Source organism: Pseudomonas sp. zfem004, assembly GCF_032621715.1.
In the GTDB taxonomy this organism is placed as follows: Bacteria; Pseudomonadota; Gammaproteobacteria; order Pseudomonadales; family Pseudomonadaceae; genus Aquipseudomonas; species Aquipseudomonas sichuanensis.
Genome location: NZ_JAVYJF010000031.1, coordinates 1 through 52,194, shown reverse-complemented (window position 1 = coordinate 52,194; position 52,194 = coordinate 1). Strand labels below are relative to the sequence as shown.

48 protein-coding genes and 1 pseudogene are annotated in these 52,194 nt (G+C 63.3%); 33 read left to right on the top strand and 16 right to left on the bottom strand.

The window, feature by feature from the left end:
• The first annotated feature begins 175 nt into the window (after positions 1-175).
• The 3 genes from RTH46_RS24300 (at position 176) to cysN (ending at position 3,983) form a co-directional block, all read left to right on the top strand.
• Positions 176-934, top strand: coding sequence for a Nif3-like dinuclear metal center hexameric protein (locus tag RTH46_RS24300; protein WP_153788249.1), 759 nt, complete (start codon positions 176-178; stop codon positions 932-934).
• A 213-nt stretch (positions 935-1,147) separates the two neighbouring features.
• Positions 1,148-2,065 (top strand): sulfate adenylyltransferase subunit CysD, encoded by a 918-nt coding sequence (cysD, locus tag RTH46_RS24295; protein WP_110991645.1) that lies wholly within the window; start codon positions 1,148-1,150, stop codon positions 2,063-2,065.
• A 16-nt stretch (positions 2,066-2,081) separates the two neighbouring features.
• Positions 2,082-3,983 carry a sulfate adenylyltransferase subunit CysN gene (cysN, locus tag RTH46_RS24290; RefSeq protein ID WP_316906822.1) on the top strand — a complete coding sequence of 634 codons (1,902 nt, stop codon included), beginning with the start codon at positions 2,082-2,084 and terminating at the stop codon, positions 3,981-3,983.
• 196 nt (positions 3,984-4,179) lie between these two features.
• Here cysN and RTH46_RS24285 read toward each other — a convergent pair whose 3' ends face one another.
• The gene (locus RTH46_RS24285) at positions 4,180-4,659 is read right to left on the bottom strand and encodes an Lrp/AsnC family transcriptional regulator (protein WP_153788248.1); all 480 of its coding nucleotides are present in this window, start codon (positions 4,657-4,659) and stop codon (positions 4,180-4,182) included.
• A gap of 127 nt (positions 4,660-4,786) precedes the next feature.
• Between RTH46_RS24285 and RTH46_RS24280 the strand changes: the two genes are divergently transcribed.
• Positions 4,787-5,983, top strand: coding sequence for a methionine gamma-lyase (locus RTH46_RS24280; RefSeq protein ID WP_110991642.1), 1,197 nt, complete (start codon positions 4,787-4,789; stop codon positions 5,981-5,983).
• A 36-nt stretch (positions 5,984-6,019) separates the two neighbouring features.
• On the top strand, positions 6,020-8,698 hold the full coding sequence (gene mdeB / locus RTH46_RS24275; protein ID WP_316906821.1) for an alpha-ketoglutarate dehydrogenase: 2,679 nt from the start codon (positions 6,020-6,022) through the stop codon (positions 8,696-8,698).
• Positions 8,699-8,839: 141 nt separating this feature from the next.
• On the opposite strand, the gene RTH46_RS24270 is transcribed toward mdeB, so the two are convergent.
• Positions 8,840-9,277 (bottom strand): YhcB family protein, encoded by a 438-nt coding sequence (locus tag RTH46_RS24270; RefSeq protein WP_110991640.1) that lies wholly within the window; start codon positions 9,275-9,277, stop codon positions 8,840-8,842.
• A 135-nt stretch (positions 9,278-9,412) separates the two neighbouring features.
• Between RTH46_RS24270 and RTH46_RS24265 the strand changes: the two genes are divergently transcribed.
• The 3 genes from RTH46_RS24265 to zapE all read left to right on the top strand — a co-directional run bounded on the left by RTH46_RS24265 (position 9,413) and on the right by zapE (position 12,712).
• On the top strand, positions 9,413-10,048 hold the full coding sequence (locus tag RTH46_RS24265) for an alpha/beta hydrolase (RefSeq protein ID WP_279845148.1): 636 nt from the start codon (positions 9,413-9,415) through the stop codon (positions 10,046-10,048).
• A 24-nt stretch (positions 10,049-10,072) separates the two neighbouring features.
• The gene (locus RTH46_RS24260; RefSeq protein WP_316906820.1) at positions 10,073-11,422 is read left to right on the top strand and encodes a tryptophan--tRNA ligase; all 1,350 of its coding nucleotides are present in this window, start codon (positions 10,073-10,075) and stop codon (positions 11,420-11,422) included.
• A 195-nt stretch (positions 11,423-11,617) separates the two neighbouring features.
• A complete protein-coding gene (gene zapE, locus RTH46_RS24255; RefSeq protein ID WP_153788242.1) occupies positions 11,618-12,712 on the top strand; it encodes a cell division protein ZapE in 1,095 nt (364 codons plus the stop codon).
• Between the two features lie 88 nt (positions 12,713-12,800).
• Here the strand turns inward: zapE and RTH46_RS24250 are convergent, their stop codons facing one another.
• Together RTH46_RS24250 and RTH46_RS24245 are read right to left on the bottom strand one after the other, a co-directional pair.
• Entirely contained in the window at positions 12,801-13,697 is an 897-nt protein-coding gene (locus RTH46_RS24250; protein ID WP_178125866.1) for a GlxA family transcriptional regulator, read from the bottom strand.
• 258 nt (positions 13,698-13,955) lie between these two features.
• Positions 13,956-14,996 (bottom strand): NADP(H)-dependent aldo-keto reductase, encoded by a 1,041-nt coding sequence (locus RTH46_RS24245; protein ID WP_316906819.1) that lies wholly within the window; start codon positions 14,994-14,996, stop codon positions 13,956-13,958.
• 257 nt (positions 14,997-15,253) lie between these two features.
• Here RTH46_RS24245 and rplM point away from each other — a divergent pair, with 257 nt between their 5' ends.
• From rplM to RTH46_RS24210, 7 genes are all read left to right on the top strand, one after another.
• Positions 15,254-15,682 (top strand): 50S ribosomal protein L13, encoded by a 429-nt coding sequence (gene rplM / locus RTH46_RS24240; protein WP_003260798.1) that lies wholly within the window; start codon positions 15,254-15,256, stop codon positions 15,680-15,682.
• 14 nt (positions 15,683-15,696) lie between these two features.
• Positions 15,697-16,089 (top strand): 30S ribosomal protein S9, encoded by a 393-nt coding sequence (gene rpsI, locus RTH46_RS24235; protein ID WP_003260797.1) that lies wholly within the window; start codon positions 15,697-15,699, stop codon positions 16,087-16,089.
• A 261-nt stretch (positions 16,090-16,350) separates the two neighbouring features.
• Positions 16,351-16,944 (top strand): ubiquinol-cytochrome c reductase iron-sulfur subunit, encoded by a 594-nt coding sequence (gene petA, locus RTH46_RS24230; protein ID WP_125462712.1) that lies wholly within the window; start codon positions 16,351-16,353, stop codon positions 16,942-16,944.
• The gene (locus RTH46_RS24225) at positions 16,944-18,155 is read left to right on the top strand and encodes a cytochrome b (RefSeq protein ID WP_110991633.1); all 1,212 of its coding nucleotides are present in this window, start codon (positions 16,944-16,946) and stop codon (positions 18,153-18,155) included. Before petA ends, RTH46_RS24225 begins: the two co-directional genes overlap by 1 nt.
• Positions 18,155-18,934 (top strand): cytochrome c1, encoded by a 780-nt coding sequence (locus tag RTH46_RS24220; RefSeq protein ID WP_125857530.1) that lies wholly within the window; start codon positions 18,155-18,157, stop codon positions 18,932-18,934. The genes RTH46_RS24225 and RTH46_RS24220 overlap by 1 nt, the downstream gene beginning before the upstream one ends.
• Before the next feature lie 117 nt (positions 18,935-19,051).
• Positions 19,052-19,675 (top strand): glutathione S-transferase N-terminal domain-containing protein, encoded by a 624-nt coding sequence (locus RTH46_RS24215; protein ID WP_110991631.1) that lies wholly within the window; start codon positions 19,052-19,054, stop codon positions 19,673-19,675.
• Between the two features lie 12 nt (positions 19,676-19,687).
• The gene (locus RTH46_RS24210) at positions 19,688-20,119 is read left to right on the top strand and encodes a ClpXP protease specificity-enhancing factor (RefSeq protein ID WP_316906818.1); all 432 of its coding nucleotides are present in this window, start codon (positions 19,688-19,690) and stop codon (positions 20,117-20,119) included.
• An 84-nt stretch (positions 20,120-20,203) separates the two neighbouring features.
• Here the strand turns inward: RTH46_RS24210 and RTH46_RS24205 are convergent, their stop codons facing one another.
• Positions 20,204-21,184, bottom strand: a complete 981-nt coding sequence (locus RTH46_RS24205; RefSeq protein WP_110993782.1) for a Bug family tripartite tricarboxylate transporter substrate binding protein — start codon at positions 21,182-21,184, stop codon at positions 20,204-20,206.
• 32 nt (positions 21,185-21,216) lie between these two features.
• Positions 21,217-22,506 (bottom strand): OprD family porin, encoded by a 1,290-nt coding sequence (locus RTH46_RS24200; protein WP_279847700.1) that lies wholly within the window; start codon positions 22,504-22,506, stop codon positions 21,217-21,219.
• A gap of 212 nt (positions 22,507-22,718) precedes the next feature.
• Here RTH46_RS24200 and RTH46_RS24195 point away from each other — a divergent pair, with 212 nt between their 5' ends.
• Positions 22,719-23,390 carry a response regulator gene (locus RTH46_RS24195; RefSeq protein WP_153788765.1) on the top strand — a complete coding sequence of 224 codons (672 nt, stop codon included), beginning with the start codon at positions 22,719-22,721 and terminating at the stop codon, positions 23,388-23,390.
• Complete coding sequence (locus tag RTH46_RS24190; protein WP_153788764.1) at positions 23,383-24,765, top strand: sensor histidine kinase; 1,383 nt, start codon at positions 23,383-23,385, stop codon at positions 24,763-24,765. The genes RTH46_RS24195 and RTH46_RS24190 overlap by 8 nt, the downstream gene beginning before the upstream one ends.
• An 84-nt stretch (positions 24,766-24,849) precedes the next feature.
• On the opposite strand, the gene RTH46_RS24185 is transcribed toward RTH46_RS24190, so the two are convergent.
• A complete protein-coding gene (locus RTH46_RS24185) occupies positions 24,850-25,662 on the bottom strand; it encodes an HDOD domain-containing protein (protein WP_316906817.1) in 813 nt (270 codons plus the stop codon).
• Between the two features lie 55 nt (positions 25,663-25,717).
• Positions 25,718-26,659, bottom strand: coding sequence for a folate-binding protein YgfZ (locus RTH46_RS24180; RefSeq protein WP_316906816.1), 942 nt, complete (start codon positions 26,657-26,659; stop codon positions 25,718-25,720).
• Positions 26,660-26,792: 133 nt separating this feature from the next.
• Between RTH46_RS24180 and RTH46_RS24175 the strand changes: the two genes are divergently transcribed.
• The gene (locus RTH46_RS24175; RefSeq protein WP_110993788.1) at positions 26,793-27,047 is read left to right on the top strand and encodes a succinate dehydrogenase assembly factor 2; all 255 of its coding nucleotides are present in this window, start codon (positions 26,793-26,795) and stop codon (positions 27,045-27,047) included.
• A complete protein-coding gene (locus tag RTH46_RS24170) occupies positions 27,031-27,483 on the top strand; it encodes a protein YgfX (protein WP_153788761.1) in 453 nt (150 codons plus the stop codon). Before RTH46_RS24175 ends, RTH46_RS24170 begins: the two co-directional genes overlap by 17 nt.
• On the opposite strand, the gene nadB is transcribed toward RTH46_RS24170, so the two are convergent.
• Entirely contained in the window at positions 27,452-29,068 is a 1,617-nt protein-coding gene (gene nadB / locus RTH46_RS24165; RefSeq protein WP_153788760.1) for an L-aspartate oxidase, read from the bottom strand. The genes RTH46_RS24170 and nadB overlap by 32 nt on opposite strands.
• A gap of 437 nt (positions 29,069-29,505) precedes the next feature.
• On the opposite strand from nadB, the gene rpoE reads away from it, so the two are divergent.
• The 10 genes from rpoE (at position 29,506) to pdxJ (ending at position 39,531) form a co-directional block, all read left to right on the top strand.
• Positions 29,506-30,087, top strand: coding sequence for an RNA polymerase sigma factor RpoE (gene rpoE / locus RTH46_RS24160; RefSeq protein ID WP_010220971.1), 582 nt, complete (start codon positions 29,506-29,508; stop codon positions 30,085-30,087).
• Positions 30,088-30,118: 31 nt separating this feature from the next.
• Positions 30,119-30,709, top strand: a complete 591-nt coding sequence (locus tag RTH46_RS24155) for a sigma-E factor negative regulatory protein (RefSeq protein ID WP_110993791.1) — start codon at positions 30,119-30,121, stop codon at positions 30,707-30,709.
• 11 nt (positions 30,710-30,720) lie between these two features.
• Positions 30,721-31,686, top strand: a complete 966-nt coding sequence (locus RTH46_RS24150) for a MucB/RseB C-terminal domain-containing protein (RefSeq protein ID WP_153788758.1) — start codon at positions 30,721-30,723, stop codon at positions 31,684-31,686.
• A gap of 198 nt (positions 31,687-31,884) precedes the next feature.
• A complete protein-coding gene (locus RTH46_RS24145; protein ID WP_371923754.1) occupies positions 31,885-33,285 on the top strand; it encodes a DegQ family serine endoprotease in 1,401 nt (466 codons plus the stop codon).
• Between the two features lie 271 nt (positions 33,286-33,556).
• On the top strand, positions 33,557-35,356 hold the full coding sequence (gene lepA / locus RTH46_RS24140; protein ID WP_125462814.1) for a translation elongation factor 4: 1,800 nt from the start codon (positions 33,557-33,559) through the stop codon (positions 35,354-35,356).
• A 5-nt stretch (positions 35,357-35,361) separates the two neighbouring features.
• A complete protein-coding gene (gene lepB / locus RTH46_RS24135) occupies positions 35,362-36,216 on the top strand; it encodes a signal peptidase I (RefSeq protein ID WP_153788757.1) in 855 nt (284 codons plus the stop codon).
• 160 nt (positions 36,217-36,376) lie between these two features.
• Positions 36,377-37,066 (top strand): ribonuclease III, encoded by a 690-nt coding sequence (gene rnc, locus RTH46_RS24130; RefSeq protein WP_110993796.1) that lies wholly within the window; start codon positions 36,377-36,379, stop codon positions 37,064-37,066.
• Complete coding sequence (gene era, locus RTH46_RS24125) at positions 37,059-37,961, top strand: GTPase Era (RefSeq protein ID WP_153788756.1); 903 nt, start codon at positions 37,059-37,061, stop codon at positions 37,959-37,961. Before rnc ends, era begins: the two co-directional genes overlap by 8 nt.
• A gap of 101 nt (positions 37,962-38,062) precedes the next feature.
• Positions 38,063-38,746 (top strand): DNA repair protein RecO, encoded by a 684-nt coding sequence (gene recO / locus RTH46_RS24120; protein WP_153788755.1) that lies wholly within the window; start codon positions 38,063-38,065, stop codon positions 38,744-38,746.
• Between the two features lie 62 nt (positions 38,747-38,808).
• Positions 38,809-39,531 carry a pyridoxine 5'-phosphate synthase gene (gene pdxJ / locus RTH46_RS24115; protein ID WP_374045877.1) on the top strand — a complete coding sequence of 241 codons (723 nt, stop codon included), beginning with the start codon at positions 38,809-38,811 and terminating at the stop codon, positions 39,529-39,531.
• A 72-nt stretch (positions 39,532-39,603) separates the two neighbouring features.
• On the opposite strand, the gene RTH46_RS24110 is transcribed toward pdxJ, so the two are convergent.
• The 3 genes and pseudogenes from RTH46_RS24110 to RTH46_RS24100 form a co-directional block, all read right to left on the bottom strand.
• Positions 39,604-40,989 carry a heavy metal sensor histidine kinase gene (locus RTH46_RS24110; protein ID WP_153788753.1) on the bottom strand — a complete coding sequence of 462 codons (1,386 nt, stop codon included), beginning with the start codon at positions 40,987-40,989 and terminating at the stop codon, positions 39,604-39,606.
• Positions 40,986-41,660 carry a heavy metal response regulator transcription factor gene (locus tag RTH46_RS24105; RefSeq protein ID WP_110995102.1) on the bottom strand — a complete coding sequence of 225 codons (675 nt, stop codon included), beginning with the start codon at positions 41,658-41,660 and terminating at the stop codon, positions 40,986-40,988. Before RTH46_RS24105 ends, RTH46_RS24110 begins: the two co-directional genes overlap by 4 nt.
• A 203-nt stretch (positions 41,661-41,863) precedes the next feature.
• A pseudogene (locus tag RTH46_RS24100) lies at positions 41,864-43,117 on the bottom strand (IS3 family transposase).
• A gap of 204 nt (positions 43,118-43,321) precedes the next feature.
• Between RTH46_RS24100 and RTH46_RS24095 the strand changes: the two are divergent.
• Positions 43,322-43,525, top strand: a complete 204-nt coding sequence (locus RTH46_RS24095) for a hypothetical protein (RefSeq protein ID WP_125462819.1) — start codon at positions 43,322-43,324, stop codon at positions 43,523-43,525.
• A gap of 237 nt (positions 43,526-43,762) precedes the next feature.
• Here the strand turns inward: RTH46_RS24095 and cmoB are convergent, their stop codons facing one another.
• From cmoB to RTH46_RS24080, 3 genes are all read right to left on the bottom strand, one after another.
• Positions 43,763-44,719, bottom strand: a complete 957-nt coding sequence (cmoB, locus tag RTH46_RS24090) for a tRNA 5-methoxyuridine(34)/uridine 5-oxyacetic acid(34) synthase CmoB (RefSeq protein ID WP_153788752.1) — start codon at positions 44,717-44,719, stop codon at positions 43,763-43,765.
• Positions 44,716-45,459: a carboxy-S-adenosyl-L-methionine synthase CmoA gene (cmoA, locus tag RTH46_RS24085; protein ID WP_125462821.1), complete on the bottom strand. Its 744-nt coding sequence runs from the start codon at positions 45,457-45,459 to the stop codon at positions 44,716-44,718. The genes cmoB and cmoA overlap by 4 nt, the downstream gene beginning before the upstream one ends.
• 89 nt (positions 45,460-45,548) lie before the next feature.
• Positions 45,549-45,941, bottom strand: coding sequence for a protease inhibitor I42 family protein (locus tag RTH46_RS24080; protein ID WP_153788751.1), 393 nt, complete (start codon positions 45,939-45,941; stop codon positions 45,549-45,551).
• Between the two features lie 124 nt (positions 45,942-46,065).
• On the opposite strand from RTH46_RS24080, the gene RTH46_RS24075 reads away from it, so the two are divergent.
• The 3 genes from RTH46_RS24075 (at position 46,066) to RTH46_RS24065 (ending at position 49,438) form a co-directional block, all read left to right on the top strand.
• Positions 46,066-47,226 (top strand): alpha-xenorhabdolysin family binary toxin subunit A, encoded by a 1,161-nt coding sequence (locus RTH46_RS24075; RefSeq protein ID WP_316906815.1) that lies wholly within the window; start codon positions 46,066-46,068, stop codon positions 47,224-47,226.
• Between the two features lie 13 nt (positions 47,227-47,239).
• Positions 47,240-48,232 carry an alpha-xenorhabdolysin family binary toxin subunit B gene (locus RTH46_RS24070; RefSeq protein ID WP_316906814.1) on the top strand — a complete coding sequence of 331 codons (993 nt, stop codon included), beginning with the start codon at positions 47,240-47,242 and terminating at the stop codon, positions 48,230-48,232.
• A gap of 108 nt (positions 48,233-48,340) precedes the next feature.
• Positions 48,341-49,438, top strand: coding sequence for an alpha-xenorhabdolysin family binary toxin subunit A (locus RTH46_RS24065; RefSeq protein ID WP_316906813.1), 1,098 nt, complete (start codon positions 48,341-48,343; stop codon positions 49,436-49,438).
• A 33-nt stretch (positions 49,439-49,471) separates the two neighbouring features.
• Here the strand turns inward: RTH46_RS24065 and lon are convergent, their stop codons facing one another.
• Entirely contained in the window at positions 49,472-51,895 is a 2,424-nt protein-coding gene (lon, locus tag RTH46_RS24060; protein WP_316906812.1) for an endopeptidase La, read from the bottom strand.
• Positions 51,896-52,194: the final 299 nt, after the last annotated feature.

Genomic DNA, 52,194 nt, shown 5'->3' with positions numbered 1-52,194 from the left:
CGGGGCAAGCCCGCTCCCACGCCAGATATCGAAGGCGTGGGAGCGGGCTTGCCCCGCGATGGGAGAGTCCCCCAAGCACTTGTCACCGGTTTCCCCTGCGCCGGTGACGGCCCATAATGGCGGCCATTATAGGGCTTCGTGCCCTGGTGCAACGTCGATTTCGAGGAGATTTTTCATGGCCGTCGCCCTCAATACCCTGGTCGAGGAAGCCGAGCGCTACCTGGCCAGTGCAAAAATCCAGGATTACTGCCCCAACGGCCTGCAGGTCGAAGGCCGCCCGCAGGTCAGCCGTATCGTTACCGGGGTCACCGCCAGTCAGGCACTGCTCGATGCCGCCGTCGAGGCCGAGGCCGACCTGGTGCTGGTTCACCACGGTTATTTCTGGAAGGGTGAGAATCCTTGCATCACCGGCATGAAGCAGCGCCGCCTGAAGACCCTGCTCAAGCACGACATCAGCCTGTTGGCCTACCACCTGCCGCTGGACTTGCACCCGGAAGTGGGCAACAACGTGCAGTTGGCGCGCCAGCTCGACATCACCGTCGAAGGCCCGCTGGACCCGAACAACCCCAAGGTAGTGGGCCTGGTCGGTTCGTTGGCCGAGCCGCTGTCGGCGCGTGATTTCGCCCGCCGGGTGCAGGAAGTCATGGGCCGTGAACCGCTGGTGATCGAGGGCGAGCAGATGATCCGCCGGGTGGGGTGGTGTACTGGGGGCGGGCAAGGCTATATCGACACCGCGATTGCAGCAGGTGTCGACCTGTTCATCAGCGGCGAGGCGTCGGAGCAGACTTTCCACAGTGCCCGCGAGAACGGCATCAGCTTCATTGCCGCCGGGCACCATGCCACCGAGCGTTATGGCGTGCAGGCGTTGGGGGATTACCTGGCGCGGAGGTTTGCCCTGGAGCACCTGTTCATCGATTGCCCGAACCCGATCTGATGGCCCTTTCGCGGGGCAAGCCCGCTCCCACGCCAGCACCAGACGGCGTGGGAGCGGGCTTGCCCCGCGATGCTTTTTGGCCCAAACCCCCAGTCATATCGTTAGATTGTTTCGATCTAGGCGGCCTCCTAAATAGAATCAGGCGCTGTGATAAAGTGGCTCGCTCGAACACGGCCCGCAGGCCGTCCATAAGATCGTTTTTCGTGAGTAGCCATGGTCGACAATCTGACGCACTTGAAACAGCTGGAGGCGGAGAGCATCCATATCATCCGCGAGGTGGCCGCCGAGTTCGACAACCCGGTGATGCTGTACTCGATCGGCAAGGATTCCGCGGTCATGCTGCACCTGGCGCGCAAGGCCTTCTTCCCGGGCAAGCTGCCGTTCCCGGTGATGCACGTCGACACCCAGTGGAAGTTCCAGGAGATGTACAGCTTCCGCGACAAGATGGTCGAGGAGATGGGCCTGGAGCTGATCACCCACGTCAACCCCGAGGGTGTGGCGCAGGGCATCAACCCGTTCACCCATGGCAGCTCCAAGCACACCGACATCATGAAGACCCAGGGCCTGAAACAGGCGTTGGACAAGCATGGTTTCGACGCCGCCTTCGGTGGCGCGCGCCGCGACGAAGAGAAGTCCCGCGCGAAAGAGCGCGTGTACTCGTTCCGCGACAGCAAGCACCGCTGGGACCCGAAGAACCAGCGCCCGGAGCTGTGGAACATCTACAACGGCAAGGTCAACAAGGGCGAGTCGATCCGTGTGTTCCCGCTGTCCAACTGGACCGAGCTGGACATCTGGCAGTACATCTACCTCGAAGGCATCCCGATCGTGCCGCTGTACTTCGCTGCCGAGCGTGAAGTGATCGAGAAGAACGGCACCCTGATCATGATCGACGACGAACGCATCCTCGAGCACCTTTCCGAAGAAGAGAAGGCGCGCATCGTCAAGAAGAAAGTGCGTTTCCGTACCCTGGGCTGCTACCCGTTGACGGGCGCGGTCGAGTCCGAAGCCGAAACGCTGACCGACATCATCCAGGAAATGCTTCTGACGCGGACTTCCGAGCGTCAGGGCCGGGTCATCGACCACGATGGCGCAGGCTCCATGGAAGACAAGAAACGTCAGGGCTACTTCTAATTTTCAGGGTTACTCCATGTCGCACCAATCCGATTTGATCAGCGAAGACATCCTCGCTTATCTGGCTCAGCACGAGCGCAAAGAACTGCTGCGTTTCCTCACCTGCGGCAACGTGGACGACGGCAAGAGCACCCTGATCGGGCGCCTGCTGCACGACTCCAAGATGATCTACGAGGACCACCTCGAGGCCATCACCCGCGACTCGAAGAAATCCGGCACCACTGGCGAGGAAGTCGACCTGGCGCTGCTGGTGGACGGCCTGCAGGCCGAGCGCGAGCAGGGCATCACCATCGATGTCGCCTACCGCTACTTCTCCACCGCCAAGCGCAAGTTCATCATCGCCGACACCCCGGGCCACGAGCAGTACACCCGCAACATGGCCACCGGCGCCTCGACCTGCGACCTGGCGATCATCCTGGTCGATGCCCGCTACGGCGTGCAGACCCAGACCCGCCGGCACAGCTACATCGCTTCGTTGCTGGGCATCAAGCATATCGTCGTCGCGGTCAACAAGATGGACCTCAAGGGCTTCGACGAGCAGGTCTTCGAGTCGATCAAGGCCGATTACCTGAAGTTCGCCGAGAGCATCAACCTCAAGCCATCGAGCCTGCATTTCGTGCCGATGTCGGCGCTCAAGGGCGACAACGTGGTCAACCGCAGCGAGCAGTCGTCGTGGTACACCGGCCCGGTGCTGATGGAGATCCTCGAGTCCGTCGAGATCGCCGCCGACCGCAATGTCACCGACCTGCGCTTCCCGGTGCAGTACGTCAACCGCCCGAACCTGAACTTCCGCGGCTTTGCCGGCACCATCGCCGGTGGCGTGGTGCACAAGGGCGACGAGATCGTCGTGCTGCCGTCGGGCAAGAGCAGCCGGGTCAAGTCCATCGTCACCTTCGAAGGTGAGCTGGAGAACGCCGGCCCTGGCCAGGCAGTGACCCTGACCATGGAAGACGAGATCGACATCTCCCGTGGCGACCTGCTGGTGCATGCCGACAACGTGCCGCAGGTGACCGACCAGTTCGACGCCATGCTGGTGTGGATGGCCGAGGAGCCGATGCTCCCGGGCAAGAAATACGACATCAAGCGCGCCACCAGCTACGTGCCGGGCTCGATTGCCAGCATCACCCACAAGGTCGATGTGAACACCCTCGAGCAGGGCGCCGCCAGCGCGCTGCAACTGAACGAGATCGGTCGCGTCAAGGTCGCCCTGGACAGCGCCATCGCTCTGGACGGTTACGACAGCAACCGCACCACCGGTGCGTTCATCGTCATCGACCGCCTGACCAACGGCACCGTCGGCGCCGGCATGATCATCGCGCCGCCGGTACTGCCCCACGGCAGCGCCGGCCAGCATGGCAAGCTGGCCCACGTGGCTACCGAAGAGCGCGCCCTGCGCTTTGGCCAGCAACCGGCCACCGTGCTGTTCAGCGGCCTCTCCGGTGCTGGCAAGAGCACCCTGGCCTATGCGGTCGAGCGCAAGCTGTTCGACATGGGCCGTGCGGTCTACGTGCTCGATGGCCAGAACCTGCGCCACGACCTGAACAAGGGCCTGCCGCAGGACCGCGCCGGCCGCACCGAGAACTGGCGCCGCGCCGCCCATGTGGCGCGCCAGTTCAACGAAGCCGGCCTGCTGACCCTGGCTGCTTTCGTTGCCCCGGACGCCGAAGGCCGCGAACAGGCCAAGGCGCTGATCGGCAAGGAGCGCCTGGTGACCGTTTACGTCCAGGCCTCGCCGCTGGCCTGCCGCGAGCGTGACCCGCAGGGGCTGTACGCTGCCGGTGGCGACAACATTCCGGGCGAGAGCTTCCCGTACGACGTGCCGCTGGATGCGGACCTGGTGATCGACACCCAGTCGGTCAGCGTCGATGAAGGCGTGAAGCTGGTGCTGGATGTGCTGCGTCAGCGTGGGGCGATCTGATCCGTCGTCGTACATGAAAAAACCCGCTTCGGCGGGTTTTTTCTTTTGTGGGCGGTATGCCTGTGGGAGCGGGTTTTGAGTTCGGCGCGGTACTGTGGGAGCGGGCTTGCCCCGCGATCATGGACGCAGTCCATGCCATGCGAAGCGGTTGCCTGGGCTGGCTTTATCGCGGGGCAAGCCCGCTCCCACGCTTTAGCTAAATATGCTTTTCCGAAACGGGGATGACTCTGCGTTCCTTCACCGCCTTGTAGGAAAAACTCGAATAGATCTCCTTCACCCCCGGCAATCGCTGCAGCACCTCCCGGGTGAACTCCCCGAACGACTCCAGATCGCGCGCCAGGATCTCCAGCAAGAAGTCATAGCGCCCGGAAATATTGTGGCAGGCGACGATCTCGGGGATCTCCATCAGCCGCCGTTCGAACGCCAGGGCCATCTCTTTGGTGTGCGAGTCCATCATGATGCTGACGAAGGCGGTCACCCCGAAGCCCAGCGCTTTGGGCGAGAGAGTGGCCTGGTAGCCGGTGATGTAGCCGTTGTCCTCCAGCAACTTGACCCGCCGCCAGCAGGGCGAAGTGGTCAGGGCGACCTGGTCGGCAAGTTCGGAGACGGTCAGGCGCGCGTTGTCCTGCAGGGCGGCGAGCAGGGCGCGGTCGGTGCGGTCGAGGGTCGAAGGCATGATTTGCCCTCCTGGTTAACCATTTATTGTTTTTATTCCAACACTGGTCCGATTGCGTGGGCAACTTTGGAAAAAATGCGCCAGCTCGGTGGCATAAGCTTATAACAAACCACACGAGGCTGTTGCCATGCGCGACTCCAATAACAACACCGGTTTTTCCACGCGGGCCATCCACTACGGCTATGATCCGCTGTCCCATGGCGGCGCCCTGGTGCCGCCGGTCTATCAGACCGCCACTTTCGCTTTTCCGACCGTCGAATACGGGGCTGCCTGCTTTGCCGGCGAGGAGGGTGGGCACTTCTACAGCCGCATCTCCAACCCGACCCTGGCCTTGCTGGAGCAGCGCATGGCGTCGCTCGAAGGCGGCGAGGCCGGGCTGGCACTGGCTTCGGGCATGGGCGCCATCACCTCCACCTTGTGGACCCTGCTACGCCCGGGGGATGAGCTGATCGTCGGCCGCACCCTGTATGGCTGCACCTTTGCCTACCTGCACCACGGCATCGGTGAGTTCGGTGTGAAGATCCAGCATGTCGACCTCAACGACCCGCAGGCGCTCAAAGCCGCGATCACCGCGAAAACCCGGATGATCTACTTCGAAACCCCGGCCAACCCCAACATGCAGCTGGTGGATATCGCCGCTGTGGCCGAGGCGGTGCGTGGCCACGACATCAGCATCGTGGTCGACAATACTTACTGCACGCCTTATCTGCAGCGCCCTCTGGAGCTGGGCGCCGACCTGGTGGTTCACTCGGCGACCAAATACCTGTCCGGCCACGGCGACATCACCGCCGGCCTGGTGGTCGGGCGCAAGGCGTTGGTCGACCGCATTCGCCTGCAAGGGCTCAAGGACATGACCGGCGCGGTGCTGTCGCCCCACGACGCCTCGCTGCTGATGCGTGGCATGAAGACCCTGGCCCTGCGCCTGGACCGCCATTGCGCCAACGCGCAGCGGTTGGCCGAGCACCTTGCCCGCCAGCCACAGGTCGAGCTGATCCATTACCCGGGCCTGCCGTCGTTCCCTCAGTACGCCTTGGCGCAACGGCAGATGCGCTTGCCGGGCGGGATGATCGCCTTCGAGCTCAAGGGCGGCATCGAGGCCGGGCGCCGATTCATGAATGCCTTGCAGCTGTTCAGCCGGGCGGTGAGCCTGGGTGATGCCGAGTCGCTGGCCCAGCACCCGGCAAGCATGACCCACTCCAGCTACACGCCCGAGGAGCGGGCGCACCATGGTATTTCCGAGGGGCTGGTGCGGTTGTCGGTGGGGCTCGAAGACATCGACGACTTGCTGGCCGATATCGACCAGGCCCTGAAGGCCTGTGCCTGAACTGCCACGGAAGAGGCTTGCGCGATGGTAGCGATGATGAACCCGAACGCGCCGTTTACGGCCCACGATGCCGCGTTGGACAGCGACCCGGCGGAAACCGCCGAATGGTGCCAGGCCCTGGAATCCAGCCTGGCCCATTGCGGCCCGGCGCGGGCGCGCTACCTGCTGCAGCGCCTGCAGGCCCACGCCTTGGAGCTGGGCCTTGAGCGCGAGGCCCAGGCGTTTTCCGCCTACCGCAATACCTTGCCAGTGGAGCAGCAGGGGGCCTACCCCGGCGACCTGGAGCTGGACGAGCGGATCACCGGGATCCTGCGCTGGAACGCCCTGGCCATGGTGGTGCGGGCCAACCATGCCTATGGCGAGCTGGGCGGGCATATCGCCAGCTACGCCTCGGCGGCGGAGATCTTCGAGGTCGGTTTCCAGCACTTCTTCCGCGGCGAAAGCGGCGGCGAGGGGCGCACGGGCGACCTGGTGTTCTTCCAGCCGCACTCGGCGCCGGGCATTTACGCCCGGGCGTTTCTCGAAGGGCGTTTGAGCGAACAGCAACTGGCCAACTACCGCCAGGAGGTCGCGGGCAATGGCCTGTGCTCTTATCCACACCCCTGGCTGATGCCCGATTTCTGGCAATTCCCCACCGGCTCCATGGGCATCGGCCCGCTCAGTGCGATCTACCAGGCGCGCTTCATGCGCTACCTGCAGCATCGTGGCCTGCTGGATACCTCGGCGCGGCATGTGTGGGGCGTATTCGGCGACGGCGAGATGGACGAGCCGGAGTCTGTCGCCGGTCTGACCCTGGCCGCCCGTGAAGGGCTGGACAACCTGACCTTCATCGTCAACTGCAACCTGCAGCGCCTGGATGGCCCGGTGCGTGGCAACGGCCAGATCGTCCAGGAGCTGGAAGCGTTGTTCAGCGGTGCCGGCTGGAATGTGATCAAGGTGCTGTGGGGCTCGGAGTGGGACGCGCTGTTCGCCCGCGACCACGAGCACGCGTTGCTGCGCCAGCTGGCGGCGACACCCGATGGCCAGTTCCAGAACCTGGGCGCCAAGGATGGCAGCTATAACCTCGAGCATTTCTTCAACCAGGACCCGGCCTTACAGCGCCTGGTGGCGCACATGAGCAGTGAGGAGATCAATGCCCTCAAGCGCGGTGGCCATGACTTTCGCAAGCTGCACGCGGCCTATGCCGCGGCCAAGGCGTGCAAGGGGCGGCCAACGGTGATCCTGGCCAAGACCAAGAAAGGCTACGGCATGAGCAGCGCCGGTGAGTCACGGATGACCGCGCACCAGGCCAAGAAGCTGGATGTGCAGGCGCTGTTGGCATTTCGCGATCGTTTCCATCTGCCGCTGTCGGACGAGGCGGTGGAGCAACTGCGCTTCTATCGTCCGGCCGAGGACAGCCCGGAGATGGTCTACCTGCGCCAGCGCCGGGAGGCCCTTGGCGGCCCCCTGCCGGTGCGCCGCAGTGACTGTGCCAGGCTGCCACTGCCGGCGCTCGATGCGTTCGCGGGTTTCGCCCTGCAGGCCGACGGCAAGGAAATGTCCACCACCATGGCCGCCGTGCGCCTGCTCGGCCACTGGCTCAAGGCACCGGGGCTGGGGCCGCGTGTGGTGCCGATCGTCGCCGATGAGGCGCGAACCTTCGGCATGGCCAGCCTGTTCCGCCAGATCGGTATCTACTCACCGGCGGGGCAGCGCTACGAGCCTGAGGATGCCGGCTCGCTGTTGACGTACAAGGAGGCGCGCGACGGCCAGTTGCTGGAAGAGGGCATCACCGAGGCCGGGGCGATCTCGTCCTGGGTCGCGGCCGCCACTTCCTATGCGGTGCACGGCGAGCCGATGCTGCCGGTGTACATCTATTACTCGATGTTCGGCTTCCAGCGTGTCGGCGACCTGATCTGGGCCGCCGCCGACCAGCGCGCCCGTGGCCTGTTGCTGGGCGCCACTGCCGGGCGCACCACGCTCGGCGGGGAGGGGTTGCAGCACCAGGATGGTTCGAGCCTGGTCATGGCTGCGATGGTGCCCAACTGCCGGGCCTGGGATCCGTGCTTCGCCGGGGAGCTGGCGGTGATCCTCGACCATGCCGCACGGCGCATGCTGGTGGAGCACTGCGACGAGTTCCACTACGTGGCGGTCATGAACGAAAACTATCCACAGCCGTCGCTGCCGCCGGGCATGCACGGCGATGTGTTGCGTGGCATGTACCTGCACGCACGCCAGCAAGCATTGACGCCGCGTGCTCAGGTACGGCTGCTGGGTTCGGGGGCGATCCTGCGTGAGGTGATCGCTGCCAGTGAACTGTTGGCGACCGAATGGCAGGTCGACAGCGAGGTGTTCAGTGTTACCAGCTTCAGTGAGCTGGCTCGGGATGCCAGGGATCAGCGTCGGGCGGCAATAGCTGGAGATGCAGAGGACAGCCATGTTCGGCGCTGCCTGGCGGGTGACGCGCCTGTGGTCGCTGCCAGTGATTACGTGCGCGCCTGGCCGCAACTGATCGCCGAGTATGTCGATGCGCCTTACATCACCCTGGGCACCGATGGCTTCGGCCGCAGCGATAACCGTCAGCACCTGCGGCGGTTCTTCGAGGTGGATCGGTTTGCGGTGGTGATGGCGGCGTTGTATGGGCTGGTGCGGCAAGGAAGGTTGCCGCGGGAAGTATTGGGGCAGGCCAGGGCGCGGTACGCGATCGTAGATGATGAGGCGGCCTGGTACCGCTGAGGTTAGCCGGTGCCGTCCAGATCGCGGGGCAAGCCCGCTCCCACGCCATACCCTGTCTGCGTGGGAGCGGGCTTGCCCCGCGATGGTGACTGCGACGCCCACAAAAAAGGCCTCTTTCGAGGCCTTCTTCACTTCATCCGATCAACGCTTCAAGCCGTAGCTCTCATCCAGCATGCCCGGCGAATTAGGTGCCTTGGGCGCATAGTCACGCGGCACTTCGGCGGTGTCTTTCGGTGGCGTGAGGCGGTCACGTGGTGCTTGCGCCGCTTCCGAGTGCAGGGCAGCCAGCAGGCGCTGGCGGGTCAGCTCGTCCAGGGCCAGGCGGTTGGCGCCGTCGGCCAGGTGGTCCTGCACGTCCTGGTAGCTTTGCGTGAGCTTCTGCACCAGCGAGGCGGTGCTGTTGAAGTGGGTGACCACTTCGTTCTGATAGGTGTCGAATCGCTGCTGGATGTCATCCAGTTGGCGTTGGGTATTGCTGGGCGCCGCATTGGGCAGCAGGCGGGCCAGCGCGAAACCTGCAACGACACCGATGACCAGGGCCAGGGTCGGCAGCAACCAAACAAGGAGCGAGTGTTCCACGAGTCCTTCCTCTATAAACGGCTTTGCTTTACGTTAACGGCTCAGACCTGCGCTGTATACCGCGAGCAATCGCAAATCAGAACAGAATTCCTTTGCTAGACGAGTCGACCCTCCCCGAGGTCACGGAGTAGTGCCTTGCTTATCCGCGAAACACCCTTGTTCATCGATGGCCCGTGCGGCCAGTTGGAAGCCTTGTACCTGGACGTGGCCGATGCCCGTGGCGCGGTGCTGATCTGCCACCCCAACCCGGTCCAGGGCGGCACCATGCTCAACAAGGTGGTTTCGACCCTGCAACGTACCGCCCGGGACGCCGGCTACGTCACCCTGCGTTTCAACTACCGCGGCGTCGGCCAGAGCGCCGGCAGCCATGACATGGGCGCCGGCGAAGTGGCCGACGCCCAGGCTGTCGCGGCCTGGCTGCGCGAGCAGCACCCGCAACTGCCGTTGGTGCTGATGGGCTTCTCCTTTGGTGGCTTCGTCGCCGCCAGTCTGGCCGGGCGCCTGGAAGCCGACGGCATCGCGCTGCAGCAGCTGTTCATGATTGCCCCGGCGGTGATGCGCCTGAGCGAGCAGTTCCCGATGCCTGAGCGGGTCACCTTGACTGTGGTGCAGCCGGACACCGACGAAGTGGTCGAGCCGCAGCTGGTCTACGATTGGTCCGCCGCCCTGTCGCGTCCCCATGAGCTGCTGAAAGTGGCAGAATGCGGACACTTCTTCCATGGCAAGCTGACCGATCTGAAGGATCTGCTGCTGCCGCGCCTTTCGAACTGAGCAAGCCTGAACAAGCGAACACCCATGACTACGCGCATCCTCACCGGTATCACCACCACCGGCACCCCGCACCTGGGCAACTACGCCGGCGCCATCCGCCCGGCGATCCTCGCCTCCCAGCAGCCCGGTGCCGACTCGTTCTATTTCCTGGCCGACTACCACGCCCTGATCAAGTGCGACGACCCGCTGCGTATCCAGCGTTCGCGCCTTGAGATCGCGGCCACCTGGCTGGCCGGCGGCCTGGACCCGGACAAGGTGACCTTCTACCGTCAGTCCGACATCCCCGAGATCCCCGAGCTGACCTGGCTTTTGACCTGCGTTGCCGCCAAGGGCCTGCTCAACCGCGCCCACGCCTACAAGGCGTCGGTGGACAAGAACGTCGAAAACGGTGAAGACCCGGACGCCGGCGTGACCATGGGCCTGTTCAGCTATCCGGTGCTGATGGCTGCCGACATCCTGATGTTCAACGCGAACAAGGTGCCGGTCGGCCGCGACCAGATCCAGCACGTGGAGATGGCCCGCGACATTGGCCAGCGCTTCAACCACCTGTTCGGCCAGGGCAAGGACTTCTTCGCCTTGCCGGAGGCGGTGATCGAGGAAAGCGTGGCCACCTTGCCGGGCCTGGACGGGCGCAAGATGTCCAAGAGCTACGACAACACCATCCCGCTGTTCACCAGCGCCAAGGACATGAAGGATGCGATCTCGCGCATCGTCACCGACTCGCGCGCCCCGGGTGAAGCCAAGGACCCGGACAATTCGCACCTGTTCACCCTGTTCCAGGCCTTCTCGACGCCGGCGCAATGCGCCGAATTCCGTGAAGAGCTGCTGCAGGGTCTGGGCTGGGGCGAGGCCAAGCAGCGCCTGTTCCAGCTGCTTGACGGCCAGTTGGCCGAGAAGCGCGATCACTATCACCAGTTGATCTCGCGCCCGTCGGACCTGGAAGACATCCTGCTGGCCGGTGCCGCCAAGGCGCGCAAGAGCGCCACGCCGTTCCTCGAGCAGCTGCGCGAGGCGGTGGGCCTGCGTTCGTTCCGCACCAGCGTGCAGGCCAACACCGAAGTGAAGAAAAAGGCCGCCAAGAGCGCGCGCTTTGTCAGCTTCCGCGACGAAGACGGCAGCTTCCGCTTCCGCCTGCTGGCCGCCGACGGTGAGCAACTGCTGCTGTCGCGCCGCTTTGCCGATGGCAAGAGCGCAGGTGCGGTGAGCAAGCAGCTGCAGCAAGGTGGCGAGGCCAATGTGCGGGTCGAGGACTTGAGCTTCAGCCTGTGGCTGGAAGGCGAGCAGGTAGCCGAGGGGCCGCAGTTCGACAGCGCCGAAGCCCGTGACGCGGCGGTCCAGAGCCTGCGCGAAGCGCTGCAACCCGCCCAGGATTGAAGGCGGGCGTGAGAGCGGGCTTGCCCCGCGATCTGCGTTGGAGCATGCAACCAAGCGTTGTTTGCCGACGCCATCGCGGGGCAAGCCCGCTCCCACGAGGTTGAGTCCTGCGCGCATTGGTCGCATGTATCATTGCCATTAAGCGGGCCGGTCGCTACAGTGACGGCCCGTTTTTTGTTGCCTCGCTAACGAATTATGACTCCCTTAGAACGCTATCAAGCCGATCTGAAACGCCCCGACTTCTTCCATGACGCGGCGCAGGAAACTGCGGTGCGTCACCTGCAGCGTCTGTACGACGACCTGGTACAGGCGCAGAACAACAAGCCGGGCATGTTCGGCAAGCTGTTCGGCAAGAAGGAGCAGACCCCGGTCAAGGGCCTGTACTTCTGGGGTGGGGTAGGGCGAGGCAAGACCTACCTGGTCGACACCTTCTACGAGGCGCTGCCGTTCAAGCAGAAGATGCGCACGCACTTCCACCGCTTCATGAAGCGTGTGCACGAGGAGATGAAAACCCTCAAGGGCGAGAAGAACCCGCTGACCATCATCGCCAAGCGTTTCAGCGATGAAGCCCGGGTGATCTGCTTCGACGAATTCTTCGTCTCCGACATCACCGATGCGATGATCCTCGGCACCCTGATGGAAGAGCTGTTCAAGAACGGTGTGTCGCTGGTGGCCACCTCCAACATCGTGCCGGACGGCCTGTACAAGGACGGCTTGCAGCGTGCGCGCTTCCTGCCGGCCATCGCCATGATCAAGCAGTACACCGATGTGGTGAACGTCGACAGCGGCGTGGACTATCGCCTGCGCCACCTGGAGCAGGCCGAGCTGTTCCACTACCCGCTCAACGATGCCGCCCATCAAAGCCTGCGTGCCAGCTTCAAGGCGTTGACGCCGGAGTGCACCCAGGCGGTCGAGAACGACGTGCTGATGATCGAGAACCGCCCGATCACTGCCCTGCGTACTTGCGACGACGTCGCCTGGTTCGACTTCCGCGCCCTGTGCGACGGCCCGCGCAGCCAGAACGACTACATCGAGCTGGGCAAGATCTTCCATGCCGTGCTGCTGAGCAACGTCGAGCAGATGGGCGTGGCGACCGACGACATCGCCCGGCGCTTCATCAACATGGTCGACGAGTTTTACGACCGTAACGTGAAGCTGATCATCTCGGCTGAGGTGGAGCTGAAAGACCTGTATACCGGCGGGCGCCTGAGCTTCGAGTTCCAGCGTACGTTGAGCCGCCTGCTTGAGATGCAGTCCCACGAGTTCCTGGCGCGGGCGCACAAGCCCTAAACAAGGCGGCAAAGCATCGCGGGGCAAGCCCGTTCCCACGACTGGAGTCAGTCCAGATCGTGGGAGCGGGCTTGCCCCGCGATGCGTTTCAGGCTTCCTGCATGAACTGCTGGCGATACTGGTTAGGCGACAGTTCGGTGTGCTGGCGGAACAAGCGCGCGAAGAAGCTCGCGTCGTCGTACCCCACCTCATAGCTGATGGTCTTGATGCTCTTGCGCGAGCTCGACAGCAAGCCCTTGGCGGTCTCGATGCGCAGGCGCTGCAGGTAGTGCAGCGGCTTGTCACCGGTGGCGCTCTGGAAGCGGCGCATGAAGTTGCGGATGCTCATGCCGTGGTTGCGGGCCACGTCCTCGAAGCGGAACTTGTCGGCGAAGTGCTCTTCGAGCCAGTGCTGGATCTGCAGGATGATCAGGTCCTGGTGCAGTTTCTGCCCACCAAAGCCCATACGCCCGGGCGTGTAGCTGCGCTGCACTTCGTAGAGGATGTCGCGGGCCACTGCACGGGCCACGTTGGCGCCGCAGAAACGCTCGATCAGGTAGATGTACAGGTCACAGGCCGAGGTGGTGCCACCGGCACAGTAGAGGTTGTCGGCGTCGGTCAGGTGCTTGTCCTGGTTCAGCCGCACCTTGGGGAAGCGCTCCTCGAAGCTGCCGAAGAAGCGCCAGTAGGTGGTCGCCTCCTTGCCGTCCAGCAGCCCGGACTCGGCCAGCCAGAACACGCCGCTGGCCTCGGCACACAGCACGGCGCCGCGGGCGTGCTGCGCACGCAGCCAGGGCAAGACCTGCGGGTAGCGTTGCAGCAGGTTGTCGAAATCGTCCCAGAAGGCCGGGAGGATGATCACATCGGCATCGTTCAGGCCGCTGTCGACCGGCAGTTGCACATTGCTGAAACTGTCCACGGGCAGGCCGTCCGGGCTCACCAGGGCGATCTCGAACATCGGCTGCAGGCCGAGGCCCAGTTGCTTGCTGTAGCGCAGGCTGGCCAGGTGGAAGAAGTCCTTGGCCTGCATCAGTGTCGAAGCGAACACTTTATCAATGGCCAGGATGCTGACGCGCCGCAGCGACGCGGGGGGTTGGGTAAACATCATTGTCATTGTTCTTATAGGGTAGAGTGGTCAATCACCGGCTGGATCGTCTTATTTTTTGGCGATTGTGTCTACCCCGCATTACCTATCGCGGGGCAAGCCCGCTCCCACGGGGGGAGTGCTGCGTGGGAGCGGGCTTGCCCCGCGATGGGGGCCTGCTCAAGGCGCCGGGTTCGGCTGCTCCTGATGGATTGCCTCGATCGCCGCCAGCAGTTCATCGCCCAGGTTCAGGCCCTGGCTATCAATGTTGCTCTGCAACTGCTCAAGGGTGGTTGCACCGATGATGTTGCTGGTCACGAAGGGTTGCCGGGTGACGAACGCCAGGGCCATCTGCGCCGGATCCAGGCCGTGGTCGCGGGCCAGCTGCACATAACGGCTGCACGCCGCCACGGTCTGCGGATTGGAGTAACGGGCAAAGCGGCTGAACAGGGTCAATCGGGCGTTTTCCGGACGGGCGCCGTCTTCGTACTTGCCCGAGAGCATGCCGAAGGCCAGCGGCGAGTAGGCCAGCAGGCCGCACTGTTCACGGATCGCCACCTCCGCCAGGCCCACTTCGAAGCTGCGGTTGAGCAGGTTGTAGGGGTTCTGGATCGACACCGCCCGCGGCCAGCCGCGGGCCTCGGCCAGTTGCAGGAACTTCATGGTGCCCCACGGGGTTTCGTTGGACAGGCCGATATGGCGGATCTTGCCGGCGCTCACCTGCTCGTCGAGCACTTCGAGGGTTTCTTCGAGCGGGGTGAACATGTCGTTGGGCAGGTGCTGGTAGCCCAGCTTGCCGAAGAAGTTGGTGCTGCGTTCGGGCCAGTGCAGTTGGTACAGGTCGATGCGGTCGGTCTGCAGGCGCGCAAGGCTTGCATCGAGCGCGGCAACGATGTGCTGGCGGTTGTGCTTGAGCTGGCCGTCGCGGATGTGGCTGATGCCGTTGCCGGGGCCGGCGACCTTGCTGGCCAGCAGCCAGTCGTCGCGGTCGCCATGCCTGGCGAACCAGTTGCCGATGATGCGTTCGGTGGCCGCATAGGTTTCCGGGCGCGGCGGCACCGGGTACATCTCGGCGGTGTCGATGAAGTTGATGCCGGCGGCCTTGGCCAGCTTGATCTGGGCGAAGGCGTCATCCTGGGTGTTCTGCTCGCCCCAGGTCATGGTGCCCAGGCACAGGGCGCTGACGTTGAGGTCGGTACGACCGAGCTTGCGGTATTCCATCGAAGGGACGCTCCAGGCAAAGAAGCCCATAAAAGCAGGTTGAAATTTTTCGCGCAATCTGGATAATTCTGCAGCTCTTCGCGTGGCGGAAGTGATGCACCATCACGAATGAAGAACCTTTGTCGAACATTGGCGTGCCCGACCCGAGCCCCCAAAAGCGTCAGCGTTCGGCTGCGCGTTTGCCCTTGGCAAGCTGTGCACTATCCAGTAAGATTCGCCGTCTATTTTTCGCTGGGCGGCCTCTGAGGCTTTAGAGAATGAAAACTTTTACTGCTAAACCGGAAACAGTAAAGCGCGAGTGGTTCGTAGTCGACGCCGCTGGTCAGACCCTGGGTCGTCTGGCTACCGAAATCGCTAGCCGCCTGCGTGGCAAGCACAAGCCAGAATACACCCCTCACGTTGACACCGGCGACTACATCGTCGTTATCAACGCCGAGCAGGTTCGTGTGACTGGTGCCAAGTCTTCCGACAAGATGTACTACTCCCACTCCGGCTTCCCGGGCGGTATCAAGGAAATCAACTTCGAGAAGTTGATCGCCAAGGCCCCTGAGCGTGTCATCGAAACCGCGGTCAAAGGCATGCTGCCGAAGAACCCGCTGGGTCGCGACATGTACCGCAAGCTGAAAGTGTACGCGGGTGCTGCTCACCCTCACACTGCTCAGCAGCCTCAAGAACTGAAGATCTAACGGGATAGTTCATTATGTCGGCGACTCAAAACTACGGCACTGGCCGTCGCAAGACCGCAACCGCTCGCGTTTTCCTGCGTCCTGGTACCGGTAACATCTCCATCAACAACCGTTCCCTGGACGTGTTCTTCGGCCGCGAAACCGCTCGCATGGTTGTTCGCCAGCCGCTGGAACTGACCGAGACCGTTGAGAAGTTCGACATCTACGTCACCGTTTCCGGTGGTGGTGTCAGCGGTCAGGCCGGTGCAATCCGCCACGGTATCACCCGCGCCCTGATGGAATACGACGAAACCCTGCGTGGCGCTCTGCGTCGTGCTGGCTACGTCACCCGCGACGCTCGTGAAGTCGAGCGTAAGAAAGTGGGTCTGCGTAAAGCGCGTAAGCGTCCTCAGTACTCCAAGCGTTAATTTCGCTTCGGCAGTCGAAGAAGCCCGGTTCCTTTGGAACCGGGCTTTTTTTATGGCTTGAACTAACCTGTCAGCAGTCGGTGGGCACTTGTCGTATAGACACAGATCAAGCAAAGCGAGGGTTGTAGCCCGACGAGCGGGTAATCACCTTGTCAGTGTGTGGATTTGTTTCTTACCATGGCGGCCAATTTTTAGTGCCACAGACGTACCTAAGTAGATGCCTGTTCAAACAGGCCAAGCAAGCTGATGGGAGAGGACTGAATGAGCAATGACGGCGTCAACGCAGGCCGGCGCCGCTTCCTCGTAGCCGCGACATCCGTGGTCGGGGCAGCGGGGGCAGTGGGGGCTGCGGTACCGTTCGTGGGGTCATGGTTTCCCAGTGCCAAGGCGAAAGCCGCAGGGGCACCGGTGAAGGTCAATATCGCCAAGGTCGAACCAGGCCAGCAAATGGTGGCTGAATGGCGTGGTCAGCCCGTGTTCATCGTGCGCCGAACGGACGAAATCCTCGGCAACCTGAAAAAGCTCACTGCCGAGCTCTCCGATCCTGAATCCAAGGCATCGGTGCAGCCCACCTACGTCGATCCGCAGAATCGCTCGATCAAGCCCGAAATCCTCATTCTGGTCGGCTTGTGCACCCACCTGGGGTGCTCGCCTACGTTCCGTCCCGAAGTTGCCCCGGCCGACCTTGGGCCGAAGTGGGTCGGTGGCTATTTCTGCCCTTGCCACGGTTCGCACTACGACCTGGCGGGTCGTGTCTACAAAGCCCAGCCGGCGCCTCTGAACCTGCCAGTGCCACCGCACTCGTACGAGTCGGACGACCTTGTCGTCATCGGCATCGATCAGGAGAAAGCATGATGAGCAAGTTCATGGAGTGGATCGATGCGCGCTTCCCCGCCACGAAGATGTGGGAAGACCATCTGAGCAAGTATTACGCGCCCAAGAACTTCAACTTCCTGTACTTCTTCGGCTCGCTGGCGCTGCTGGTGCTGGTCAACCAGATCGTTACCGGCGTATGGCTGACCATGAGTTTCACCCCCTCGGCGGAAGAGGCCTTCGCCTCGGTCGAGTACATCATGCGTGACGTCGAGTACGGCTGGATCCTGCGCTACCTGCACTCCACCGGCGCCTCGGCGTTCTTCATCGTTGTCTACCTGCACATGTTCCGCGGCCTGCTCTACGGCTCCTACCAGAAGCCGCGCGAGCTGGTCTGGCTGTTCGGCATGCTGATCTACCTGGCGCTGATGGCTGAGGCCTTCATGGGCTACCTGCTGCCATGGGGCCAGATGTCGTACTGGGGCGCCCAGGTGATCATTTCGCTGTTTGGCGCGATTCCGGTGATCGGTGGCGACCTGACCCAGTGGATCCGTGGTGACTACCTGATCTCGGGCATCACCCTGAACCGCTTCTTCGCCTTGCATGTGGTGGCCTTGCCGATCGTGATTCTCGGCCTGGTCGTGCTGCACATTCTGGCCTTGCACGAAGTGGGTTCGAACAACCCCGATGGTGTGGACATCAAGAAGAAAAAGGACGAGAACGGTATCCCGCTGGACGGCATTCCATTCCACCCGTACTACACCGTCAAGGATATCGTCGGCGTGGTGGTGTTCCTCTTCGTGTTCTGCGCCGTGGTGTTCTTCTTCCCGGAAATGGGTGGTTACTTCCTGGAGAAACCGAACTTCGAGCAGGCAAACGCCTTCAAGACCCCTGAGCATATCGCCCCGGTGTGGTACTTCACGCCGTTCTACGCGATCTTGCGTGCGGTGCCCGACAAGCTGTTCGGGGTGATCGCCATGGGCGCTGCGATCGCTGTGCTGTTCGTGTTGCCCTGGCTTGACCGCAGCCCGGTGCGCTCCATGCGCTACAAGGGTTGGCTGAGCAAGGTCTGGCTGCTGGTGTTCTGCGTGGCCTTCGTCATCCTCGGTGTGCTGGGCGTACTGGCACCGACCCCGGGGCGTACCTTGCTGTCGCAGGTGTGTACGGTGCTGTACTTCGCCTACTTCCTGCTGATGCCGTTCTACACAAGGCTCGAGAAGACCAAACCGGTTCCGGAAAGGGTGACTGGCTGATGAAAAAGTTGATTGCAGTATGCTTGCTGGCACTGATGCCTGGCCTTTCGTTTGCCGCCGAGCACAGCCTGGAGCTGGACAAGGTCGATGTCGACCTCACTGACAAAGCCGCCCTGCAGGATGGTGCGCGGACCTTCGCCAACTATTGCATGGGCTGCCACAGCGCCAAGTTCCAGCGCTATGAGCGGGTGGCCGACGACCTGGGGATCCCGCACGAGCTGATGCTCGAGAACCTGGTGTTCACCGGTGCCAAGATCGGTGACCACATGAAGATCGGCATGCAGCCAAACGATGCCAAGACCTGGTTCGGCGCGGCGCCTCCCGACCTCACCCTGGTTGCCCGGGTGCGTGGCAATGACTGGCTGTACACCTACCTGCGTAGCTTCTACGAGGACCCCGCGCGGCCGTACCGGGTGAACAACAAGGTCTTCCCCAATGTGGGGATGCCCAACGTGCTGGTCGGCCTGCAGGGTAATCAGGTGATTGGCTGCAAGCAGGTGCAGACCGTGGTTGATGGCAAGAAGCAATTCGACCCGCTCACCGGCAGCCCGCTGACCCATGAAGCGTGCGACCAGCTGACCGTCGAGGAGAAATCCGGTACCCTGACGCCCGAGCAGTTCGACGAGAAGGTCAAGAACCTGGTGACCTTCCTGGCCTATTCGGCCAACCCGGTCAAACTGGAAAGCCAGCGCATCGGTACCTACGTGTTGCTGTACCTGGCTTTCTTCTTCGTATTCGCCTACTTGCTCAAGCGCGAATACTGGAAGGACGTGCACTGATCACGCAGTAGTTTCTGGTTGTTGAACGCGCCCGGGGCGCCCTGGCAGAAATGCCAGGGTGCCCCGGGCGCGTTTTCATTTACAGTTTTACAAGCATCCCGTGCGAGGAGGCGCTACATGGGCGCAACCAACAGGTTAGCCTGCTATTCCGACCCCGCTGATCATTACTCTCATCGGGTACGCCTGGTGCTCGCCGAGAAAGGCATCGCCGTGCAGATCATCGACGTCGATGCCAAACGCCTGCCGCCCAAGCTGGTCGAAGTGAATCCTTATGGCAGCCTGCCGACACTGGTCGATCGTGACCTGGCGCTGTATGAGTCGACCGTGGTGATGGAGTATCTCGACGAGCGTTATCCTCATCCGCCCTTGATGCCGGTATACCCGGTGGCGCGTGGCAACAGTCGATTGCTGATGCACCGTATCCAGCGCGACTGGTGTGCCCTGGCCGATACCGTGCTCGACCCGCGCAGCAGTGAGGCGGCACGCACCCAGGCGCGCAAGGAACTGCGTGAGAGCCTGACCGGCGTAGCGCCGCTGTTTGGCGAGATGCCCTGTTTCATGAGCGAGGAGCAAAGCCTCGTCGACTGTTGTCTATTGCCCATGCTCTGGCGTTTGCCGGTGATGGGTATTGAATTGCCACGGCAGGCCAAGCCGTTGCTGGATTACATGGAGCGACAGTTCGCCCGCGAGCCTTTCCAGGCGAGCCTGTCTGCTGCCGAACGTGAAATGCGCAAGGTTTAAGAGGAACCGTTGATGAAATCCAGTCGCCCCTATCTGGTTCGTGCGCTGTACGAGTGGATCGTCGACAACGATTGCACGCCCCATATGCTGGTCAATGCCGAGTATCCGGCGGTCCAGGTGCCTCAGGGTTTTGCCAGTGACGGCCAGATCGTCCTGAATATTTCGCCCAGTGCTGTGCGCAACTTGCACATGGACAACGAAGCGGTGAGCTTCGACGGGCGCTTTGGTGGTGTATCCCACACGCTCTTTGTGCCGGCCGGCGCGATCCTGGGCATCTATGCTCGTGAAAACGGTCAGGGCATGGTCTTTGAGCTGGACCCGCCGCTCGACGATGAAGACGACCTGCACGATGAAGGTGTCGAGCCGGATGACGATGGCCCGCCGGAAGGCGGGAGCCAGCCTCCACGCCCCAGCGGTCGACCCAGCCTCAAGGTGGTCAAGTAACAAAAAAGGCGATCCTTGTGGATCGCCTTTTTTGTACCAGATCGCGGGGCAAGCCCGCTCCCACGTGGAGGATGCCGGGGCGGCTTACTGGATCAGCCCGAACTCACGGGCCAGTGCCTTGTAATCGGCCACCTGCTTCTTCACATAGCCGTCCAGCTCTTCGCCGGTCATGGCGAACGGGAACAGTTCGCGCTGGTCGCGCAGCTTGGCGAAGTCTTCCGAGGCGAGCATCTTGTCGAACGAGGCTTTCCACCAGGCGTAGTCTTCATCGCTGACCTTCGGCCCCAGGTAGAAACCACGCACCACCGGCCAGACGATGTCGTAGCCCTGCTCCTTGGCAGTGGGGATGTCTTTCATTTCCGGCTCGTCCAGGCGCTTCTCGGAGAACACCGCGAGGATGCGCATGTTGCCGCTCTGGATGTGCGGCATGGAGTCGGAAATATCGGTGGAGCCGACTTGGATATGGCCACCGAGCAGCGCGGTGGCGATTTCGCCGCCGCCTTCCAGGGCCACGTAGCGCAGGTCGCGTGGGTTGATGCCGGCGGCCTTGGCGATCAAGGCGGTCTGCATCCAGTCCTGGCTGCCGACGGTGCCGCCGGAGCCGATCACCACTTTGCTCGGGTCTTTCTTCAGGGCCGCGACCAGGTCGTCGAGGGTCTTGTAGGGCGAGTCACTCTTCACCGCGATGGCACCGTAGCTGGTGCCAACCGCCGCCAGCCACTTCACCGCGTTCTCGTCAAAGCGGCCGAACTTGCCCTGGGCCAGGTTCAGCAGCGAGCCGCTGGACCAGGCCACCAGGGTACCGGCGTCGCCTGGGCGCTGGGCAACCACGGCGTTATAGGCCACCGCGCCGACCCCGCCGGGCATGTAGGTCACGCGCATCGGTTTGCTGAGGATCTTCTCCTCCACCAGTGCGCTCTGCACCAGTTTGCAGGTCAGGTCGAAACCGCCGCCGGGCGAGGCCGGGGCGATGCATTCAGGGCGTTTCGGTTCAGCGGCCAGGGCATTGCCGGCCAGCAGCAGGCAGCCGGTTGCGAGGGCGAGGCGGCGCAGTGAAAAGGTCATCGTCTATCTCCGTGAGCATTGTTGTTATTGGGTTACCACAGAGCCACGCTGTAGCTCACCAGCAGCCGCACCTCGTCCGCGTCGCGGGCGAAGTTGGAGCGGAAGGTGGCGTTGCGCAGGCGCACGGCGACGTTTTTCAACGGGCCGCTTTGTACCACGTACTTGAGTTCGGTGTTGCGTTCCCACTCCTTGCCCTCGCCACCGGCGGCGCGGCTGACGTTGTCGCCGTTGATGTAGCGGGTCATGAAGGTCAACCCGGGCACGCCCAGGGCTGCGAAGTTGTAGTCGTAGCGCGCCTGCCAGGAGCGCTCGTCGGCACCGGCGAAGTCGTTGATCTGCACGAAGTTGACCAGGTAGGGGTCGGCGCCGTCGACATAGGGGAAGGCGCTGTCGCCGCTCAGTTGCTGCCAGCCGGCGCTGAACTTGTGCCCGCCCAGGCCATAGCCGAGCATGCCGCTGAAGGTGGTGTTGTCGATGCGCCCGGCCTTGGCCTGGCCGGCTTCGTCGCTCACCGCCAGGCGCAGGTCGGCGCTGAAGGTGCCTGGGCCCCAGGGCTGGGTGGCGAGCATGCCGATGAAGTGCTGGCGGTAGATATCGTCGAGCTGGGCGAAGTGGTAGCTGCCGGTGATACGGTCGGTGAACTTGTAGTCCAGGCCTGCCAGGTCGAGGTTGTCGGCGCTGAAGCTGCCACCGAAGCGGCCGTTCTTGTTGTTCAGCGCCAGGTCTTCCCAGTTGGTGTCGTTGCGGTCCTTGGCCTTGTCCAGGCGCCCGCCGGTGAAGGTCAGGCCCTTGATCTCGTTGGAGGTGACCAGGCCACCTTCGAAGGTCTGCGGCAGGATGCGACCATCGTTGGGCTGCAGGGTGGGCAGCTCGGGGATCAGGGTGCCGATTTTCAGTTCGGTCTTGGATACCTTCACTTTGCCGGTCAGGCCGAGCTTGGAGTACTCGTCGGCCGCCTTGCCGTCGTCATGGGTGGGCAGCAGGCCGGTGTCGGTGCGGTCGGGGCTGGAGTCGAGCTTCACGCCAAGCATGCCCAGGGCATCCAGGCCAAAGCCCACGGTGCCTTCGGTGTAACCGGACTCGAAGTTGAGCATGAAGCCCTGGGCCCATTCATCGCGCTTGGATTGCTGCTTGCTGGTGCCGTCGCGGAAGTCGCGATTGAAGTACATGTTGCGGGTTTCGAAGGTGGCAGTGCTGTCTTCGAAGAAGGCGGCCTGGCTCAGGGGCGCGACACCGACAAGGGCGACGGCGCTGGCGAGGGCGCATGGGCGGGCGGCGAACGAACGGGAAGGCGCGAAGGCCTGCGGCTGCATGGACAGCATCGTCGGTGACTCCAATTATTGTTCTTATAAATTGCACCTTGCTGGTGCTTTTGGCGGCGCGCGGGGCGACCGTGGTGCGATGCTAGGCAATCAACCTTTCGCTAACCTTTCAGCGTGAAAGGTTTGCTGCCGGGGCTTCACAGGCCCGGTGACGGCGGTACACTCCGCGCAAAAATCCGCGCAAAAAGCCCTGCCCGGGCTGGGAGAATCCGATGCGTGTGCTGCTGGTCGAAGACCACCTGCAACTGGCCGAAAGCGTGGCCCAGGCCCTCAAGAGCCAGGGGCTGACCGTGGATGTACTGCACGATGGCGTGGCCGCCGACCTGGCGTTGGCCAGCGAGGACTATGCCGTGGCGGTGCTCGATGTCGGCCTGCCGCGCATGGACGGCTTCGAAGTGCTGGCGCGCCTGCGCGGCCGCGGCAAGACCGTGCCGGTGCTGATGCTCACCGCGCGCAGCGATGTGAAGGACCGCGTGCATGGCCTGAACCTGGGCGCCGACGATTACCTGGCCAAGCCTTTCGAACTGACCGAGCTGGAGGCGCGGGTCAAGGCGTTGCTGCGCCGCAGCGTGCTTGGCGGTGAGCGCCAGCAGCGTTGTGGCCCGCTGGTCTATGACCTCGATACCCGGCGGTTTTCCCTCGAAAACGAACCACTGACGCTCACCCAGCGCGAGCAGAGCGTGCTCGAAGCCTTGATCGCCCGCCCGGGCCGGGTGATGAGCAAGGAGCAGCTGGCAGCTCAAGTTTTTGGCCTGGACGAAGAGGCCAGCCCCGACGCCATCGAGATTTATATCCACCGCCTACGCAAGAAGCTCGATGGTCATCCGGTGGCCATCGTCACCTTCCGTGGCCTGGGTTACCTGCTCGAGCACCGCGATGCGTGACAACGGCAGCCTGCGCGGGCGCTTGCTGGGCAACCTGGCGCTGCTGCTGGTGGTGCTGATGCTGGCCAGCGGCCTGAGCGCCTACTGGAATGGCCGTGAAGCGGCCGACACCGCCTATGACCGCACCCTGCTGGCTTCGGCGCGGACCATTGCCGCCGGGCTCTCGCAACGTGACGGCACGCTCAGCGCCGATGTGCCCTACGTGGCCCTTGATACCTTCGCCTATGACAGCGCCGGGCGTATCTACTACCAGGTGCTGGACATCCACCAGAAGCTGATCTCGGGTTATGAAAACCTGCCGCCACCACCACCGGGTACGCCGCGCACCGACGACTACCCGGCCTTGGCGCGTTTTTACGACGCCACGTACCAGGGCCAGGATGTGCGGGTGGTCAGCCTGCTCAAGGCGGTCAGCGAACCGAACATGAATGGCATGGCCGAGATCCGTGTGGCCGAAACCGAAGAGGCGCGGGTACGCATGGCCCGTGGCTTGATGGCCGATACCCTGCTGCGCCTGGGCATGCTGGCGCTGGGTGCGCTGGTGCTGGTGTGGTTCGCGGTCAGCGCCGCGCTGCGCCCGCTGGAACGCCTGCGTGGTGCGGTGGAAGAGCGCCAGCCGGACGACCTGCGGGCCCTGCCAGTGGTGCAGGTGCAGCGCGAACTCGGGCCGCTGGTGCGTGCGCTCAACCACTTCACCGAGCGCCTGCGTGGGCAGTTCGAGCGTCAGGCGCAGTTCATCGCCGATGCCGCCCATGAGCTGCGCACCCCGCTGGCGGCGCTCAAGGCGCGGGTCGAGTTGGGCCTGCGCTCGAAGGATCCCGAGGAGTGGCGCCAGACCCTGGACGCCGCCGCCCAGGGCACCGACCGTCTGACCCATCTGGCTAACCAGTTGCTATCGCTGGCACGGGTGGAAAACGGCGCACGGGCCATCGCCGAAGGTGGAGCCCAGCGCCTGGACTTGAGCCAGTTGGCCCGTGAGCTGGGCATGGCCATGGCCCCCCTGGCCCATGCCCGCGGCGTGTCGCTGGCGTTGGAAGCCGAGGCGCCGGTTTGGCTCAAGGGCGAGCCGACCTTGCTCAACGAGTTGCTCAGCAACCTGGTGGATAACGCCTTGGCCCATACGCCGCAAGGCGGCGATGTGGTGCTGCGGGTGCTGGCGCCGGCGGTGCTGGAGGTCGAGGACGATGGGCCGGGGATTCCCGAGGCGGAGCGCGAGCGGGTGTTCGAGCGTTTCTACCGGCGCAGCGCGCAGGGCAGCGGGCTGGGCTTGGCCATCGTCGGCGAAATCTGCAGGGCGCACCTGGCGCAGATCAGTCTGCATGATGGCGAGCGGGGCGGGTTGAAGGTGCGGGTGAGTTTTATCGCTGATCAGTAGGCGTTGGCGACCTTATCGCGGGGCAAGCCCGCTCCCACATGCGTTGTTGGCGTGGGAGCGGGCTTGCCCCGCGATGGGCTTGATTCAGCGCAACATGTTCCGCGCTTCCAGCAGCTCATCGACATTCAGCTCGGTCCCGTAGGGCAACCCCAGGTGCCGGTAGGCGGGCAGCGCCGCCAGCGGCCGACTGCGCCCGCGCTGGCTGATGCAGCGGGCGACCTGTACCACATCGATGTAGTCGACCTGGTCGGTGCGCCGGTCCAGGTCCTGGACCTGGACCTGGCCGGGCAGCTTGACCAGCTGCTCGGGGAATTCCCAGGCACTGAGGATCTTGTCACCCAAGGCTGGCTGGATCTGTTCGATCACGTAATGCAGGCACACCGGGTCCGAGAGCAGTTCGTTGTGCTCCTGGGCATAGATCAGCACCGGCAATGCGCCGATCTGGTGAACCAGGCCACCAAGCGCGGCCTGGTCGGGTTTGAGCTGGGTGTAGCGGCGGCACAGTTCATAACTGATGCCGGCGACTTCAAGGCTGTTGGCCCAGATATCGCGCAGTTTTTGTTCAACCGCCGGGGCGCGGGCGTGGAAGATCTGCTCGATCACCAGGCCAATGGCCAGGTTGCAGCTGTAGTTGATGCCCAGGCGGGTGATGGCGGTGTGCAGGTCTGTGACTTCAACCGCGGCGCGCAACAGCGGGCTGTTGACTACCTTGATCAGGCGCGCCGACAGGGCGGCGTCGCGGCCGATCACCTTGCTCAGGGCCGAGACGCTGATTTCGCTGTCCTCGGCGGCTTCGCGGATGCTCAGGGCGACTTCCGGAAGCGTTGGCAGGACCAGATCGTCGTTGTCGATGGCAGTGAGCAATTGCCCTTGGACCATCTCGGCCAGCTTGTTCATGGACTTCTCTACGGCAAAGGTGGTGCGGCCCCGCCGCGTGGGCGGGGCGGGCTGGTCAGCGTTGGATTTCCCGGTCGCGGTCCAGTTCGTAAGGCAGGTCGAGCAGCGTCAGGCGCGGGCCTTCGAGGCTGCCCAGGTGCAGGTTGTCGTCGGCCACTGCGTCGGCGCTGAGCACGGCCAGCAGCTCGACGCCGTTGCTTGCGCTGGCGGCGATCACCACTTCACCGACCGACGAGCCGTGGGTGGGCGAGAAGATCTCGGCGCCGGGCGCCGGTACGTCGGCCTGGTCGAGCGCAAGGCGGTACTGGCGGCGCTTGAGCTTGCCCAGGTACTGCATGCGCGCGACGATTTCCTGGCCGGTGTAGCAGCCTTTCTTGAAGCTCACGCCATCGACGGCCTGCAGGTTGATCATCTGCGGGATGAACAGCTCGCGGGTCGGGCCCATGACCTGGCCGATGCCGGCGCGGATCTGGCCCAGCAGCCAGTCGTTCAGTGTGCCCTCGGGCAGGCTGGCAGCGAGTGTTTCGCGTACTGCCGTGGCCTGTTCGGCGGGCGCCCACAACTCTACCCGGCCAGCCGAGACACGAACGGCGATCAGGCTGTCATGTCGCACGGTCGCACCAGCGGCGTCTGGTACGTTCATGCCCAGCGCCTGCAGGGCCGCTTCGGCGTGCTGCAGGCCAAAGCGTGCCCAGGCAGCGCTTTCGTCGCTCAGGGTGGCCTTGGAGAACACGGCGTACTTTTTAAGGTCTGCCAATTGCGCATCGAGCAGTTCGCTGGCCATTGCCAGCAGGTAGCCATTGCCTTGCGGGAGGATGCGGAAGCTCGACTGCATCCGGCCCTTGACCATGCAGCGCGCGCCGAGGCTGGCGTGCTCATCGCTGAGGTAGTTGAGGTTGCAGGTCAGTTGGCCTTGCAGGAACTTGCCGGCGTCGGACCCGCGCACGGCGAGGATGCCCTCGTGGGCGAGCGTACAGAAAAAAGCGGAATCGGCCATGGGTCATCGCGGTAGCTAGAGACTGGCGGCCATCATAGAACGCCAGTAACAAAATAGGTAGGTGACTAGACCAACGCCCGGTGTCGCTTCGTGCGCCGCACGGTATACTGCCCGACCATTCGAGGAGGGCCCCATGGTCGAACAAACTGAACTCAACCGGCTTTTCTGGCACAGCCGCCGTGGCATGCTGGAACTGGACGTGCTGCTGGTACCTTTCACCCAGGAGGTCTACCCCAGCCTGAGCGAAGCCGACCGTGAACTCTACGTGCGGCTGCTGAGCTGCGAAGACCAGGACATGTTCGGCTGGTTCATGGAGCGCAACGAGTCCGAAGACCCGGAGCTGCAGCGCATGGTCCGAATCATCCTGGACCGTGTCCAGCCCAAGTGATCGTTTCGAGTGCCGCTGGCAGGGCTCACGCCTGCTGCTGACGGCCTACCTCGCCAGCCAGGCGCTGGCGATCATCTCCCTGGCCGTCATCGCGCTGCCGTTGTGGCTGCGCGGCCTGCTGTTCTTCGCTTGCCTGGCGCATGCCTGCTGGGCCATTCCCCGCCGTATCCTGCTCACGCACCCCGATGCGATCACCGGTTTGCGCCGCGACTCGCGTGGCTGGCGTTTGTACAGCCGTGCCCGTGGCTGGCAGGCGGTGCGGTTGTGCCGCGACAGCATTGCCCTGCCAGGGTTGGTGGTGTTGCGCTTCGTGCGCAAGGGCCGCTGGCTCGGCGAGAGCCAGTGCATCGTGAGGGATGCACTGGCCCCTGAGGCACATCGGCGCCTGCGCGTGCGGCTGAAGTTCAGCCGGCGAAGGTGGGCGGCTGCAGGATAGTGTCGCGGGCCTCGGGCAACATGCCCGGGTAGTCGAGGGTGTAGTGCAGGCCGCGGCTCTCTTTACGCTGCATCGCCGAACGGATCATCAGCTCGGCGACCTGGGCCAGGTTGCGCAGCTCGATCAGGTCGCGGCTGACCTTGTAGTTGCTGTAGAACTCGTCGATTTCGTCCAGCAGCATGCGCACGCGGTGTTCGGCACGCTGCAGGCGTTTGCTGGTGCGCACGATGCCGACATAGTCCCACATGAAGCGCCGCAGTTCGTCCCAGTTGTGCGCGATGATCACGTCTTCGTCAGAGTCGGTGACCTGGCTTGCGTCCCAGCAGGGCAGGGCGCGGGGCATGCTCACCTGTTCGAGGTGCGCCTCGATGTCGGCGGCGGCGGCGCGGCCGTAGACGAAACATTCGAGCAGCGAGTTGCTGGCCATGCGGTTGGCGCCGTGCAGGCCGGTGAAGCTGGTTTCGCCGATGGCGTAAAGGCCGGGGACGTCGGTGTGGCCGCGATCATCGACCATGACCCCGCCGCAGGTGTAGTGGGCCGCTGGCACCACCGGGATCGGCTGGCGAGTGATGTCGATGCCGAAGGTGAGGCAGCGCTCGTAGACGGTGGGGAAGTGGCTCTTGATGAACTCGGCCGGCTTGTGGCTGATGTCCAGGTACACGCAATCCACGCCCAGGCGCTTCATCTCGTGGTCGATGGCGCGGGCGACGATGTCCCGTGGCGCCAGCTCTTCGCGTGGGTCGAAACGGGGCATGAAGCGCTCGCCATTGGGCAGGCGCAGCAGGGCGCCTTCGCCGCGCAGGGCTTCGGTCACCAGGAAACTCTTGGCTTGCGGGTGATACAGGCAAGTGGGGTGGAATTGGTTGAACTCCAGGTTCGCCACCCGGCAACCGGCCCGCCAGGCCATGGCGATACCGTCGCCACAGGCGCCGTCGGGGTTGCTGGTGTACAGGTACACCTTGGCCGCGCCGCCGGTGGCCAGCACGGTGAAGCGGGCGCCGAAGGTGTCGACCTCGCCGGTGTTGCGGTCCAGTACATAGGCGCCCAGGCAACGGTCGCCGCCCAGGCCCAGGCGGCGCTCGGTAATCAGGTCGACCGCGACGCGCTGCTCCAGCAGCTCGATGTTCGGCCGCTGGCGTGCCTGGTCGAGCAAGGTCTTGAAGATCGCCGCACCGGTGGCGTCGGCGGCATGGATGATGCGCCGGTGGCTGTGGCCGCCCTCGCGGGTGAGGTGAAACTCGAAACCACCGTCGTCGACGCTGTAGTGTTCGTCACGGGTGAACGGCACGCCTTGCTCGATCAGCCATTCGATCGCTTCGCGGCTGTGTTCGACGGTGAAACGCACCGCGTCTTCGTGGCACAGTCCGCCGCCGGCATTGAGGGTGTCCTCGACATGCGACTGTACGGTATCGGTGTTGTCGAGCACGGCGGCCACGCCGCCCTGGGCCCAGAAGGTAGAGCCGTTGGCCAGGTCGCCTTTGCTGAGTACGGCGATGCGCAGGTGGCCGGGGAGGTTCAGTGCCAGGCTCAGACCAGCCGCACCACTGCCGATCACCAGGACATCATGTTGGAATTGTTGGCTCATGTCGGGACACTAGTAATCTTCGAAGGGGGCACGGCACAATAGTCAAGCGCAGATGGCATTGTGAAACTATCGTGAAACCGGGCCGGGATGCCTTTATAGCAGCCCCGGGGGCCTGATTTCCAATGGCGCTTGCGGGGCAAAGACGAACTTTTTGGGAACTTTCCTCTACCCCAGGAAATCCTAAGAAGGCTGTACGCACGCCACATTTTGCCGCGGCGACGCAGGGCGACAGCCCTTTGCTTGGGCTCAGACCTGCGTACTGAAACCTGATTATCGACGCAGCCGGCCGTGACCGCGCTGCGCCTTTCGTGCGAGCCGACCAAGGGCCGCAGGAAACTTGCTTGGAGGGGAGAACTTTTGCGTAAAGCCCGAGTCTATGGTTGCAAGCCTGAACGATGCTTGTCGCAACGCTCCTTCGAGTTCACTGAGGAGTGTTCATGCTAACCCAGGAAGAGGATCAGCAGCTTGTCGAGCGCGTGCAGCGCGGCGACAGGCGAGCGTTCGATCTGTTGGTGCTGAAGTATCAGCACAAGATTCTCGGGTTGATCGTGCGTTTCGTACACGACACCCATGAAGCGCAGGACGTGGCGCAGGAAGCCTTCATCAAGGCGTACCGGGCGCTGGGGAATTTTCGCGGTGACAGCGCGTTCTACACGTGGCTTTACCGCATCGCCATCAACACGGCGAAAAACTATCTGGTGTCCCGTGGAAGACGGCCGCCAGACAGCGATGTGAGCTCCGAGGATGCGGAGTTTTACGACGGCGATCATGGTCTCAAGGATCTCGAGTCCCCAGAACGCGCGTTGTTGCGGGATGAAATCGAAGGCACTGTCCATCGCACCATCCAGCAACTGCCGGAAGACCTGCGCACGGCATTGACGTTGCGCGAGTTCGATGGACTGAGTTACGAGGACATTGCCAGTGTCATGCAATGTCCGGTGGGTACCGTGCGCTCCCGGATTTTCCGCGCTCGGGAGGCCATAGACAAAGCCCTGCAACCGCTGTTGCAGGAAACCTGAGACAGCGGCGACAGCCAAGAGAGGAACCGCCATGAGTCGTGAAGCTTTGCAGGAATCGCTGTCCGCGGTAATGGATAACGAAGCGGACGAACTGGAACTGCGTCGTGTGCTCAATGCCGTCGACGATTCCGAAACCCGTGCCACCTGGTCGCGCTATCAGGTCGCTCGCGCAGCGATGCACAAGGAACTGCTGTTGCCCAAGCTGGATATCGCCTCGGCGGTTTCCGCAGCATTGGCCGACGAGGCGGTGCCTGCCAAGGTCAAGCAAGGCCCGTGGCGCAGCATCGGCCGCCTGGCCGTGGCTGCCTCGGTGACCGTTGCCGTGCTGGCTGGTGTACGTTTCTACAACCAGGACGAGATCACCGGTGCCGAGCTTGCGTCCCAGCAGCCTGCCCAGCAGGGGCTGAGCATGCCACAGGCACAAGGCCCCGCCGTTTTGGCAGGCTATAGTGAAAGCAGCGAACAACCGACCGGGCCGATGGCCAACGGTGTGCTGCAGAACCAGGCTGGCTGGGATCAGCGTCTGCCAGGTTATCTGCGCCAGCATGCCCAGGAATCCGCGCTCAAAGGCACCGAGACCGCTCTGCCTTACGCACGCGCTGCCAGCCTGGAAAACCGCTAGTAAGGAGGATCATGCGCGCGCTACCTCTCCTGTCGCTGCTGCTTGGCAGCAGCCTGACGGTGCAGGCCTACGCGGCCAACTCCACGCCCGAGGCGAGTGAGTGGCTGAACAAGCTGGCACAGGCTGAACAAAGGCAGAGTTACCAGGGGTCGTTCGTCTACGAGCGCAATGGCAGCTTCTCCACGCACGATATCTGGCATCGCGTCCAGGACGGCAAGGTCAGCGAGCGTTTACTCCAGCTCGATGGCGCTGCCCAGGAAATCGTGCGTGTCGATGGCAAGGTGCAATGCGTCAGTGGCGCCTTGGTCAGCGGTGTGAGCGCACCGCCCGACGCCGCCCCGCGCATGCTCGACCCTTTGAAACTGATGAGCTGGTACGACCTGAGCGTGGCAGGCAAGTCACGCGTCGCAGGGCGCGACGCGGTGATTGTGACCCTGACCCCGCGTGATCAGCACCGCTACGCCTTCGAACTTCACCTGGACCGCCAGACCGGCTTGCCGCTGCGCTCGTTGATGCTCAACGAAAAGGGGCAACTGCTCGAACGCTTCCAGATGACCCGCCTGGACACCGATGACCTGCCGAGTGACACCGACCTCACTGCCAGTGCGGCCTGCAAGCCGGTCGAGCGGGTGGTCGCCAGTACTTCACAGGCCGTTGCCGGCTGGCGCTCGGACTGGCTGCCACCAGGCTTCGAGCTGATCAACAGCAGTGTGCGCCATGACCCGGACCGCAAAAGTACAATCAGCAGCCTGATGTATGACGATGGCCTGACGCGCTTCTCGGTGTTCCTTGAACCGATCAGCGATAACTCAGGCACCGATACCCGCACTCAGCTCGGCCCGACCGTCGCGGTCTCGCGCCATCTCACCACACCCAAGGGCAAAGTGATGGTCACCGTGGTCGGTGAAATTCCACTGGGTACCGCCGAGCGTGTGGCGTTGTCGATGCGGGCCCAGGATGCTCAGGCGCGTCAGTAACGGCGCTTTATGAAAGCTTCTGTTACACAGTGCTGACAGGAAATTAACCCATTGTCATTTGCAATCCAGCCATAAATTTTCTATAGGTCAGGCTCTTCTGGGAGTCTGGCCTTTCTGCGTCTGCAGGGCCTAACTGCTAACTACGCTCGTTGTAACGGGAGCCGTATGTCAATACCACGCTTGAAACCCTACCTATCGATGTTCGCCGCTGTGCTCATGCTCGGCCAGGTGCTCACCGCCCAAGCCCAGGAAGCCCTGCCCGATTTCACGACCCTGGTCGAGCAGGCTTCGCCGGCGGTGGTCAACATCAGTACCAAGCAGAAACTGCCGGACCGCCGCATCGCCGCCGGGCAGATGCCCGACCTCGAAGGCCTGCCGCCGATGTTCCGCGAGTTCTTCGAGCGCAACATGCCACAGCAGCCGCGCTCGCCCCGGGGTGATCGCCAGCGCGAGGCGCAGTCGCTGGGCTCGGGCTTCATCATTTCCAGTGATGGCTATGTGCTGACCAACAACCACGTGGTCGCCGACGCCGACGAAATCATCGTCCGCCTCTCCGACCGCAGCGAGCTGCAGGCCAAGCTGGTCGGCACCGACCCGCGCACCGACGTGGCCCTGCTCAAGGTCGAGGGCAAGAACCTGCCGACCGTCAAGCTGGGCGATTCGGAAAAGCTCAAGGTGGGTGAGTGGGTACTGGCCATCGGTTCGCCGTTCGGCTTCGACCATTCGGTGACCAAGGGCATCGTCAGCGCCAAGGGCCGCACTCTGCCCAACGACACCTATGTGCCGTTCATCCAGACCGACGTGGCCATCAACCCGGGCAACTCCGGCGGCCCGCTGTTCAACATGAATGGCGAGGTGGTCGGTATCAACTCGCAGATATTCACCCGCTCCGGTGGCTTCATGGGCCTGTCGTTCGCCATTCCGATCGACGTGGCGATCGACGTTTCCAACCAGCTGAAGAAAGACGGCAAGGTCAGCCGTGGCTGGCTGGGCGTGGTGATCCAGGAGGTCAACAAGGACCTGGCTGAATCCTTCGGCCTCGACAAGCCGGCCGGCGCCCTGGTAGCCCAGGTGCTGGAAGACGGCCCGGCGGCCAAGGGCGGCCTGCAGGTGGGCGACGTGATCCTGAGCATGAATGGCCAGCCGATCGTCATGTCGGCCGACCTGCCGCACCTGGTCGGCAGCCTCAAGGATGGCGCCAAGGCCAAGCTTGAGATCATCCGCAATGGCAAGCGCCAGAACCTCGATGTCACCGTCGGCGCCCTGCCGGATGAAGAAGCTGACATCGGCACCGGTGCCCAGGGCAGCGTCGAGCGCAGCAGCAACCGTCTGGGTGTATCCGTGACCGATCTGACCGCCGAGCAGAAGAAATCCCTGGAGCTCAAGGGCGGCGTGGTCATCAAGGAAGTCCAGGACGGCCCGGCAGCGCTGATTGGCCTGCGTCCGGGCGATGTCATCAGCCACCTGAACAACCAGGCTATCGGCTCGGCCAAGGAATTCACCGAAATTGCCAAGGACCTGCCGAAGAACCGTTCGGTGTCGATGCGCGTGCTGCGCCAGGGGCGCGCAAGCTTCATCACCTTCAAGCTGGCTGAATAAGCTGATTGCAAGGTAGGAAAGGGCAGCTTCGGCTGCCCTTTTACGTAGCAGTCAATATCACAAAGCTTTACGTGGGAGCGGGCTTGCCCCGCGATGAGGCCTGATCAGGTAGTACTTGTGCCTGATCGGGCCTCATCGCGGGGCAAGCCCGCTCCCACAAGGGATGTAGACAGGCCGATAGAGGAATCTCCCATATCCCTGCGGCTTGAGGTACAATTCCCGGCTATTTTTCGGCGGGCGTCCGGCTCGCAGCCTTTTCGAGTGTTGACCCGTGAGTGATTTGAGTCATATCCGCAATTTCTCCATCATCGCCCACATCGACCATGGCAAGTCGACGCTGGCCGACCGTTTCATCCAGATGTGCGGTGGCCTGACGGCGCGCGAAATGGAGGCCCAGGTCCTCGATTCCATGGACCTGGAGCGCGAGCGCGGGATCACCATCAAGGCCCACAGCGTCACCCTGCACTACAAGGCGCAGGACGGCAAAACCTACCAGCTGAACTTCATCGACACCCCCGGCCACGTTGACTTCACCTATGAAGTTTCGCGTTCGCTGGCCGCGTGCGAGGGTGCACTGCTGGTGGTCGACGCCGGCCAGGGCGTCGAGGCCCAGTCCGTGGCCAACTGCTACACCGCCATCGAGCAGGGCCTGGAAGTCATGCCGGTGCTGAACAAGATGGACCTGCCCCAGGCCGACCCGGACCGCGTCAAGGACGAGATCGAGAAGATCATCGGCATCGACGCCACCGACGCCGTGGCGTGCAGCGCCAAGAGCGGCATGGGCGTGGACGAGGTGCTCGAGCGCCTGGTGCAGACCATCCCCGCGCCGCAGGGCGAGATCGACGCGCCGCTGCAGGCGTTGATCATCGACTCCTGGTTCGACAACTACCTGGGCGTGGTCTCGCTGGTGCGCGTGCGCCAGGGCCGCGTCAAGAAAGGCGACAAGATCCTGGTCAAGTCCACCGGCAAGGTGCACCTGGTCGACAGCGTCGGCGTGTTCACGCCCAAGCACACCCAGACCGCCGACCTCAAAGCCGGTGAAGTGGGCTTCATCATCGCCAGCATCAAGGACATCCATGGTGCGCCAGTCGGCGACACCCTGACCCTGTCCTCGACCCCCGAGGTCGAAGTGCTCGCAGGCTTCAAGAAGATCCAGCCGCAGGTGTACGCCGGCCTGTTCCCGGTCAGCTCCGACGACTTCGAGGACTTCCGTGACGCGCTGCAGAAGCTCACCCTGAACGACTCGTCGCTGCAATACATGCCGGAAAGCTCCGACGCCCTGGGCTTCGGCTTCCGTTGCGGCTTCCTCGGCATGCTGCACATGGAGATCATCCAGGAGCGCCTGGAGCGCGAATACGACCTGGACCTGATCACCACCGCGCCAAGCGTGATCTACGAGCTGGAGCTCAAGACCGGCGAAACCATCGTCGTCGACAACCCTTCGAAGCTGCCGGACGTGTCGTCGGTCGCCGATTTCCGCGAGCCGATCGTCACCGCCACCATCCTGGTACCGCAAGAGCACCTGGGCAACGTCATCACCCTGTGCATCGAGAAGCGTGGCGTGCAGCGCGACATGCAGTTCCTCGGCAGCCAGGTGCAGGTGCGCTACGACCTGCCGATGAACGAAGTGGTGCTGGACTTCTTCGACCGCCTCAAGTCCACCAGCCGCGGCTACGCCTCGCTGGACTATCATTTCGACCGCTACCAGTCGGCCAACCTGGTCAAGCTGGACGTGCTGATCAACGGTGACAAGGTCGATGCCCTGGCATTGATCGTGCACCGTGACAACGCCGCCTACAAAGGCCGTGCGTTGACCGAGAAGATGAAGGAGCTGATCCCTCGGCAGATGTTCGACGTGGCGATCCAGGCAGCCATTGGCGGCCAGATCATTGCGCGGACAACCGTCAAGGCGCTCAGAAAGAACGTACTGGCCAAGTGCTACGGTGGCGACGTGAGCCGTAAGAAGAAGCTGCTGGAGAAGCAGAAGGCCGGTAAGAAACGCATGAAACAGGTCGGTAACGTGGAAATTCCACAGGAAGCCTTCCTCGCCGTGCTCAGGTTGGATAGCTAGGTCCTATGTCGCTAAATTTCCCGCTGTTGCTCGTCATCGCCGTTGCCGTCTGCGGCCTGTTGGGTCTGATCGACCTGCTGTTCCTGGCTCCGCGCCGGCGCGCGGCGATCGCCACCTACCAGGGCAGCGTCAGCCAGCCAGAAATGGCCGTGGTCGAACGCCTGAACAAGGAGCCGTTGCTGGTCGAGTACGGCAAGTCGTTCTTCCCGGTGCTGTTCATCGTGCTGGTGCTGCGCTCGTTCCTGGTTGAGCCGTTCCAGATCCCGTCGGGTTCGATGAAACCGACCCTGGAAGTGGGCGATTTCATCCTGGTGAACAAGTTCTCCTACGGCATCCGCCTGCCGGTGATCGACAAGAAGGTCATCGAGGTCGGTGACCCGCAGCGCGGCGATGTGATGGTGTTCCGCTACCCCAGCGACCCGAACGTCAACTACATCAAGCGGGTGATCGGCCTGCCGGGCGACCAGATCCGCTACACCAACGACAAGCGCCTGTTCGTCAATGGCCAGGCGGTCGCCGAGCAACTGGTCGGCAGCGAGCCGGGCACCTTGGGCAGCGCCGAGCTGTACAAGGAAAAGCTCGGTGAGGTCGAGCACCTGATCCGCAAGGAAATGACCCGCTACCGCATGCCGCCGGACCAGCAATGGACCGTGCCGGCCGGGCATTACTTCATGATGGGTGACAACCGCGACAACTCCAACGACAGCCGCTACTGGGATGATCCGAACATCCCCAAAGAGCTGCACGGCATGGTCCCTGACCGGAACATCGTCGGCAAGGCGTTCGCCGTATGGATGAGCTGGCCTGAGCCGAAACTCAGCCACCTGCCCAACCTGTCGCGGGTCGGCCTGATCCACTAAGTATCGACGGCGCTGTCTGCGGACAGCGCCGATTGCTTTTCTGACATAGGCTGTGTTCTCAGGGAGTGAGAGGTTTCGCCATTTTGATGTCGGACCACAGCCAAACCGTCTTTCAGGATGTTGATTTGAACAACGCGTTGAACATTGTACGGGTGGCCCCATGAGTGCTTCCCTTGCCCGCCTGGAGCGTAAGCTCGGCTACACCTTCAAGGATCAGGACCAGATGCTGCTGGCCCTGACCCATCGCAGTTATGCCGGGCGCAACAACGAGCGCCTGGAATTCCTTGGCGATGCCATTCTCAACTTCGTGGTCGGCGAAGCGCTGTTCGAGCGCTTCCCGCAGGCCCGGGAAGGCCAGCTGTCGCGCCTGCGCGCGCGCCTGGTCAAGGGCGAAACCCTGGCCCGCCTGGCCCGTGGCTTCGACCTTGGCGAGTACCTGCGCCTGGGCTCCGGCGAGCTCAAGAGCGGCGGTTTCCGTCGTGAGTCGATCCTTGCGGACGCTCTCGAAGCGCTGATCGGCGCCATCTACCAGGACGCCGACATGCAGACTGCGCGCGAGCGCATCCTGGCCTGGCTGACCGACGAGTTCGAAGGCCTGACCCTGGTCGACACCAACAAAGACCCCAAGACCCGCCTGCAGGAGTTCCTGCAGTCGCGTGCCTGCGAGCTGCCGCGTTACGAAGTGGTGGATATCCAGGGCGAACCGCACTGCCGGACCTTCCTCGTCGAATGCGAAGTGGTCCTGCTGAACAAGAAAAGCCGTGGCCAGGGCGTAAGCCGGCGTATTGCCGAACAGGTCGCCGCCGCCGCCGCATTGATCGCCCTGGGCGTGGAGAATGGCAATGACTGAGAACACTTCGACCCGCTGCGGCTATGTCGCCATCGTCGGCCGCCCCAACGTCGGCAAGTCGACGCTGCTCAACCACATCCTCGGCCAGAAGCTGGCGATCACCTCGCGCAAGCCGCAGACCACCCGCCACAACATGCTCGGCATCAAGACCGAGGGTGACGTGCAGGCGATCTACGTCGATACCCCCGGCATGCACAAGGCGAACGACAAGGCGCTCAACCGCTACATGAACCGCAACGCCTCGGCGGCCTTGAAGGATGTCGACGTGGTGATCTTCGTGGTCGACCGCACCCGCTGGACCGATGAGGACCAACTGGTGCTCGAGCGCGTTCAGTACGTGACCGGCCCGGTGATCCTGGCGGTCAACAAGACCGACCGCATGGACGAGAAGGGCGACCTGATCCCGCACCTGCAGTGGCTGCAAGAGCAACTGCCGAATGCCGAGATCGTGCCGATCTCGGCCCAGCAGGGTCACAACCTCGAGTCGCTGGAAGGGCTGATCGCCAAGCACCTGCCAGAGAACGAGCACTTCTTCCCGGAAGACCAGATCACCGACCGCAGCAGCCGCTTCCTGGCTGCCGAGCTGGTGCGCGAGAAGATCATGCGCCAGCTGGGTGCGGAGCTGCCGTACCAGATCACCGTGGAAATCGAGGAATTCAAGCAGCAGGGCCATGTGCTGCACATCCATGCGCTGATCCTGGTCGAGCGTGACGGCCAGAAGAAGATCATCATCGGCGACAAGGGCGAGCGCATCAAACGCATTGGCTCCGACGCGCGCAAGGACATGGAAACGCTGTTCGACGCCAAGGTGATGCTCAACCTCTGGGTCAAGGTCAAAGGCGGCTGGTCCGACGACGAGCGCGCCCTGCGTTCGCTGGGTTACGGCGACCTGTAACCGTCAGGCGCGTCCCGTATCTCTTGTGGGAGCGGGCTTGCCCCGCGATGGCGATCGCGGGCCCGCTCCCACAAGTCGTTTATGACATCGAGAAACCGCTGATGGACCAACCCACCCCCCAGCCGGCCTACGTCCTGCACAGCCGCCCCTACAAGGAAACCAGCGCCCTGGTGGATTTCCTCACCCCCCAGGGGCGGGTGCGCGCGGTATTGCGCCGTGCGCGGGGCAAGGGCGGCAGCCAGGTACGGCCGTTCGTGCCACTGGAAGTGGAACTGCGCGGGCGTGGAGAGCTGAAGACCGTATGGCGCCTGGACAGCAACGGCATCGCGGCCTGGCTGCATGGTGACGCGCTGTTCAGCGGCCTCTACCTCAACGAACTGCTGATGCGCCTGTTGCCCGCCGAGGCACCGCAGCCAGCGCTGTTCGAGCATTACACCCTGACCCTGCAAGCCCTGGCCGCCGGTCGACCACTGGAGCCGCTGCTGCGCTCGTTCGAATGGCGCTTGCTGGACGAACTGGGTTACGCCTTCTCGCTGGAACACGACGTGAATGACGACCCGATCGCCGCCGAGGGCCTTTATCGCCTGCAGGTGGATGCCGGCCTGCAGCGGGTCGAGCTGTTCCAGCCCGGCTTGTTCAAGGGTACCGAGTTGCAGGCCCTGGCCCAGGCCGACTGGGACGCCCCCGGCGCCTTGCTCGCCGCCAAGCGCCTCATGCGCCAGGCCCTGGCGGTGCACCTGGGGCCCAAGCCACTGGTCAGCCGGGAACTGTTTCGCAAGCGCTGATCAGCACGTATGCTGTGGCCCTCAACTTTCAGGAGTGCCCCTTCGTGACTCACAGCAACCGCATGCTTCTCGGCGTCAACATCGACCACGTGGCGACCCTGCGCCAGGCCCGGGGCACCCGCTATCCAGACCCGGTCAAGGCCGCGCTGGACGCCGAGGAAGCGGGCGCCGACGGCATCACCGTGCACCTGCGCGAAGACCGCCGGCACATCCAGGAGCGCGATGTGCTGGTGCTCAAGGACGTGCTGCAGACCCGCATGAACTTCGAGATGGGCGTCACCGAAGAGATGATGCTGTTCGCCGAGAAGATCCGCCCGGCGCATATCTGCCTGGTCCCGGAAACCCGCCAGGAGCTGACCACCGAAGGTGGCCTGGACGTGGCCGGCCAGGAGGCGCGGATCAAGGCCGCGGTCGAGCGCCTGTCGCGCACCGGCGCCGAAGTGTCGCTGTTCATCGATGCCGACGAGCGCCAGATCGAGGCCTCGCGTCGGGTGGGCGCACCGGCCATCGAACTGCACACCGGCCGTTACGCGGATGCCGAAACCCCGACCGAGGTGGCCGAAGAGCTCAAGCGCATCGTCGATGGCGTGGCCTTCGGTATTGGCCAGGGGTTGATCGTCAACGCGGGTCACGGGCTGCATTACCACAACGTCGAAGCCGTCGCCGCGATCAAGGGCATCAACGAGCTGAACATCGGCCATGCGCTGGTGGCCCATGCGCTGTTCGTCGGCTTCAAGGCCGCCGTGGCCGAGATGAAAGCGCTGATCGTCGCCGCTTCGCGCTAAGTCTTGGCAAACCATCGCGGGGCAAGCCCGCTCCCACGTAACGGCGTGGGAGCGGGCTTGCCCCGCGATGGTTTACTCTGCCTTGAATACAAGGGTAAAGCGGGTCGGCCCCTCGGCCTTGCTACGCACCTCAACCCGCCCCCCATGCAACTGCATGATCGACTTCACGATCGCCAACCCCAGCCCGGTCCCTCCCTCAAGACGTGACCGCCCGCTGCCAGCCCGGTAGAAACGCTCGAACAGGTGCGGCAGATGCGCCTCACCAATGCCAGCCCCCTGGTTTTCCACCCAGACCCCGACTTGATCGCCCAGCCGCTCGATCCCCACGCTAACCCTTTGCCCCTCCGGGCTATGCCGTAGCGCATTGCTCAGCAAGTTCGACAACGCCCGCTGGAACATCAGCTTGTCCGCCAGGGCCGTCCCCCAGCCTTGCAGTTCCAGGCTGATGCCCTTGAGCTCGGCACTGAAGGCAAACAGCTCACTCACCCGGGCCACCTCGTCGGCCAGTGCCACCGGCAGCAGCGCAACCTGGCTCTGCGGCTGGCTGACCTGGGCGAGGAACAGCATGTCGTTGATGATGCGGTTGAGCCGGGTCAGCTCCTCGATACTGTCCTCCAGGGCTTCACGGTACTTGTCGCCATCGCGCTCGCGGGCCAGGGTCACCTGGGCCTTGCCCATCAGGTTGCCGATCGGCGTGCGCAATTCGTGGGCCAGGTCGTCGGAGAACTGCGATAACTGGCGCACGCCCTGGTCGAGGCGGTCGAGCATGACGTTGATCGCCCGGGCCAGGTCGGCCAGCTCGGTCGGCAGGCCGTCCACCGGCAGGCGATGGTCCAGGTCCTGAGCCGACACTTGCCCGGCGATGCGGCGAAAGTGGCGCAGCGGGCGCAGATCGCGCTGCACCAGTTTCCAGGCCGCGATGCCGATCAGCAGCAGCAACAGCGGCAAGGCGAGCAGGGTCGAGTGCAGGTAGGCCTGCAGCAGGGCGTTGTCATCGCTGCGGTTGAGCGACATCAGCACATTCACCGGGGTGTCGTCGCGCAGCAACATCAGGCGGCTGGCGGTGAGCACTTCGTTGCCTTGATCGTCGCGCCATTCGTGGAACACCAGCCGCGGGCTCGCGGCCATTTCCAGCAGGTGCCGCGATTGCAGGGCCGGGCCAAGGCTGAGCAGGGCCGGGTGACGGCCGCTGGTGGCCATGACGCTGAGGCTCAGGTTGTCATGACCCATCACCAGGTCGAGCAGTGGGTGGGCGCGGGTGCCTAAATCGTCGCTGCGCAGGTCCACCCGCAGGTTGTGCTCGACCTGCAGCATCTTGCGCGCCAGGTCCTTGCGCGCACGGCTGTCCAGTTCGTGGTCGAGGGCGAACACCGCCAGGGTGGCCAGCAGCAGCACCAGGGCTGCGCCCATCAGGGTGACGGTAAGGCCGAGGCGCAGTGACAGGGTTGCGCGCTTCACGCCCGCGCCTCGAGCACATAACCGACGCCACGCAGGGTGTGGATCAGCTTGTCTTCGAAGGGGTCGTCGATCTTCGCCCGCAGGCGGCGGATCGACACCTCGACCACGTTGGTGTCGCAATCGAAGTTCATGTCCCACACCAGCGAAATGATCTGCGTGCGCGACAGCACTTCGCCGCTCTGGCGCATCAGCAGGTGCAGCAGGGCGAACTCCTTGGCGGTCAGGTCGATGCGCTGGCCGCCGCGGAAGGCGCGGTGGCGGCCGGGGTCGAGTTCAAGGTCGGCGACTTTCAAGGTGCTCGGTTGCAGGCGCTGGTCGTTGCGCCGCAGCAGGCTGCGGATGCGCGCCAGCAGCTCGGGAAATTCGAAGGGTTTGAGCAGGTAGTCGTCGGCGCCCAGGTCCAGGCCCTTGACCCGATCGGCCAGGCGGCCATGGGCGGTGAGCATCATGATTCGCGTGGACGACTCGGCGCGCAGGCGCTGCAGCACGCTCCAGCCATCGAGCTCGGGCAGGTTGACGTCGAGGATCACCAGGTCGTAGGGCTGCTGGCGGGCCAGGTGCAAGCCGTCGGTGCCGGTATGGGCGCAGTCGACCACGTAGCCGTTTTCGCGCAGGCCTTGCTGCAGGTAGTCGGCGGTACGGGGTTCGTCCTCGATGATCAGTAGGCGCATGGTGAGCTCGGGTTGCGGAAAGGGGGCGATTCTCGACCCTGTAGTGACATCAGGGTCAAGCGGTGAGGATGTTACTGGATGCGAATGGGCAATCGGCGGGGATAACGGATTTGTAATACGCGGGTCATTTGGTTGACAGGGCCGGCCTCATCGCCGGCAAGCCGGCTCCCACCCCGTGGACTGCCCCCAAAAAGTTGGACAGATTAGCTGGCGGCCTGGGCCCTGTACTCGACAGGGCTCAGGCCGTTCAGTTTCTGCTTTATGCGGTCATGGTTGTAGTAGCGGATGTACTCGTCCAGACCCGCTTTCAGTTCTTCCATTGCCTTTGCGCGACATGCTCTGTTTGACCCCGCGTTGCTTGAGCTTCTCCCGGTACTGAGCCTGCTGATAATGCCATCCTTGATCAGAGTGGATTACCAACTTTGGCTCGTCGCCCAAGCGATCCAATGCCTTGTCCAGCATGCCACCAACCAGGTCATAGCAAGGTCGGCTGGCCGTCTCGTAAGCCACGATCTCGCCGTTGTACAAGTCCATCACCGGCGACAGGTAGAACTTCTGCTGAGCCACTTTGAACTCGGTGACATCTGTCACCCATTTTTGGTTGGGSCGCTGAGCGATGAAGTTACGCTCCAGCAGGTTCATGGCAATCTTGCCGAATGCCCCCCGGTAGGACCGGTATTTCTTGCGACGCACAACCGATTGCAGCCCCAGACCGGCCATCAGTCGCTCCACTACTTTTTTGTTGACCAGTGTTCCCTGGCGCCTGATTGAAAGCGCAACACGCCGGTAGCCATAAAGCCCCTTTTCTTCATGGTAAACACGCTGTACCAGCTCTTTGAGCTCGGCATCCTTGTCCGGCTTCTGCTGACTTTTCACCTGGTAGTAGAAGGTGCTGCGAGCCAGCCCGACCAAGGTCAGGAGGCAAGCTAAAGGGAATCTGCTTTTGAGCTTGGAAACGATCAGGGCTTTTTCGTCTGCCTTCGTTCCCTGGCCTCTTCCAGAGCCTTGAGCTCCTTTAGGACAGCATTCTCCATGCGCAGATACTCGAGCTCGGACAGCAACTGCTCACGAGTTTTGCTCTCGTCATTGGTGTCGGTGGGTTTTACAGGCTTGATCTTTTTCGGCACGAGGGTCGGCTTTCTTGGTTTTTCAGTGACGGGGTAGCCACTGTAGTACTGCTGCTCCCAAATGCCTAATCGCGAAGACTGCCCTAGTCCGAAATGCGCTGCAGTTTGGCGCATTGAGAGCCGATGCTCGTGCATGTGACGCACAACTTGTCGCTTGAAATCATCACTGTACCGGCGCCCCACAGGCTTGGGGCCAACTCCGGAGTCAGCTTGATGACTGGCGACCCAGCGCCCGATACCAAAATGCTGCGCTACCTTCCTGAAGCCATTGTTGCCTTCTAGGTAGGCGCTGATGGCTATGAGCTTGAAGCGCTCGGTGTACTTGCCCATAAATCCCCCAAGGGTTGGATTGGTGTCCAACTTCTTGGGGGCAGTCCACCGACCGCATCAGCCCAAGCCATGCGAAAACCATGTGGGAGCTGGCTTGCCAGCGATGGGGCCAGTCTTGCAACACTGTAATCTGCGCCTCACCTTGGCGTTAGCTGCCCCTTGCGATGATGGCCCTGTCGATACGGTTATCACGAGGCAAGCACGATGAACCTGAGCAAATACCTGCTGCTGGCGATCCTCGCCCTGGGCAGCACCAGCGTTTTCGCCGAGGGTGGCGCGGAGCGTTCGAAGCAGTTCTGGCAGGCGTTCCGCGAGGACCAGGCGCGCCTGTACGGCGACAAGCAAGAAGCCGTGGCTGAGCGCGAGCGCAAAGCCGAAGAAAAGGCTCGTGAGCTGGCCAAGGATTGACTAATCACCACCTGCGCCGCGACAGCTCCTCGGCGCAGGTGTATTCAGGCGCCCCTTCAGGGTAATGCCAGTCAGTCAAGCCAATTGGGGTCGCTGCGCGACCCTTCGCGGGTGAACCCGCTCCCACAGGGCATCGAGATCCTGTGGGAGCGGGTTTACCCGCGAAGGGCTGCAAAGCAGCCCCAATCAGTGCGATGTAGCACCAACTGACTGGCATTACCCTTCAGGGCGCCTTTTTTATTTGCGCGCCAGCAGCGTGGCGCGGCGCGGGGCCGGCAGGCCTTCGACGGTCTTGCCGTGGTCGTTCGGGTCGAGGAAGTCGCCCAGCGACTGGTAGCGCATCCACTCGGTGCTGCGCTGCTCCTCGACGCTGGTGACGCTCACATCGACGCAGCGCACATCGCTGAACCCGGCGCGGCGCAGCCAGCGCTCCAGCGCCGGCACCGACGGCAGGAACCACACGTTGCGCATCTGCGCATAACGGTCCTCGGGCACCAGCACCTGGTTTTCATCGCCCTCGATCACCAGGGTTTCCAGCACCAGTTCGCCACCTTTCACCAGGCAGTCCTTGAGCGCCAGCAGGTGCTCGATGGGCGAACGGCGGTGGTAGAACACGCCCATGGAGAACACCGTGTCGAAACCTTCCAGGTTGGCCGGCAGTTCCTCCAGGGCGAACGGCAGGTGCCAGGCCGGCAAGTCCGGCAGGTACTGCTGTACCGCCTGGAACTGGCAGAAGAACAGCCAGTTGGGGTCGACACCGATGACCATGTCGGCGCCGGCGCCGAGCATGCGCCACTGGTAGTAGCCGTTGCCGCAACCCACGTCGAGCACGCGCTTGCCTTTGAGGTCCAGGTGCGGGCCGACCCGCGACCATTTCCAGTCCGAGCGCCATTCGGTGTCCACATGCACGCCGAACAGGTCGAACGGCCCCTTGCGCCAAGGCGACAGTCCCATCAAGGCCTGACGCATCTGGGCACGGGTGGCGTCGTCGCAGTCGCAGTCCAGGCGCAGGCCGTCGACCAGGTCGATTTCGCTGGGCGTCAGTTGCGGCAGCGCTTCGAGCGCGCCGCGCCAGCGGTCGAGGTCGCCGTGGCCCTTTTCCAGCTTGCTTTCCAGTTGTGCCTGCAGGCCTTGGGACCAGGTGGCGAGGGGCGTGCCCGCCAGGCGGCGGACGAGGGGGGACAGATCGATCATGGCAGGGCTATCAGCGAGGCAAAGTTAAGGCATTGGAACCAGGGCACGACCTTGGAGAAACCGGCGGCGCGCAGGCGCTCGGCATGGGTTTCCAACGTATCGGGCTTCATCACGTTCTCGATGGCGCTGCGCTTCTGAGCAATTTCCAGTTCGCTGTAGCCATTGGCCCGCTTGAAGTCCAGGTGCAGGTCGTTGAGCAGTTGCTGTTGCTGGTCATCGGCGAAACGCAGTTTCTCCGAGAGGATCAGCGCACCGCCCGGCAGCAGGGCCTGGCGAATGCGGCCGAGCAACTCCAGGCGCTGTTCGGGGGCGATGAACTGCAGGGTGAAGTTCATCGCCACCACCGAGGCGGGCTCGAACGGCAACGACAGGATGTCGGCCTCCAGCACCTGTACCGGCAGCAGCTCCTGGAACATCGAGTCCTGGGCCGTGAGGTACTGGCGGCAGCGCTCGACCATGGCCGCGGAGTTGTCCACGGCAATTACCCGGCAACCCTCGGTGCGCACGTGCCGGCGCAGAGCCTGGGTCACTGCGCCCAGCGAGGCGCCGAGGTCGTACAGCGCGGTATTCGGCTGGGCGAAGCGCGCGGCCAGCACGCCGAGGTTCTCGACGATGGTCGGGTAACCGGGCACCGAGCGCTTGATCATGTCCGGGAACACTTGCACCACGTCCTCGTTGAAAACGAAGTCGGGTACCTGCTCCAGGGGCTGGGCGAAAAGGCGGTCGGGTTGTTTGCTCACGAAGGGTCCGGGCGGCTGGCAATCTACAGGGGCGGCATTCTAGCCAAACCACGGCAAGCTTGCATGACTGGCTGACCGGCGCCGCTGGCTCACTTGACCCGAATGGCGCAATCGAAGGTCTGCACCGGGCGCACTTCCGGGGCCCAGGGCTGCTGGTAGACCAGGATCAGGTGGCCCTCGCCTGCGGCCTTGGCCTGGAAGCGCCAGGTGGAGATCCCGCCGCTGCCGACGATACCGGCTTCTTCGGGGCTGCTGTACACCTCGGGGCCGAGGGCGCGCAGGATCTCCGGGGCCGGGTTCTGCAACAGCCAGCGGTAACCGGTGCTGGGGTTGCTGGGCAGGCTGAGGGTCATGTTCTGGCCGACCTGCAGACGTGTCGGACATTCGCTTTCGGCGTCCAGTTCGACGGTGCGTTGCGGCTGTTGCGCGCAGGCGCCTAACAGCGCCAGGCCAAGTAGAAAGAGTGCGCGGTGGTAGGGCATGGTGGCTCCGGGTCGAGGGAAAAACCAGCCGGGCAGGAATGGCTGCCCGCTGCTATCGGGAATACGGGTTACCTAGTGTTGCTCCTCCCGAGCCTGTCCAGGCTCGAATCAAGGGAGCAGGACCATGAATGCAAATAAGGCTGATTATGATCAGCTGCAACAGGATGCTGCAATCGTACCGGGCGAGCTGGTCAAGGCCATGGCCGAGCGTGACGGTGAGGGAGAAGGCGGCTTGACCCTCAGCCGCGAGCACATCATTACCATCAATCGCTACGTCAACTTCGTCTTTGCCTTGCCCGCCACCAGCGACAATCTGCAGCGTTGGCTGGGCTACACCGATATCGATGAACCAGAGCTCAAGCCGGCTGCATGGAGCACGCTGTTCGCCGACCTGCGTAGCCACGCGCGCAGCTGGGCTCCGCTCTCGGACAACAGCAAGCGCCTCGCCAGCCAGCTGGCAGCGACCGCCGGCGCGATCAGGATCGCAGGCGAGGTGATCATCGAACTGACCGCCGAGGTCCTCAAACTGGACAGGGAAAGCCAATGGCAGGAGCTTGCCTTGCGTGACCCGCTGCCGTTGGGTGCCAGCGACCGGGACTCGGTGTCGACGCTGCTCGAGTACATGCAGTTTCTCAACAAGGATGTACGCGACTACGCCGTTCGGGTCGCGGCTGTGAAGGAGCAAACCGAGTCATTTCGCGATATCGCTCGCTTCAAGTTGATTCCCGCAGTCAAGACCAAGGGCCAGTCCGTCGAGCGCAAGCAGAACGATGGTGAGGTCGAGCGCCTGCGTGGCCTGCTGGCACAGCTGGACGCTGATATCGAGGCGTTGAGCAAGGAATACGACCAGTACGTCAAGATGGCCTTGAGCGGGCTGGCCGCTGGCCCGATTGGTGCGTTGATCACCGGTGGCATCTATGGCAGCAAGGCCGAAAAAGTGCGCAAGGAACGCCAGACGCGTCAGGCTGAGCGGCGCTCTTTCAGTGAGCAGTTGACCCTGCGAGTCAACCTGGAAGGACGCATGGAAACCTTGTCCACCGCCATCAGCGAACTCGATACCCGGCTGCAGGATGTGGTGACTTCCGCCTCCCACCTGCAAACAGCGTGGGGCATCGTTGGCGCTTACATCGACACTTCCATCTCGCGTCTCGAGCGAATCGACGATACCCAACGGCTGGCGATTTTCGGGCTGCATTTCAAGCAGTTCTTCAAACAGTGGGCCGCCATCGAGAAAACCAGCCTGCACTTAACCCGCATTTTCGACGAAGCCGCCTCGGCCCAATGAAAGGTGAACGAGCATGAATGACAATGTCACTTACCTGCAGCCGGCCGACGCGCCGCAGATGGAACACATCCTTGCTGCCAATCGCGCGTATACCGCTGCCTGGCAGCAGGGCGCACTGAAATTCGCGCCTCTGCTTCAAGAGGGCCTTGAGCGGCACATGAAGCTGTTCGACAGTTGCCGCCGGCAATTGGCTGGCAATGCCCAACGCCTGGTTGCCGAACTGGCCAGCGATCCTCTGGGCGATATCCTGGATGCCTTTGGCGACGACGATGGTGCCGAACTGGTCGGCCTCGCCGGAGAAGCCCGCGACGCTGTCGCGTCACTGCTGGGCCGTTTGCTGGCTCACCTGGCAAGCGAGTGCCAGGCACTCGCGGCCCTGCCGGTGCTGAATGGTCAGGGCGACAAGCAGCGCCTGCTCAAGCAGCAACAAGCAGCCTCGGGCACCGAGCGGCAGCTGACTGAAGAGCATGAGCGTGAGGCCGTCAAGGTCGAGAGCGTGCTCAAGGCCATTGCCACCCTGGAAGCCAATGGCCTGCAAACGCGTTTTGGCGGTGTAGTGCCGTCGCTCGCCGACTTGCAGAAACTGGCGGTCCCGGGCGGTGAGGCACTGGTCACAGCCGAGGTTCTGACCCAGGCGGTGGAACAGCTCAAAGTGCTGTTGGGCGACCTGATCGAAGGCATGCGCTACGAACAGCTGCAGCGTGAGCGCCGCGCGCTGCAGGAGCGCCTCAAGGGCCTGGCTGACCAGCTGCGCGAGCTGGCCCGGGGGCAGGCCGAGTTGCAGAGCAACCTGGCAGCGCTGGACGACTTGCCGCGCCTGCTTGTGCTACGTGCGCAGTGGGAAAGCGAGACCAATGCCCTGCGCCATTCCTTGCAGGCCCGGCAGGCGCAGATCACCAACCATGCATTGACCACTGCCAGCGATGTCGCCTCTGTGGCGCAGGCGTTCGCGGCCTTGCTCGGCTTCCTGCGTAGTCTGCTTGAACAGGACCGTCGGGCGTTCTGAAGCCCCGGGCGCCGTCAACCGGGGAATTGGCGGACGGTGCCCACTCCCTGAAGTATGTAAATGAACCCACGACAATTGAGTTTCGACGTACAACAAACCAAGGCGATCGTGCTGCCGGGTGCGCTGATCGAGGCGATGGACGAACGTGATGGTCACAGCCAAGCGGGCATGCTGGTCACCCGACCGGCCCTGCAGGTATTTGATGCCTACTGCGCGAGTGTTCAGCAGCTGCCTTCTGAGATCGCACAAGCCATGGAGTGGCAGGGGTACGAACGGATCAGCGAGCCTGAACTGGCGCCTCAGAGCATGCTGATGTTGTTCCAGCAGTTGCGGGCACATGGCGACAGCTGGATGGACTTGCGCGTGCAATGTCAGCGGGTCACCGCCGAGTTGCAAAGGCACGCGGCCAGCATTGAAGTGGAAGGAAACAAAGTGGTGGCATTGGCCGCTCGCACGCGCGCCCTCGGCGCAAACAAGGAAAGCTGGGAAAGCCTGCAGCAAGCGCCGCCCGTCGCGCTCGACAGCCATGACCGACAGTTGATTGCCGCGATGGGTGGCGAACTTGTGCAATTGCACGCGCTTGTGGATGACTACGACCAGCAGGTCGACACCTTGCGTATTGGCCTGCAGGTCTTTCGTGATACCGCCCGTGAGCGGCTGATACCTTCCATCCTGGAAAAGTGCCGTGCGGCGAAGCGCTTTTCCGGCTCGCCAGAGGCCTTCGACCTGGATTGGGAGCTGGAGATGCTCAATGAAGACATCAGGGCCGTACAGCGCGAGTACCAGTTTTACTTGAAGCAGTCTTGGCTCGGTTGGGCAGATGGCCCGTTCGACTTCCTCGTCAGCCGTTCGATCTATGGCCGCAAGGCCGCGGCCGCGCTCGCCGAGATCAGGTCGCTGGAGCACCGTCACCGGCAGCTCAGCCTGCGTCTGGCGCAACACCGCCGGGTCGAGGGCCGGGTCAACCTGCTCGAAGGCGAAATGCAGCTACTGGTTACCGAACTGTGGGACGTGGTGGTCACCAGCGGTCATCTGCACACCGCCTGGCAGACCATCGAGGCCTATCTAGAGAGTGCCATGCAACGCCTGCAGCGCATGGACACTCGCCAGCAACTGGCGATGTTCATGTTCTACTTCAGGCAGTTCCTCGGCCAGTGGGCGGCTATCGGCGAGCATGCCACGGGCATGAGCAAGGTGTTCGGGTAGGGCGGGCGCCGTCAGCCCGCCTACGCCGTTTCCTCAGCTGAAAAGTACCTTTGCCACATCCGCATAGCGCTTGGCGAAATGAACGGTCAGGCCCTCTTTCAAATACTCCGGCAACTCCGCGAAATCACCGCGATTGGCCTCGGGCAGGATCAGCTCGAAGATTTTCTGCCGTCGCGCGGCAATCACCTTCTCGCGCACGCCGCCAATCGGCAGCACCTGCCCGGTCAGGGTCAACTCGCCGGTCATGGCCACGCCTTTCTTCGGCGCCTGGTCACGGGCCAGCGACAACAGCGCGCTGGCCATGGTCACGCCGGCGCTGGGGCCATCCTTGGGGGTGGCGCCTTCGGGCACGTGCAGGTGAATGAAGGCCTCGGCGAAGTAGCCGGGCGTGCCACCGAACTGCTTCAGGTTGGAGCTGACATAGCTGTAGGCGATTTCCGCCGACTCCTTCATCACATCCCCCAACTGGCCGGTGAGCTTGAGGCCGCGGCTGAGGGTGTGGATGCGCGTGGCCTCGATCGGTAGGGTGGCGCCACCCATGCTGGTCCAGGCCAGGCCGGTGATCACGCCCTTGCCGGCCAGCACCTGTTCGCTTCGGAACACCGGCATGCCGAGGGCCGGTTCAAGCTCCTTGTTGCCGATCTTCAGTTTGGCGTCCGGATTGTCCAGCAGCTTGACCACTGCCTTGCGCACCAGCTTGCCCAGTTGTTTCTCCAGCTGGCGCACGCCGGCCTCGCGGGCATAACCCTCGATCACCGTACGCAGGGCGCTGTCGCTGATGCTCAGGCTGCGCTTCGAGACACCGGCCTTTTCCAGCTGCTTGGGCCACAGGTGGCGCTTGGCGATGGCCAGTTTTTCTTCGGTGATATAGCCGGACAGGCGGATCACTTCCATGCGGTCGAGCAACGGCCCGGGGATCGAGTCCAGGGTGTTGGCGGTGCAGACGAACAGCACTTTGGACAGGTCCAGGCGCAGATCCAGGTAATGGTCGAGGAAATCGACGTTCTGCTCGGGGTCGAGGGTTTCCAGCAGCGCCGAGGCGGGGTCGCCCTGGTAGCTCTGGCCCATCTTGTCGATCTCATCGAGCATGATCACCGGGTTCATCACCTCGACCTCCTTCAGCGCCTGCACCAGCTTGCCCGGCTGGGCGCCGATGTAGGTACGGCGATGGCCCTTGATCTCGGCCTCGTCACGCATGCCGCCGACGCTGAAGCGGTAGAACGGCCGGCCGAGGGATTCGGCGATGGACTTGCCGATACTGGTCTTGCCCACCCCGGGCGGGCCCACCAGCAGCACGATCGAGCCACTGATCTCGCCTTTCCAGGCGCCCACGGCGAGGAATTCGAGGATGCGCTCCTTGATGTCGTCGAGCCCTGCGTGGTGGCGGTCCAGCACTTTGCGAGCGTGCGCAAGGTCGAGCTTGTCGTCGCCATACACGCCCCAGGGCAGGGCGGTGGCCCAGTCCAGGTAGTTGCGGGTGACGGCGTATTCCGGCGAGCCGGTTTCGAGGATGGCCAGCTTGCCCATCTCTTCGTCGATGCGTTTTTTCGCCTGCTCGGGTAGGGTCTTGTCTTGCAGGCGTTGCTGGAACTGCTCGACATCGGCGCTGCGGTCGTCCTTGGTCAGGCCCAGCTCCTGCTGGATGACCTTGAGCTGTTCCTTGAGGAAGAACTCGCGTTGGTGCTCGCCGATCTGCCGGTTCACCTCGGCGGAAATCTCGTTCTGCAGGTGCGCGACTTCGACTTCCTTGCGCAGCATCGGCAGCACTTTTTCCATGCGTTTGAGCATGGGCACGCAGTCCAGCACTTCCTGCAGCTGGCTGCCGGTGGCGGAGGTGAGCGCGGCGGCGAAATCGGTGAGCGGCGACGGGTCGTTGGGGCTGAAGCGGTTGAGGTAGTTCTTCAGCTCTTCGCTGTACAGCGGGTTGAGCGGCAGCAGCTCCTTGATCGCGTTGATCAGCGCCATGCCGTAGGCCTTCACCTCATCGGTGGGCTGCGCCGGCTGGTGCGGGTATTCGACTTCGACCAGGTAGGGCGGGCGGTGGTGCTTGAGCCAGGTGCGGATGCGCACCCGGGTCAGGCCCTGGGCGACGAACTGCAGCTTGCCGCCTTCGCGGCTGGCGTGGTGCACCTTCACCAGGGTGCCGTACTCAGGCAGGGCCTTGGTGTCGAAGTGGCGGTGGTCTTCGGCCGGGGTATCCATGAAGAACAGCGCCAGCGAGTGGTGCGGGGTCTTGGCCACCAGGTCGAGGGTTTCGGCCCAGGGCTCTTCATTGACGATCACCGGCAGCACTTGCGCGGGGAAGAACGGGCGATTGTGGATCGGGATCACGTAGACCTTGTCCGGCAGTTGCTGGCCGGGCAGGGCGAGATGGTGGCCGGCGCCGGTCGCGTGGTCGGGGTGTTCGACTTCGCTGTGTTCGTCGGGGCGGTCCGGGAAATCCTGCTGGTCGCTCATGGGGCACCTGCGTGAATGGCTATGGTGCTTAGATGGGGCAGTGGGGGGCAGGTTTCAATGGTAGACGAAGGGGTAGGCTCAGGGCCTGTTTTGGCCCTTTCGCGGGTAAACCCGCTCCCACAGGTACTTCACTGCCTCCAGGGCGGCGCAATACCTGGACTGCCCCCAAGAAGTTGGACACCAATCCAACCCTTGGGGGATTTATGGGCAAGTACACCGAGCGCTTCAAGCTCATAGCCATCAGCGCCTACCTAGAAGGCAACAATGGCTTCAGGAAGGTAGCGCAGCATTTTGGTATC

Bases quoted from the DNA above. Each gene is read 5' to 3' on its own strand.
- RTH46_RS24300 (WP_153788249.1), top strand. From the start codon at position 176: ATGGCCGTCGCCCTCAATACCCTGGTCGAGGAAGCCGAGCGCTACCTG.
- cysD (WP_110991645.1), top strand. From the start codon at position 1,148: ATGGTCGACAATCTGACGCACTTGAAACAGCTGGAGGCGGAGAGCATC.
- cysN (WP_316906822.1), top strand. From the start codon at position 2,082: ATGTCGCACCAATCCGATTTGATCAGCGAAGACATCCTCGCTTATCTG.
- RTH46_RS24285 (WP_153788248.1), bottom strand. From the start codon at position 4,659: ATGCCTTCGACCCTCGACCGCACCGACCGCGCCCTGCTCGCCGCCCTG.
- RTH46_RS24280 (WP_110991642.1), top strand. From the start codon at position 4,787: ATGCGCGACTCCAATAACAACACCGGTTTTTCCACGCGGGCCATCCAC.
- mdeB (WP_316906821.1), top strand. From the start codon at position 6,020: ATGAACCCGAACGCGCCGTTTACGGCCCACGATGCCGCGTTGGACAGC.
- RTH46_RS24260 (WP_316906820.1), top strand. From the start codon at position 10,073: ATGACTACGCGCATCCTCACCGGTATCACCACCACCGGCACCCCGCAC.
- zapE (WP_153788242.1), top strand. From the start codon at position 11,618: ATGACTCCCTTAGAACGCTATCAAGCCGATCTGAAACGCCCCGACTTC.
- RTH46_RS24245 (WP_316906819.1), bottom strand. From the start codon at position 14,996: ATGGAATACCGCAAGCTCGGTCGTACCGACCTCAACGTCAGCGCCCTG.
- rplM (WP_003260798.1), top strand. From the start codon at position 15,254: ATGAAAACTTTTACTGCTAAACCGGAAACAGTAAAGCGCGAGTGGTTC.
- rpsI (WP_003260797.1), top strand. From the start codon at position 15,697: ATGTCGGCGACTCAAAACTACGGCACTGGCCGTCGCAAGACCGCAACC.
- petA (WP_125462712.1), top strand. From the start codon at position 16,351: ATGAGCAATGACGGCGTCAACGCAGGCCGGCGCCGCTTCCTCGTAGCC.
- RTH46_RS24225 (WP_110991633.1), top strand. From the start codon at position 16,944: ATGAGCAAGTTCATGGAGTGGATCGATGCGCGCTTCCCCGCCACGAAG.
- RTH46_RS24220 (WP_125857530.1), top strand. From the start codon at position 18,155: ATGAAAAAGTTGATTGCAGTATGCTTGCTGGCACTGATGCCTGGCCTT.
- RTH46_RS24215 (WP_110991631.1), top strand. From the start codon at position 19,052: ATGGGCGCAACCAACAGGTTAGCCTGCTATTCCGACCCCGCTGATCAT.
- RTH46_RS24210 (WP_316906818.1), top strand. From the start codon at position 19,688: ATGAAATCCAGTCGCCCCTATCTGGTTCGTGCGCTGTACGAGTGGATC.
- RTH46_RS24205 (WP_110993782.1), bottom strand. From the start codon at position 21,184: ATGACCTTTTCACTGCGCCGCCTCGCCCTCGCAACCGGCTGCCTGCTG.
- RTH46_RS24200 (WP_279847700.1), bottom strand. From the start codon at position 22,506: ATGCTGTCCATGCAGCCGCAGGCCTTCGCGCCTTCCCGTTCGTTCGCC.
- RTH46_RS24195 (WP_153788765.1), top strand. From the start codon at position 22,719: ATGCGTGTGCTGCTGGTCGAAGACCACCTGCAACTGGCCGAAAGCGTG.
- RTH46_RS24190 (WP_153788764.1), top strand. From the start codon at position 23,383: ATGCGTGACAACGGCAGCCTGCGCGGGCGCTTGCTGGGCAACCTGGCG.
- RTH46_RS24185 (WP_316906817.1), bottom strand. From the start codon at position 25,662: ATGAACAAGCTGGCCGAGATGGTCCAAGGGCAATTGCTCACTGCCATC.
- RTH46_RS24180 (WP_316906816.1), bottom strand. From the start codon at position 26,659: ATGGCCGATTCCGCTTTTTTCTGTACGCTCGCCCACGAGGGCATCCTC.
- RTH46_RS24175 (WP_110993788.1), top strand. From the start codon at position 26,793: ATGGTCGAACAAACTGAACTCAACCGGCTTTTCTGGCACAGCCGCCGT.
- nadB (WP_153788760.1), bottom strand. From the start codon at position 29,068: ATGAGCCAACAATTCCAACATGATGTCCTGGTGATCGGCAGTGGTGCG.
- rpoE (WP_010220971.1), top strand. From the start codon at position 29,506: ATGCTAACCCAGGAAGAGGATCAGCAGCTTGTCGAGCGCGTGCAGCGC.
- RTH46_RS24155 (WP_110993791.1), top strand. From the start codon at position 30,119: ATGAGTCGTGAAGCTTTGCAGGAATCGCTGTCCGCGGTAATGGATAAC.
- RTH46_RS24150 (WP_153788758.1), top strand. From the start codon at position 30,721: ATGCGCGCGCTACCTCTCCTGTCGCTGCTGCTTGGCAGCAGCCTGACG.
- RTH46_RS24145 (WP_371923754.1), top strand. From the start codon at position 31,885: ATGTTCGCCGCTGTGCTCATGCTCGGCCAGGTGCTCACCGCCCAAGCC.
- lepB (WP_153788757.1), top strand. From the start codon at position 35,362: ATGTCGCTAAATTTCCCGCTGTTGCTCGTCATCGCCGTTGCCGTCTGC.
- rnc (WP_110993796.1), top strand. From the start codon at position 36,377: ATGAGTGCTTCCCTTGCCCGCCTGGAGCGTAAGCTCGGCTACACCTTC.
- era (WP_153788756.1), top strand. From the start codon at position 37,059: ATGACTGAGAACACTTCGACCCGCTGCGGCTATGTCGCCATCGTCGGC.
- recO (WP_153788755.1), top strand. From the start codon at position 38,063: ATGGACCAACCCACCCCCCAGCCGGCCTACGTCCTGCACAGCCGCCCC.
- pdxJ (WP_374045877.1), top strand. From the start codon at position 38,809: ATGCTTCTCGGCGTCAACATCGACCACGTGGCGACCCTGCGCCAGGCC.
- RTH46_RS24105 (WP_110995102.1), bottom strand. From the start codon at position 41,660: ATGCGCCTACTGATCATCGAGGACGAACCCCGTACCGCCGACTACCTG.
- RTH46_RS24095 (WP_125462819.1), top strand. From the start codon at position 43,322: ATGAACCTGAGCAAATACCTGCTGCTGGCGATCCTCGCCCTGGGCAGC.
- cmoB (WP_153788752.1), bottom strand. From the start codon at position 44,719: ATGATCGATCTGTCCCCCCTCGTCCGCCGCCTGGCGGGCACGCCCCTC.
- RTH46_RS24080 (WP_153788751.1), bottom strand. From the start codon at position 45,941: ATGCCCTACCACCGCGCACTCTTTCTACTTGGCCTGGCGCTGTTAGGC.
- RTH46_RS24075 (WP_316906815.1), top strand. From the start codon at position 46,066: ATGAATGCAAATAAGGCTGATTATGATCAGCTGCAACAGGATGCTGCA.
- RTH46_RS24070 (WP_316906814.1), top strand. From the start codon at position 47,240: ATGAATGACAATGTCACTTACCTGCAGCCGGCCGACGCGCCGCAGATG.
- lon (WP_316906812.1), bottom strand. From the start codon at position 51,895: ATGAGCGACCAGCAGGATTTCCCGGACCGCCCCGACGAACACAGCGAA.